We start from the raw sequence: 50534 nt of genomic DNA, 5'->3' as shown, positions 1-50534 counted from the left end.
ACGGTAAAAACACATGTTCATCGCATTTTGCAGAAATTAAATGCACAAGATCGGACACAAGCTGTCGTCTTCGCTATTCGTCATCGCCTTGTGAAATAAAAAATACCTCCACTTCAAGAATTTTATACAAAAAACATTTAAAACCCATGATAAATAGATAAATTAATTCTTATTAACTAGTATATTCTACTTATTGAATTCCGTTTTTTATAGGTATTTGTGTAAAAATCTATCAAAGATAGGGACTAAAACCTATTCCTCATCACGAATGAAATTCGATAGAATGAATAGTGCAAATCGTCATTAGGATATTTTCCCCTTTAACACCCGAATATACCATTCTATCTGTTTCTTTTTTCTCAGTCAGATAGCGGGAAGAAAATGACGAAAGAAAAGCAAAGGAGCATCAACTGTGAATCTTAAAAAAATAAGTGCACTCCTCATGATTTCATTCGTGATGATCATCTCTGCAGCCTGCCAGAGCTCAGCAAAATCAACAAAGGCTGACCAAAAATCAACAAAAACAGCAGAGGTAAAAGTGAATAGCTACGAATACACGTTACCAGAAGACTCAACAACTACCTTGCGAGACAATGAATTGGTGTTAAAAGTTAACCTGACGATCACCAACAAAGGTGACAAAGCCCTTTCACTATATAACTCTGATTTCACCCTTTATCAGGACGATGCCAAAGTCTCTGATTTAAAATTCTACGGCAGTAAAGACCGCCTTGATCTTGGGTCATTGAACAAAGGAAAATCACTATCAGGAGCTCTTTATTTCCTAGTAGATAAAGGCAAAAAATATCAGTTCGTGTACCAAGATAGCATCAAGAAAAACAGCGATTCGATCGAAATTGAACTAGATGGCGAAAAGATACTGGATACAGCGAAAAAGCTAGATAACCCAGCAAAAGCGCTATCTGCTTATACAGATCTCATTGTTTTTGACAAAAAGAATGATCAATTCTCAGAATTAACAGGTGACAATCAATCAGATGTCGTTAATAAATATCACGAAATGTTTGTGAAAGACTTCAAGAGAAGTGCAGGCATATATGGAAACGAAGTCAGTGACCGCGATATTTTATCCATGTACAAACGCATGCAAAATACAATGAAGGATAAAGCGAAAGTGGAAACAAGTGTGAAAACCATCTCAGATGACGAAGCGAAGGTTGTCGCTCAAGTAACCGGTATTGATGCTTCTAACTTAAAAGACAAACTAGACAAACAAAGAGATGAGTTTTACAACGGCAAAATCCGTTCGAAAGAAGAATTGTATAAGAAAAGCTTGAATATGTACGCATCTGAGTTTGAAAAGCTTCCTCCAGTCTCAAGCCCTGCTGAGTATGAAGTGAAAATGAAACGTAACGGAGATGGTCAGTGGAAAATTGACCTCAATGATTATAATACAGAGCAATACATGAGTGGTTTTATTAAAACAAGATGATGAAAAAAAGACGCTGACTCCTTGAAAGGTGCCGCGTCTTTTTTCATGCTATGATACAGTCGTCTCTTGCTCTTCTTTGACCGCTTTTTCAATGTCTTTAAATCGGCTCGATACAGTGGACGCACTAATGCCATACTTTTTAGCAACTTGTGCTTGAGAAAGCGGGGCATCGCTTGCAAGTGAATGAATATAATATTCGATTCCCGCAGCAAATGACGCCGCTTTACGGATCACAGGTGCTTTCTGATCACAGTAAGCTTTCCAAACCGTTAAAGCGCCATCTGTCAGGCTTTGGTCACCGTGCTCTTTCATCCCGTCTTCAATCAGCTTGGCTGTTTCCAACTGAACGTCACTAGCCCAGTCCATCCGATCTGCTGATAGTCCTACTGTACTTCCTTCTGTTTGAGCAGGCGCTTCTGTTTCTTCAACTTCTTGCTTCGCAAACATACACTTCAGCACTTCAGGGAAGGCTTCTCTCATAAATGTGCTGCGTGCTCCACCGTTTGCCTCATGTGCTTCAACGAGCTGGCGAACCTGAAGAAGAAGCGTATCAGTAAACTCTTTCGCAAACATCGTATATTGAATGAAAAACTCTGCCTTTTCTTCAAACTGAACAGGGAAACCTAGAACAAGACTACCTTTCTCTGGCAGCACAGTTTGAACCGGCTTCACATCAACTTCAACCTTCTCAGCTGTCACCATATTCTCAAAGTAAAGAGATTCGTCCGTTTTTTCATTTAATAAAAGCAAAGATGGCTCCATATCTGTCCAAGATTCAACCACTTGTCTTGTTTTAGGCCGGGTAATATCTTCTGCTTTTTTTGTCAGGAATTCTTGGAAGATGGTCTCTTTCTTATCTGTTAATGGGCGGAAGAAGATGCCCCATACACTCAAATGAAAGACTGAGATTTGTTGCGTTTCTTTATCCATATCTGCTAGGAAAGAAAACTCATTAATGAATTGATTGATCGCTCTCTGATGCTTAGAGAACGCATAATTCATTAAATCCTTTTGAACTTGTACAGCTTCCTTAAACACAAGCTCAGACGTTTGTTCTCCGCCTGACTTTTGACCACAGCAATGTTTATATTTTTTTCCGCTTCCGCATGGGCAGAGCGCATTTCGTTTAATTTTTCCCAAAATAAAACCTCCGACATTCTAGTCTAACCTCACTATTTTAACAAACGATTGCACAGGAGAGTTTTATTTTCAAGAAAAAAGAAAAATCAGAATGATCAGATAAATAACAAAGACGTCTAAAAGAGCAAGGCGACTCATAGTCAAAAGCACTCTGTCTCTGTTTATTTTCTCCAATCATTCCAATAGATTTCCCTCAGCTCATCCCTTCGAATAGCTGCTTTGCTTCAAAATAAAAGATTTGCACGAACTTTTTCGTATTGACTCTGCCTGTTGACCCTGCGGATGAAGAAGTCTTCTGCATTTCTTTCATTCTTTGGCTGACATCAGTGAAATCAAAAAACTTCGACGCATAGTGCTCAAATTTAGGGTTTGAAAAATCTGTAAGCCCTAGTGATGCGAAATGATTTAAGGAATGATGGATGGCTCGTCTAATTCGCTGCTCTGCTGCTTTCACTTCCCGCATCACTTCCACATCCGACGCACCACGACCAAGCTTTCGTTCCGCCGTTTTGATAAATAGCTGCTTTAATGGCGGAAAATTCACCTCATGAGAATTGGCTGTCTGCGTTTCATGTAAGTAGATCAATATCTCTAGTAAATCCTTAGAGCCACTCTCTCCGACAATTCCTAATTCAGATAGGAGGAATTCTCCTGCCTCTTTCATCGTTCTTCGCTTTGATCCAGTACCTGTCTCATGAGAAATCACTGGCTCTAATGGCAGCACATGTCGAAGAGAAGCTTGAATATCGTAAATTGATTTTTCCAGCTTGATCCGCTCCATGACCTTTCGAATGACACTGACAATTTCAATTCGATTGACAGGTTTATGAATATAATATTCAATTCCAAGTTCATAGGCTTCTGCCATCATCTCTTTTGCTTCTACTTGAGATATCATGATGACCTTGCCTTTGAATTCAGGGTGAATATGACGTATGGTTTGAATGCCGTCTCTAGCTGGCATTAAAAGATCAATCAGAAGGATGTCTACTTTTTTCAGGTTCAATGAATGCGCCTCTAATCCAACACCATCATCAGCCTCATCCACGACCTCTCCCAAATCCTCATCCTCGATGATCTGACCTAAAATCGAGCGTATTGCACGATCATCATCTGCAATGAAAAATCGCATACACTCACCCTCTCTGTATTAAATTTTTTATCGGAAGGACAAGCTGAAAAGCTGTTCCTTTCGTTTCTTTCTGCTCAATCTGGATTTGACCGTCCAGCTCTTGAACCAGCTCTCTCACATAGGATAAGCCAATCCCAGTTGACGGCGTTCCATATGCATCAAATTTTGAGGTATATCCAGGATCAAATACAATCTCTCTCAATTTCTCAGGAATACCCGGTCCATCATCCTCAACCCGAATCTCTATTTTATCATGACTCCCTTTTAATACGAGTGAGATGGCCCCATCATCCTTGATTGCTTCAACTGCATTTGCCATTAAATTATTAATCAGCGATAAGAAAATGAACACATGATACTCATGCAAGTGAATGCCTTTTATATCAGATGTAAAGGAAATGTTCTTCCCGAGAGATAGCGCATATTTCTCTTGAATGCGAATCACGATTTGAACAAGATCCTCTGTCCTCATATAATCTTGCATATTTTCCTTTGAAATCAGTTTTGAAAGCCCGGCGTAAATACGCTGATTGTCCTTTTTGACTTCATGTATTTCCCCTGCAAGCTTGAGCAGCTCCTGACTCACTTTCCTTCCCGCCTCATGTTCATTCAGCAGACGATAGAGCCGATAGGATTCTTGCGTTATGTGCTCTGTATGATTTAACGTTTTCTTTAAATGAACTGTTTCCTCATATAGATTTGAAATGACCATCATCATATGCTCATTTTGCTTCATGATTTGTTTCTCTCTTGATTGTGCCTCATACAGTCTCATCATATTAAAAAAGCTGATGACCACGAAGCTGTGAGCAAATGCAATGAGGATCATATCACTCAGCTTTGAGAAAGTCATGGTTGTATCAAACACTAAAAATTGTACAAACAGCTCAACAAAATCAGCAAGCAGTTCAATCATCAGTCCGATCAGCCCAATAAAAATGGAACGCTGCTTGAAACGTCCTGTACGGACAACAAAGAAAAGAAAAGCATAAGTAAAGTAAAAAAAGAAGCTCGGAAACTGCTGATAAAATGACAGAGCCAAATCAGCTTTTTGCTGAATAAGATCTAAACCTACTCGAAATAGGACAATGGCTGCACCTGTTAAAAACCCTGGCAGCAATGGTCTTGATTTTCTTAAAAGTAATAAGCAAAAGAAAAACGCAGGTGCCCCAAAACTAATACGAAATGTTTCATTCACAGGATAAAACTTCAGCTCTCCCGCAAGCGGCACAATGACGATCATAAAAATCAAAATAAATGCGTCTTTTTTGACAAGCTGGTTTAAACTCAAATGACTGACATCCCTTCCCCTGTTTACATAGCCACAGTATACAAGGAGACTCTTTGCTTCACAATGAGCAAAAAAATTATTTTCACGGCTACTTCTCTCTTCAAAATCATTTTTTATGACTATTCTCCGAGGAGGCATGGTGACCTTTCAGCTATCCTACGATTTGGAGATTGTCTACAATAATGGGAATTGTTTAGACAATTGTATGCAGACTGATTTTTTATTTGTAAGTTTTTCTGTAGATTTTCGTCAGATTGTGTAGTTTCCAAGATAAATTGAATAAATAATTTTAGTGAAACTATATGTAAGCGTTTTCTTACTTTTCACTAAAAACCCTTTTTGTTGTTTCGCCGCCAAAGCCTTCATTTGAACATATATTTAGGTGTAAAGGAGTGGTACAAGCAGCGCATGACAAGTTCTTTGAAGATGTGTAACATGTTTTCGTGCCTATTTGATCGCATTTTTTGTCATCCGCCAATTCAATAGGGTACTTTTTGATTTTTGATTGGAGGAATCGTATGAAAACAGCAATTTCTAATAATACACAACACGCATGCCAGTCTTCTGTTGATCAATGGGCAGAAGAAATACGTCCGTATTACAAAAACGGGCAGAACGCTGGCTACATTCCAGCACTCGGAAAAGTAAATTCCTCTCAACTTGGTATCAGCGTGATAGGCCCAGATGGATCATCTGTACGTTATGGTGATTGGGACGTTCCCTTTACCCTGCAAAGTATCTCAAAAGTCATCAGCTTTATAGCTGCCTGTTTAGGAAGAGGCGTTCCGTACGTCTTGGATCGGGTAGATGTAGAGCCAACTGGTGATGCATTTAATTCCATCTACCGCCTTGAGATGCATAAACCAGGGAAGCCCTTTAATCCAATGATTAATGCTGGAGCTATTACCGTATCCTCCATCCTTCCTGGAAAGACTTCTACAGAAAAGCTAGCATATATTTTCGATTTAATCGAAAACTTAATAGGTAAGCGTCCTTCTGTTAATGAAGAGGTTTATCAATCAGAATGGGCAACTGCACACCGCAACCGGGCACTTGCTTATTATTTAAAAGAAACCAATTACTTAGAATCAGATGTCGAGGACACGTTAGAAGTGTATTTAAAGCAATGTTCCATTGAGGTTACAACAGAGGACATCGCCTTGATTGGACTGATTATTTCAAGTGATGGCTACCATCCCTTTAAACAAGTCCAAGTCATCCCAAAAGATATCGCAAGACTAACAAAGGCATTGATGCTGACATGCGGCATGTACAATGCGTCTGGTAATTTTGCTGCTTTCGTAGGCGTTCCAGCCAAAAGTGGTGTGTCTGGAGGAATCATGGCTTGCGTTCCGCCAAGCGCAAGAAGAGAATTCCCATTTCAGACAGGCTGCGGTATCGGCATTTATGGTCCTGCCATTGACGATTGTGGAAATAGTATTACCGGTGTCATGATGCTGAAGAAACTCGCCAAAGAGTGGGATCTCAGTATTTTTTAAAGAGAACAGTGATGAAATCGAAGAGGTGATGTTATGAACGAAAAAGCTTTGCTATCTTATTTAACAACTACAAATGATTTTATTTGGACTTATCTAATCATTGCTCTGTTACTTGGAGTAGGGGTCTACTTCACATATAGATCACGCTTCCTGCAAGTCAGAATGCTGAAAGAAATGCTGCGTGTTCTAAAAGAAGGAAGAAAAGAAAAAGAGGGAATCTCACCGTTCCAAGCATTTGCCATCAGTATGGCAGCACGTGTCGGAACAGGGAATATCACAGGGATTGCCATCGCTATTGCGATCGGTGGACCTGGCGCAATCTTCTGGATGTGGATCGTAGCGATTATCGGTTCTGCTTCAAGCTTTGTTGAAAGTACACTAGCTCAGGTGTATAAAGTAAAAGATAAAACAGGATTCCGCGGTGGACCTGCTTATTACATGGAAAAAGGATTAAATAAGCGCTGGATGGGGATTTTATTTGCCATCCTGATCACGATCTCTTTTGGGATTGTCTTTAACGCCGTGCAATCAAATACAATCACCGTCGCTTTTCAAAACTCTTTTGGCCTAGATCGTTTAACTGTCGGAATCGTTATGGCTGTTATTTTTGCGTTCATTATTTTCAAAGGGATCAAAGCGATTGCAAAAGCATCTGAATATATTGTCGTTTTTCTTGCCGTTGCTTACATCGGGATTGCTTTCTTTGTGATTATCACAAATATCACTGAACTACCAGGTGTCATCAGTACGATTGTGAAGCACGCTTTCGGATTTGAACAGTTTGCCGGCGGTACATTAGGTGGAGCATTGTTACAAGGGATTAAACGCGGTCTCTTCTCAAACGAAGCCGGTATGGGTAGTGCCCCTAACGCAGCAGCAACTGCTGTCACGAGCCACCCCGTCAAACAAGGATTAATCCAAGCATTTGGTGTGTTAACAGATACGTTAATTATTTGTACAAGCACAGCCTTTCTTGTTCTGTTCTCTGATGCGTATAAAACAACCAATCTGGAAGGAATTGAGCTAACTCAGGCTTCATTAAGCCAGCACATTGGCCCTTGGGCTTCTGGATTCCTGGCGATCATGATTTTCTTATTCGCTTTTAGTACGTTAATTGGTAACTATTACTATGGTGAAACGAACATTGAGTTCTTGGGAGCGAATAAAATTTGGCTCAACATCTATCGTGTTGCTGTCATTGGCATGGTTCTTTTCGGAGCTGTTGCGACTGTTCCTCTCGTTTGGGGTCTAGCCGACTTATTCATGGGTCTCATGGTCATCGTCAACCTCATTGCCATTACCATGTTGTCCAAAGTCGCCTTTGCAGCACTGAAGGATTACATGAGACAGAAAAAAGAAGGCAAAGATCCTGTTTTCTATAAAAACGCTGTTCCAAACAATGAAGAGATTGAATGCTGGGACGACGAACCTGTTTCCTTGAAAAAGAATCAAATCGGATAAAACAAATAAGCTCTGGTCATATGATCAGAGCTTATTTCTTTATGTTAAAAATTCGAGTATGAGCTTATTCACGACATCTGGCTTTTCATGATTGATCCAATGGGTGGCATCATCGACAAAAATCAGCTGTCCATTTGGGCAAATTTTGATCGTTTCTTTTGCGAGCTTTCTGCTTAGAAACTTGTCCTCCATTCCCCAAATCATTCGGACAGGCACGAGAATTCGTTTGGAAATCGGTTTTTCAAAGCCGCCTTTTTTAATCGCTCGATACCAATTCAACATGGACGTAATGGCTCCCGGCTGCGTCCATGCCAGCTTATAGCTTGAGACATCTTCCTTCGTGAACAGATGAGGTCTAGCAGACAATCCAATGGCTTCATCCAGTCTTTGAAAGTGATTTTCTTGAAGGGCTGCCTCTGGTACATTTGGAAGCTGAAAGAACGCGATATAAGAGCTCTTCTTCCACTGCGGCGGATAAAACGGAAGGACCTTCATCATCACACGAGGATGCGGCATGTTGACGATGATTAATTTTTCTACATATTGAGAACGGGTTGAAGCAAGATGCCAAGCAACAGCTCCACCCCAATCATGTCCGCCGACAATGGCCTTTTGATTTGGGCTCAGCGCCTTAATTAATCCCACGATATCATCTCTTAATTTGTCTAAGACGTATGATTCGACTCCTTCTGGTTTGTCACTCAGATGGTATCCCCTTTGATCAGGAACAACGACACGATACCCCGCCTCAGCTAGGGGGAGGATTTGATTTTTCCAACCATACCAAAACTCAGGAAATCCATGCAGCAGGACCAGCAGTGGGCCATCTTCAGGACCAGCCATTGCTGTATGGAGCTTTATGCCGTTTGTTTGAATATATTGAAACTCAACTTGATCCATTCCTTTTCCACCCTTTCCCCATGTCTTATCATTCTTCCAACATAGCATATTTTCCATTTTTCAGAAAATAAAAACACTCACAAAAAAACCTTCACAAGGGTGAAGGTCTTTATTTATTTCATATAATTCAGCACCCATATCAGACCATTCTTCCGATCTTGTACTTGTCCATGAAGTGCGCCAAAAAACGTATCCTGTAATTCTACAAGGACATCTCCGTCAGCTTCAAGCGCCTCGTATACAGCCTTTAACTCTTCCTCATTGTCAAACTGCATGATCAATCGAAGATTCTCCGGTTTTGGTGTGCGACCAAATGTATCTGAAAAGTGGAGCAGTGATTCTCCAAGGTGTAGCTCAGCATGCAATACACGGTCTTGATGTTCATTTAAGATACGAATATCTCCGCCAAAAATTCCTTGATAATATTGAAGAGATTCTTTGACGTCTTCTACGACAATATAAGGACTAACGCTGATCATTTCCCTCATCCTCCTCTTGTTCCGTTCATTATCTCTTATATAGCTTATCCCAAATCGTATGAAAAAAGGCACAAATCGTCAACGGATTTGCACCTTTTTCTCAAGCAGATTTCGCTAATTCACTATGTTTGTTAGAATATGCTGCGTACATGACGACACCGATCATCAGCCAAACCCCGAAGTACAGCCATGTCCGGCCTGGTAAATTGAGCATCAGGAACACACAACAGCCCATCGAGATAATTGGCAAAACCGGTACAAACGGAACCCGGAATCCCCTTTCCAGCTGTTTATGTGTCTTTCTCAAAATGAGTACGGATAAGCTCACCATCGCAAACGTTAATAATGCACCGATATTGGCTAGGTTGGACAGATCCTTCAAATCAATAAACCCTGAAATAACAGCTGTCATCCCGCCAATCACCCATATACTGGCAACAGGTGTATCACTTTTGTTTGTTTTTGAAAACACTTTAGGCAAGAGCCCGTCCCGCCCCATCGCAAAAGCAATTCGAGTTGCCGCATAATTATTGGCGAAAATCACAGCCATCAATCCAATCACAGCACCGACAGAAATAATACCAGCCACGCTATGTTGATGGACACTTTGCAATACATAAGACATTGCCTCTGTCACATTCAACTTCGTATAGTGCACCATGCCTGTCATGACCAAACAAACGACAATATAAATGATCGTACAAATGAGCAATGAACCAATAATACCAATTGGCAGGTTCCGCTGTGGATTTTTCACCTCTTCTGCAGAAGCTGAAATGGCATCGAATCCTAAAAAGGCAAAAAACACAGCAGCGGCACCAGCAATAATCCCTTCCGTACCAAACGGCATGAACGGCTGCCAATTGGCTGGCTCTACATAAAAACCACCTACTACAATGAAAAGAACAATAATGCCAAGTTTCACAAACACCATGATATTATTGAATTTTTTACTTTCTTTCGTTCCTCTAGATAGGATCCACGCAATGAGTAAAGCAATGATAATTGCTGGCAAATTCATATATCCGCCTTGTTCTGGACCAGCTAAAAATTGATGTGGAATTGAGATTCCAAACCCCTCCAGCAGGCTGTTAAAATAACTCGACCAGCCACTCGCTACAGCTGAAGCAGTCAGCATATAAACAGATAATAACGTCCATCCCATGAGATGACCTACGAGTTCACCCATTGTGGTATATGAATAAATGTACGCACTGCCGAACACAGGCAGCGCGGAAGCCATTTCTGCATAACAAAGTGCTGCTAAACTGCACACAATCGCTGCGATCGCAAAGGAGAAAATAACAGCCGGTCCTGCATCCTTAGCTGCTGTAATTCCGGTTAACACCATGACCCCCGTCCCAATCACAGCCCCTATGCCAAGGAGCGTGAGATCGAGCCCGCCCAGTGTTTTCTTTACCTTTTGCTGTCTGCTCTGTTCTAACAAATCGTGAATGTGTTTCTTACGAAGTATATGTCGCAAACCCTTTCCCTCCAAAACGTTAGAAAAACAAAAAAATCATTCAAATTTCATTATAGCAGAATAGGTCCTACGCATTCACAACCAATTCACGTAAATCTTTCTTCATGATTTTACCAAGTTTATTTTTTGGCAGATCCTGCGTGAAATGAATGGAAGGCACTTTGTAATCTGCTAAACGTTCCTTGCAGTAATTCAACACATCTTCTTCGCAGAAATCGACAGATTCGTCTTTTACGATATATGCACTTGGTACTTCACCATATAAGTCATCTGGTACCCCAATGACAGCAGATTCAATTACACCTGGAATTTGATCAATGACCTCTTCCACTTGGTCAGGATAAATATTATCCCCACCGTATAGAATCACATCTTTGTATCTCCCTGTGATGTAAAGAAAACCGTCTTCATCCAGATAGCCTGCATCCCCCATATGGAACCAGCCATCTTTGAGCACTTTCTCTGTCGCTTCAGGTTGATGATAGTAGCCTAAGAAATAAAATGGGCTTCTCATGACGACCTCGCCAATTTCTCCAGCTGGCAGCGCCTCCTCTGTCTCAGGATGCACGATTTTGACTTCTACATCCGGATCCACTTTACCAGCAGAGCCCATCTTATCCTCGCCCATCGCTGGATGCCACGCACTCACAACCCACGCTTCTGTACTTCCATAGCCATGCATCATCTGAATGCCTACTTCTTTGTAATCTTTAATTAAGCGTACCGGTACCTTCGTACCACCAGAAATCGCAATTTCAAAAGATGAGAGATCGTACGAACCGCGCTTCATTTCTTCTAGCATGTACGTATAAGCTGATGGGAAAGCCATCATAAACGTAATTTTTTCTTTCTCAATCGTTTCTAAAATGCGTTTCGGTGTTGCATCATGTAAGAAGACTAACGTATACCCTTCAATTGCAGCTGCAATCAAGTGATTAATAGAACTCATATGATACAGCGGATGACTCGCCAAGTACCGTTTTCCTTTCAGATCAAATCCTCGATTCCCACGTCGTGTTAAAAATTGATAGATTCGTCCATGTCCGACCATACAGCCTTTTGGATTACCTGTTGTACCTGAAGTGAATAAAATCATGGCCAAATCTTCTTCTGATACCTGTTCAGCAAGATCACTTCCATCATTAGACGCCAATATGTCTTCAAACAGCTGTGTTGTTTTCGCATTGACACCAGATTCCACCATGAGACAATCTTCTAAAGACACATTCACTGCCGCAATGATGTCACGGAATTCACGGTCAAAAAATAAAGCCTTTGGCTCTGCTTTTTTCAAGATACCTTCTAGCTCAAAAGAGGTAAGCTGCCAGCTAAGCGGTACGGCGACAGCACCTGCTTTAATGGCTGCGAGCATAATCGTAGAAAAGTGATGATGGTTTTGACAAATAAAGCACACCCGGTCACCTTTTCGAATTCCTTTACGATGTAAGTAATGCGCCAGCTGATCAATGCGTTTTGCATATTCTTCAAATGTATAAGACACACCTCCGCCAGTTACCGCTTCAATTTGTGAAGAGCGTTCCATTCTGTCGTTTAGTAATGCCTGTAAAGTATTCAATATCTTCATCTCCAAACGTTTGATGTCCAATAGCCAATTTCCAGTGAATTGGATTGGCAGATTTTATCTCATTCACATTCTAAAATAAAAAAAGGTGAAAGTAAAATCATTTCATTTTGGAATTGTTCCTTTTATTAATTGATAATATAGGTAATTTTATATCCGTCTTCCATTTTGGTTTAAATGATGATGCTTATTATGATAAGATAGACCTAGTAATTGATCGGAAAATGCGAATGCAATAGGAAAAGAGGTATGGAGAATGCAACATTTCGAGCTAGAGGCAAGTTTGTTAGACCATGCACTGACAAAGTATTTAAAGGCGACGAAACGAATAGATGAAGAGAATATCCCCAAAAACGTCACGAATGTAAAAGGGTTTATTTTACGCATCATCTACCGCCATCAATCATGTACTGTGAAAAATATTCTGCAGGAAGTTTCATTATCTCCCTCCGCAACAACAACCGCTCTCAATCACTTAGAAGATGAAGGGCTGATTATCCGCTCTAGAAATAACAATGACCGCCGTACGGTATGGATTACACTCTCTGAATCAGGTGAACAAATCGCCAGACAAATGATCGACAATCGTCAGCTGCTTGTCAATCAACTGTTCAATCACCTATCAGAAGAAGATAAAAAAACATTTTTTGAATTAATCGAAAAAATGATGGACGAGCGCACATTAAAGGCTTAGGAAATATCCTAAGCCTTCTTTTTATGGCTTTAAGATGACTTTTATACAATCATCTTGTTTTTCATTGAATATGTGATACGCATGAGCTGCATCATCTAGCGGTAATTGATGTGTGATGATCGCTCTAGGATCAATTTCCCCGGTTGTCACTTTTTGATAAAGCTTTGACATGTACCCTCTCGCCGGTGCCTGTCCCATTTTCAGCGTGACGTTTCTTGCGAAAAAAGCACCCAATGGGAACATATTGTAAAGACCTCCATACACACCCGTCAGCTGAACAGTCCCGCATTTTCTCACGGCTTTTGTGGCAATTTGAATGGGCCCTATCGTTCCGCCTTGCAGCTTGAGCTTCTGTTCAATCTTTTCAAGCGGTGACTTTTTTCCATCCATCCCCACACAATCAATGACAACATCCGCCCCGCCTTTAGTGAGCTCTTTTAGGGTTTCTCCCATGTCAGGGTCTTCTGTAAAATCAAATACTTCTACGCCGCTCATTCGTTTTGCATGGTGAAGGCGATAGTCTATGTAATCAACAGCAATGACCCGCTCTGCTCCCTTTTGCCAAGCAAATTGCTGTGCCATTAACCCAACAGGTCCACACCCCAGCACAATGACTGTATCCCCCTTTTTTACACCTGCGTGTTCTACACTCCAATAAGCAGTTGGCAGAACATCTGATAAAAACAGCAATTGTTCATCCTCTAGCTCACAATCATCCGGCACCTTAAATGGTGTATAGTTTCCAAAGGGCACACGTAAATATTCAGCCTGTCCTCCGGGGTAATTCCCATATTTCTCACTGTATCCAAAAAGTCCGCCTGAATCATAATGGGGGTTTGAGTGATCGCATTGACTTTCTAGATGATGATGGCAATACTGGCATTGACCACATGCCACGGTAAATGGAATGACGACACGATCTCCCTTTTTCACCGCAGTGACATCCGGCCCGACTTCCTCTACCACCCCCATCGGTTCATGCCCAATCACATAGCCGATAGGAAGCGGGAAATTCCCTTGATATAAATGTAAATCTGACCCACAAATTGCTGTAGATGTTATCCGAACGATGACATCTTCACGATCTTGTATAGATGGTGCAGCTATTTCCTTCACCGCAATGCGGCTTTTGCCTTGATAGGTGACAGCTCTCATGTGCATTTCCTCCTTTAGCTAAGGTCATCATGTCTATAGCTTCACCTTGAATGGATGGTTCATACATATGAATAGGGATGCTGTTCCATAAGGGAAATAAAATAACCCGCCGATTGATTCGACAGGCTGTTTATTCAAAGCTGTGTAACGCGTTACACAGCTATTTATCTTCGACAAACACCAAATCATACTGAGCAGAGGTCTCCCCACCCTCCATCATGTCCCCTTCCTGTATAAAATAAGGGCACATACCTGGACTTTGTGCTTCTTCAAATTGTTTAAACACTTGCTCAATATAGCCAGGCAGCAGCAAAACCAACATTTTATTTGAATGAGACACGAATTCATACAAGTGAACGGTATTCGGAGGAATATAGGCAAAATCCCCTGGCATCAAGCAAATATTTTCTCCGTTTAACTGAAGATTGATTCTGCCTTCAACACAATAAAGTGCTTCTGTATGCATTTCATGATAATGCGAACGTAACCCTTTTCCCTTTGTCCCTTCAATCACAAAATAACTAAATCCGTCTCCTGTTGTTTCCGTTGTCGCAATCAGCTCATGAAGCTGACCTTCGACCATGTATTGCTTTCCTTCACCAGCCTCCAGCACATATGGCTGCACTGCGCGCGGGAGCTGACTATGAAACAAAACAGCTGGCTTGGTTGTATTGGATAGCTCCCTAATGCCGTGCATCAATATGATATCGCTTTCTTTTTCAGCCTGATGAAAGCTGTCTGCATCAAATGGGTGATCAGTCATCGGCCATTCATTCTGCAACAGCCTCTTTCCGATTTGCTGATAGACATCTGTCATTTGCCCGCCCAGTGTATAAGAAATAAACCTTGTTTTGTGACTATGCATTCTATAGCCATGAATTGTTTTGGGCGGAATATGAATATAATCGCAGGCCGTCACCATATACTTTTTACCGTCCAGTATCACTTCCAGCTTCCCTTCCAGCACAAAGATGGTTTCAAATAGCGTCTCATGACAATGCAGCGGAAAGTAAGCACCTTTCCCACCTGTGATTAAGACAAGCTCAAACAGTTGATTTGTTTGATTTGCTTCTGCCAGCACATGTACAAGCTGATTTTCCAAACCATACAGCTCCCCCGAACCGGACACGGTATAAAAAGAGGTATCTTCGGATTGCTTGATCGATTGTGGTTGCTCCGACATCCCATCACTCCTCATGACTAATTGACTATCTTTATTATATAGACCAATTGATATAATAGATAGGCAATATGCGAGAGATTTTACTCTTCTCGCATAAATAAGTGTCTAAGGTAACATTTTACGTGCTCTAAAGGTGTCGTTTGCTTTAATGCAGTAGTCATTGATAATCCGCCGATGACCATTGAATGAAGGAGAGATGCCCGCTCATCCGCTTTTGTTTCATCATATCCGCTATTCATCAGCTTTTCTTTGACAAGCTCTTGCCAGCGGATCATTTCTTGTTTGCATGCAGCATGAAGTTTTGTATGTTCAGGTTTTGACTCTGCCGCCAGTAAGACAATCGGTATCCCTCTTTCACTTTCTTGCTCCATAAAACCCCGAATGATATTTGTCATAAAATGATCGACGGCGACATATGGGTCATCAGAATAGGCAAAACTTTCTTCAATTTGATCGATGACCCTTTGACTAATATATTCAACGGCTGCTATGGCTAGCTCTTCTTTTCCATTTGGAAAGTAATAATAAAGAGATCCTTTCGGCGTGCCGCTCTCTCTAATGATTTGATTCAACCCTGTCGCATGATACCCCTGTTTACGTAAAAGAAGTGCGGCCGTTTGAATGATTTTGTCCTTCGTACTCACGTGTGACACTCCTTTCCTCCATAGACCAACGTCGATGCCATTGTTATTGATTCAATAATGGATGCGTTCCTTTCCATAATGAGGATGATTCTATTTCTGACGCCAGTCTGAGCAGCCAGTCCTCTTTTCCTTTCGGTGCTGTCACCTGTACGCCTAAAGGCATGCCTGCTTCTGTGAGATGAACTGGCACACTCATAGATGGCTGGCCGGTTAGGTTAGCCAGCTGTGTAAATGGTGTGTAGGTCAAACTCTTGAGGAACATTTCATAAATCAGATCCTGCTGTGCTTGCATTGAAAGGGATGACACACGTAACAATGCAGCCATTTCTTGATCGTTATGCATCAGTTCGCCAACCTTTGGAGCCGAATAGGCAGTAGCTGGGGTCACATATAGATCGTAGGTTTGATGAAATGCGGCCATTTTTGCAGCGGCCATATCCCATGCATCAAGACTTTCTGTATAAGCAGCAGCTGTCACGTTTTTTCCTGCTTCCGCCAGTACCCATGCCACAATATCTGTCTCCTCCGGCTTCACCGGACGCCCGAATGAACGAGCCAGAGAGGTAAATAAGGCAGACATTTCACCGCTGTTCATGACGTAATATTGCTGCATCAGATGGACACCATCAATGTCCGGCTTCACTTCTTCTATTTGATGCCCTTGTTCACTCAGCCATTTCACAGTGTTCAAGACTGCCTGCTTTGCTTCCTCACTCACCTTCGTGCCTACTGGAGAGTCTACACTGTAAGCAATTCGCATAGAAGAGGTTCGTTTCACCAAATCCTCCTGATAGCTGCCGTCATATAATGGCGTTTGGAACGCAGCTTCTGGCTGAATGACTTGAAGCAAATCAAGCAGGGCTGCACTGTCTCGAACTGTTTTTGTGAGCGTAAAGTCAATGGAAGCTCCTTGCCACTGCCTTCCTGCACCCGGGCCGACCGGTGTTCTCCCCCTTGTTGGCTTGAGTCCAAATAAACCAGTAAAGGATGCCGGAATCCGAATAGACCCTCCGCCATCACTCGCTCCACCCGCTGGTACGATGCCGCTTGCCACAGCTGCTGCCGTCCCGCCGCTTGAACCGCCCGGAGAATAGTCAGCATTCCAAGGGTTTCTCGTCGGACCATATAAAAAGGGTTCTGTCACATTTCGCAATCCGAATTCAGGTGTGTTCGTATGACCGATCATGAGGAGCCCAGCCTGCTTCAATCGACGGACAAAGTGGGAATCTGTTTGCGCCTTTACATCCTTTAACAGCAAAGCACCCGCCGTCAAAGGTTCATGTTCCAGCCCCTGCGATATATTTTTCAACACAAATGGAACACCAGCAAACGGCTGATCCGCATCTAGTGACTTCATGTCTTTGAACACTTGATCTCGCCTTGTCTGAATCACCGCATTTAGTACTGGATTCACTTCTTCCAATCTAGTAAATGCAGCTTGTACAAGCTCTTTGGGCGTGACCTGCTTTTTCTGCACAAGTGACGCCAGTCCCGTCGCATCATACGTCATATACTCTTTTACATTCATCGGCATGTCCTTCTTTCTCATATTATGATCTCTCTATTGTCTACTAGAATTCTATGAAATTCAATTTCGGGATACGTGTGAAAAAAACTTTCTTTCCAGACTATGATTCTTCTAACCATCCATCCTATTTCTCCGATATAATAAAGAAAAAAAGACGGAGGTCACCTCATATGCAAGGAGCCATTGCCTTGAAAAAGAAAATCGTCGTGGTCATCGCGTTTCTTCTTGCTTTGACAACTGCTTTGCCCTTCCATTCGCAGGCAGCTGCACCACCAAAAGAAACAGATGTCATCATCGTCTATAAAAATCAAAAAGGAAAACAGACGGCTATTCAAGAAAGTGAAAAAGTGAACGCTCAATACATACATCTTCCAGCTGTAGCAGTGACAGCAGATGAGCAAGCTGTCACCTCACTTAAAAAAGACCCGAACATCGCTTATGTTTCAAAAAACGTCAGGGTCAAACTCGCTGCTTCTACCGTGAAAAAAACGGCTGCTGCTACTGGTCAGGATGCTTTGGTACAAAAATCTTATAACTTGCAGAAGCTCAATGTAAAGCAAGCAATCAAAGAAGGCGTGACAGGGAAAAATGTGAAAGTAGCCGTTCTCGATACTGGTATTTTCCCACATGAAGATTTAAAGGTAGCCGGCGGTAAATCATTCGTCGATTACACGTCTTCTTACAAAGATGATGAAGGACATGGAACACATGTCGCCGGTACAATTGGGGCGCTCAATAATGATTACGGTACGGTCGGCGTCGCTTCTGGTGTGAAGCTGTATGCTGTAAAAGTATTAGATAAAAAAGGAGAGGGCGACTTATACAGTCTGCTCCGAGGCATTGATTGGGCGATTAGCAATAAGATGGACATCATCAACCTAAGTCTAGCTTTTGAAGATAACATTCCGATTTTACGTTCAGCAGTTGATGAAGCATACAAAAAAGGACTGCTGGTCGTTGCTGCAAGTGGAAATGATGGAAAGAAGAATGGTATTAGTTATCCTGCCGCATACAATAGCGTCATTGCTGTTTCCGCAACGACTGACAAAGACAAACTCGCCTCCATCTCTAATACGGGGAAAGGAATTGAATTTTCCGCTCCCGGCGAGAATGTCATCAGTACCTATTTGAAAAATGAATATTGGTATGCAACGGGTACATCACAAGCGGCACCGCATGTCACAGGGATGCTGGCGCTGTTAAAACAGCTACATCCTAAGAAAACAAATGTTCAGCTCCGTACTTTATTGCGCAGCTATACAGTGGATCTTGGCACAAAAGGAAAAGATCCACAATTCGGCTATGGCCGCGTGCAATATGTGCCGCAGTCAACCTTTTTAAAGGCTGCGACAAGCGCAGTCAAGACAGCCGAAACATCTAAAAAACAGACAGATGTTGATCAAGCCAAAACGAAAATTGGCAGACTCACTGCCAGCAAGCAAAAAACCGCACTCACTGACCGAGTCAAAAAAGTCCAAACAGCCATTGATATTCGTGACGCACGAGCGAAGGTCAAATCAGCTGAAAAAAATAAAACCCAAGGCTCGATTAAAAGTGCCCAAACGGCTATTAAAAAGCTATCCAAAGGCAAAGAAAAAACAAGCCTACAAAACCGGCTCGACAAAGTCAAAAAACAAGTCGCCTATCAAAAGAAAGTGACAGATGCCAAACAAAAAGTTAAAAAAGCCGAAGCCAAACGAACAAAGAAAACAAAAGCAACCGCTCAAAGTGCGGTCAAACAACTAAAAGCATCTAAAACAAAAACTGCTTTACAAAAACGACTAAACCGGATCAAGGTTTGATAAAAAAACGATTCCTTTCAGCAAGGAATCGTTTTTTCTATTTCAATATCTTCTGAAAGAGGGTGTGATGATACTTCCCTTTCGCATCCAGCCTCACTTGATCGAGGATGTGCGCTAACGAATGGATGACATCACGGAGTGCTCGATGAACCGAGCCGTGTTCAAAGGAAGCTAAACTCTCCGGCAGTTCATCTTCATCCAAAACAAAGACATCACCATTCGGAAGAACGAGTAGATCAATCAATAAATCTTCAAATATCACCACCCGTTCTTCAAACCATGTATGTCTGACGATATTCACATAAGAGCCAAGTTCATTGCCTTGATCATCCCGCCAAAAATAGACATTGTAAGGCCGGTCCGTCCAATAATAGGCGGTCGTATAACTCCCTTTTGGAATCGTGACAGTGCCATCACCAGCAACCATTGTAAATGGTTCTTGAATTTTATGAAACAACACGACTTGCTGCTCCTGTGCATCTAACAGCTGACACGTATGTTCCACAACCTGATCATCGTATTTGATTTTTCTCTCAATGACGTCATCCCAAGAATTTGCATATAGCGGAAACAATCGGTCACAACCCCTTCTGCATCTACTTCTTATTCTAGTATACACTGCTTTCTTTTGAAGAAATAAAGGTTCACTGCTGCTGCCTATGGAAGACATATGGTGAGGTGAAAACAAATGAACGGAATCACAATCATCGAAACCGTAGCAGAACTCGGACAAATCATCTTGGTTTTTTGTGGCTATGCCCTTTACTGGCGGCTTGTGAAAACGAAAAGAGATCGAAAGCTGACCCCTTATGAACATGTGTTGAAATTCTTTGTCATGTTCGGATTAATCTCATGGTGCTTTTCATATATGGCACTGAACGTATGGGTATCATGAGAAAGAGGAAGAGCCCCGTCCATGCAGGACATGCTCTTCCTCTTCTTATACAGCGTGTTATGAGCCAGCCGGCTGTTCTTTTTTAATCACATACTGATAGCTCTTCACATGCGTCCCATTTTGATTCACAAATTCTTTATCAAGTGCCCGTTCAAAGCCCATTCTTTCATATAAACGAATGGCGGCCTGCATTTTATCCGACGTATGAAGGTACAGGACGTTCTCGCCCCACGATTGCGTCAGTTCTATACTTTTACGCAACAATGACTCTGCAATACCTTTTCCTCTCACATCAGGATCTACCCCTAAAAACCGGACAATCGCTGAAGTAATGCCCATCTCCGGCTTGTCATATGCCTGTTCTGATGATCGGAACATTTGAAGGGTCCCCACGACCTTGCCCTCAAGCTCGGCCACAAGCATCAACTCCATGTTTGGGTTATCTACAGCCGCTCGCAGGGCTGCAGAATAATTTTGCCAGCCTTCCTCTGTAAATTGAGGCTCATACTGTGCGTATGATTTGATCAGCACATGTGTGATCGCCTCATGATCTTCACTCACTGCTTGACGAATGATCAACTCTTGCTGCTCCATGCCAGCACCTCCTGTTTGTCTATGAATGGATATACGTATCATGCAATCACTGCATGCCGATGATCTGATTCTTTTCTCTACTCATTCAATGTAAAGAGTCTTCTTTTAAAGATCAATTATTTTGCACGAAATTTTCTTTGAAAATTTTGATTGAAATGGAAAGCTTGATTCATTATGCTGATTTGAGGACGTATACGAGGAGTGGCATCATATGAATTCTTTATCTTATCCCCAAGAATCGAAAAAAAATCGATTCCTCCTTGCCGCGCTTCTTGGCTCTTTAACAGCCCTTGCACCGCTGGCAATGGATATGTATTTACCTGCTTTACCTAATATCGCCCGTGACTTTGGAGCAAGCACGGCGCTGTCTCAGTTAAGTCTCATGGCTTGTTTGATTGGACTTGCGCTTGGACAGCTGATTGCAGGTCCAATCAGTGATACAGTCGGCAGAAGAAAGCCGCTGATGGTTGGATTAATCATTTTTATTGCGGCCTCTCTTTTATGCACAGTGGTCACATCAATTTGGACATTCATTCTTTTAAGGCTGATTCAAGGACTTGCTGGATCAGCAGGCATTGTCATTGCACGAGCCATCGTGCGAGATCATTATGAAGGCTCAGAAATGACGAAATTCTTTGCTTTGCTCATGTTAGTCAACGGAGTGGCTCCAGCAGCGGCACCGATCGTGGGCGGACAAATGTTACGGTTCACGACGTGGCAGGGTGTGTTTGTTCTGCTAGGAATCCTCGGGGCGCTCATGCTTCTAAGATCGATGTTTTCATTGAAAGAAAGCTTACCTGTGGAACGTAGACAGACTGGAGGCTTCAAACAGATCCTAGGTGCGATGAAAATTCTAGCGAGCGATCGACTCTTTGTCGGATATGCTCTCTCACAAGGACTTGTCTTCGCCGCCATGTTTGCGTATATCTCTGGATCACCGTTTGTACTGCAGGAGATTTTCAACCTTTCTCCGCAGGGCTTCAGTGCTGCCTTTGCGGTGAATAGTCTTGGCATCATCACAGCCGGACAAGTATTTGCCCGCGTTGCTGCGAAAATTGGTGAGGAGAAAGTCCTTCTCATTGGGCTGCTGACAGCTGCTTTAGGAGGCGTCACCTTGTGTGTGATGATCTCTATTGATGCAGGATTATATGGCATTCTTATTCCTCTCTTTTTTGTGGTCTCAAGCGTTGGGATTGTCGGCACGTCTGCTCCTTCTCTTGCGATGCAGCATCACGGTGCTCATGCTGGAAGTGCCGCTGCCCTCATCGGTGTGGCACAAATGCTTCTTGGCGCATGCATGACACCCCTTGTCGGCTTAGCTGGAAGCCAGACTGCCTTTCCCATGGGGCTGATTATTATGCTCTGTGACCTTGGCGCACTCTGCTGTTATTTTTTCTTTGTTGCCAGAGCGAAAAAAAGACCCGCATAAGCGGGTCGCAGATTGTTGACAAAGGGCTAAAATGAACTTTATTTTAGCCCCCTTTGTCTTCTTTTCAGCGTGATAGAAAACCTTTGCAGCCCTAGGAAGGACGAGCATCGGCGCGGAGCGAATTTGACATTCGTGAGCACCGAAGCGCAGGACTGACACCGAATGCGAGGGTTTGTCTACACGCTGAGACCCGCATAAGCGGGTCTTTCATTTATGGCTTGCTCCAATTGATCGTGCGGAACACATTGTTCTGGTCATTGTTTTGATATGCATCTAGGTCAAAGCCTGAAAGTCCAAAACCAATTGCCATGACAATTCCTCCGACAACGGTGAAGATGATCCCCCATTTGATGCATTGCTTTTTTAAATCATTCACGTTCATACTCTCACGACCTTCTTTTTAAACATTCCCATGAATGCCTTAGTGGTTTGAACAGTCACTTGCACAAATAGCTTTGTTAAATACGCCGTGGCTATGCCGCTTAATAATCCGACACCTAATAGAAGAATCCCAACTCCGATCTGCGTCACCACCACATGCAAACCGTCTTGAAAAATAAACGGAGAACCAATGATGCTCCAAAAACCGCCGAGCAGACCAACTAGCGTCATTGTACCTGTCACGAGTGGAATGCACCAAATCACCATATACACAGAAAGAATCAACAGGAAGACTGTTGCTAGAATGCTGCCCCATAACGGAAAGCCTAAAATGAGGATGGAGAGCCTTGTGGCTTTTTCTCCAAACGTCGGCACCTGAATGGTTTTGATTCCTTGTTCCTTCAAAATTCCTTCAGCGATGATGGCAGGCTGACCGACTTGATGAACTGCTTCCTGTTCACTGTAGCCATCTTCCTGATAATCCTCGATCATTTCATCGTAATACTCGATGAACCGATCACTTTCTTTTTCGCCTAGACGATGCAGATGCTTCTCCAAGCTGGCTAAAAATTCTTTTTTATTCATTGCTCTGTCCTCCAGAAATAAAGTCGTAAATCGCCATCACTTGATCCCATTCCGCTAAAAACTGTGCCATATGCTCACGGCCACTTGTTGTCATCCGGTAGTATTTTCTTAATCGACTGTTATGTTCCTGTGAATAGGTCTCCACATAATTGTTTTGCTCTAACCGCTTTAATATCGGATATAATGTCGATTCTGAAATCTCAATACAATGGGACATATCTTTAATCATTTGATAACCATAGGAATCGCCTTTCTTTAATACCGCCAGTACACAGAATTCCAGTAATCCTTTTTTTAGTTGTGCATTCATGTTTACAACTCCTAACTATTTATACTATACAATACATAGTATGATGTGACAAGAGGTATTTATTTTGTAAAAGCATAAAAAAAAAGACCCCACAAGGCCTTTCACTTTTATATATTCACAAATCCTTCTCCAAACACATCCCGCACGTCATGGACAACAACGAATGCGTCTCGATCAATTTTCTTAATGATTTTCTTTAAACGCATCAGCTCCTGTTTTTGAATGACCGCATAGAGAATTTCCTTCGATTCCTTCGAATAGTGACCTCGACCGTTTAAAATGGTCACGCCTCGATCCAAGGTGTGATTGATTTCTTCTGCAATATCATCTTTGCATGTAGAAATAATCGTGACCGCTTTTTTCGTGTTAAGCCCTTCTATGACGAAATCCATCACCTTAGTCGCCACATACAGCATCACAATCGTAAACATTAATTTTTCCGCACCAATAATAAAGTAAGAAGCAAAAACAACGATCAGATCAAAGAACAAGATGGCGTAGCTCACGTTCCAGTCTAAATACTTATTCGCAATTCGCCCGAGGATAGCAGATCCCGCTGTTGTACCGCCCGCTCTTAAAACAAGACCAATGCCAATCCCAATGATGATCCCTGCGAAAATAGAACCAATGATCAATTCATGGACATTCACCACCCATGTAGTGGTCAAATGTAAAAATAGAGAGTTACTTGCGACAGCTACCACTGTGTAGATCGTGGTCTTCTTGTCCAAGTATTTATACCCCACAAGTAATAAAATCGCATTCAACACAAGGTTTGTCAGCCACGGCGCAATCTCAAACATATAGTAGAAAATGATGGACAGCCCCGTTACGCCGCCTTCACCAAACTCAAGTGGAATGACAAACATGTTCACAGCTGCAGCAAATAAAAAAGAACCAACTAGAATCATTGCAATATCTTTTACACATTTTTTCAATTTCTTCTTTCCTCCTTTTTTTAAGCATATAAAAAACCCTCTTTCTGCACGAAAGAAGACAGTCGTTGGACAAAATAAAAATCAAAAGACGGCGCCTTTTGATGAAGCTTTCTGAAATGAACCTTTCCATAATATATATCTCTTTTTAGAGGCTGTCAATGACTTGGTTTTCTATTATTTCAACTGTATGTTTATGCACTCAAACCCGCATGTTTTCAGGGTTTTTCCGTCATATGATGCTTATTCCTCTCCTTGACAAAAACACTTTAGTCATTTAAACTACTGCCTCATATCATATCCATTATTTCCGATCGACAAAGGAGGCTGTTTGATTTATATGAATCCTATTCAAAGCCGATTACAGGCTCACGCACCTTTGATTTTAGATGGTGCACTTGCAACGGAGCTTGAACGAAAGGGCTGTGATTTAAACGACAGTTTATGGTCAGCCAAAATCCTCATTGAACAGCCAGAATTGATTCAGCAAGTACACTTGGACTACTTCCAAGCAGGTGCTGACTGTGCAACAACAGCCAGCTACCAAACGACAATTGATGGCTTTGCTGAAAAAGGCTATACAAAAGAAGAAGCCATCGAATTAATGAAACGATCTGTCACGTTAGCAAAAGAAGCATGCGAGCAGTTTTGGCAGGATGAGACACAACGTAAAGAGCGGGCAAAACCATTTGTCGCTGGATCTGTGGGGCCCTTCGGCGCTTATTTGTCTGATGGTTCAGAATATAAGGGAAATTACGGTCTCACGGAGCAGGAACTCATTGATTTTCACAGACCAAGAATTCAAGCATTGGTAGAGGCTGGTGCAGATATTCTCGCTTGTGAAACCATCCCTTGTCTCATTGAAGCAATCGCCATCGCTAAACTGCTGCAGGATGAGTTCAGCGGTGTATATGGGTGGATTACATTTAGTGCAAAGGATGGTCAGCACATTAGTGAAGGAGATTTACTTAGAGACTGTGTACAAGCACTCGAGCCATATGAGCAGATCGCTGCTGTTGGCGTAAACTGTACACCGCCGCAATATATGTCTTCTCTTATTCAGGAGATGAAAAAAGGGACGAGCAAACCGATTGTCGTGTATCCGAACTCAGGGGAATTATATGATCCTGAAGAAAAGGTTTGGAGCGGAGATACGTCTCACCATACATTTGGTGAATGTGCACAGCAATGGTATAAAGACGGCGCACAAATCATCGGTGGCTGCTGCCGGACGACACCAGAAGATATTACCGATATCTTAAAACAGGCAACATCGTAGCATCATGACTCAACACACATACTTCTAAGCAAAAGGGCGGGAAGACATGGAACAAGCAAAAGATCAGTCACAACAATATCAACGAAAAATGACAAGCCGTCACCTGTTCATGCTTTCTTTAGGTGGCGTAATTGGCACAGGACTCTTTTTAAGCTCAGGATATACGCTCAATCAGGCCGGTCCTGCGGGAACGATTTTGGCTTATCTGGTTGGGGCATTAATTGTGTACCTCGTGATGCTCTGTTTAGGTGAACTGTCTGTCGCAATGCCGGTTACAGGCGCTTTTCACACATATGCAACAAAATACATTGGGCCCGGCACTGGCTATACAGTGGCTTGGCTTTATTGGCTAACATGGACCGTGGCACTTGGTTCAGAATTTACAGCGGCAGGTCTTTTAATGCAGCGCTGGTTCCCGGACACATCGGTTTGGATGTGGAGCGGTGTTTTTGCGCTTCTCATCTTTTTACTCAATGCTTTTACAGTTAAGTTTTTTGCAGAATCGGAATTTTGGTTTTCTAGCATTAAAGTCATGGCTATTATTCTCTTTATTATCCTTGGCGGAGCTGCAATGTTTGGATTGATTCCACTAAAAGGCGGTGAGGCCGCTCCGTTCTTCTCTAACTTCACTGGAGATGGGGGTCTCTTCCCAAACGGCTTTTTACCGATATTAATGACCATGCTGGCTGTTAATTTTGCTTTTTCGGGTACTGAGCTGATTGGGATTGCTGCGGGCGAAAGCGTCAATCCAGATGAGACCATTCCCCGGGCGATTCGCACGACTGTGCTACGTCTTGTCCTGTTTTTCGTCGGAACGATCGTGGTCTTAGCCGGCTTAATTCCTGTAGAAGAAGCCGGGGTGATCAAAAGTCCTTTCGTTGTGGTATTTGACCGCATCGGGATTCCTTATGCGGCAGATTTCATGAATTTTGTCATTCTGACAGCGATTTTATCTGCTGCAAACTCAGGGCTATACGCCTCATCTCGCATGCTATGGTCTCTTTCTGAAGAACGAACATTACCTAAAAAGCTGGCAAAATTGACGTCAAAGGGAATTCCTTTGAATGCACTCATTTTAAGTATGATTGGGGGCATTCTCTCTTTGCTATCGAGTGTCATCGCACCTGAAACGGTGTATCTGGTTCTTGTTTCAATCTCTGGACTCGCCGTTGTTGTTGTATGGATGGGAATTGCAGCTTCACAGTTCATGTTTCGCAAAAAATTCTTACAGGATGGCGGACAGCTTCATGATTTATCTTTCCGAACCCCGCTCTATCCGGTGGTTCCGATTGCTGCCTTCCTCCTATGCCTTGCATCTGTGATCGGCATTGCTTTTGATCCAAATCAGCGTATTGCTCTTATCTGCGGTATCCCTTTTATCGCACTCTGCTATGCTGCCTATTACGTGACAACATGGATTCAGAAAAAACGAGAAAACCCTGGTGTATAGCACCAGGGTTTTTTGTTTGTCCCAAAAAAGGATATCACTAGCAAAACAAAGACATTTTGGTATATGATAGGAATCTATGATTTTCAGGACGTATCAAGGGAGCTGTTTTTAATATGGAAATGACCATTACAAGAGCATTAAGTGAACTGAAAATGTTAGATAAAAGAATCAACCGAACGATTGATGAAGCTGTACTCGGTGGCTTGGTCATCGGGAAACATATACAGAACGGATTTCAAAATCAAGAAGAAGTAGAAAAAAAGGCAAAAGCAGATGACCAATCGATTCAAGCATTAATCAAACGCCGAAATGCCATTAAATCAGCCATCGTTGTGTCGAATGCTACGACAACGATTGAGGTGGCGGGTGTTAGCATGACCGTAGCAGAAGCCATTGAACGCAAGACATCCATAGATTACGATATTCGTTATTTACGAAAATTAAAAAAGGTCTACACAGAGCTGGTTGACCGGTCAGAACAAATCAATGAAGATGTGAAAAAGAGACTGGATCAGCATTTAGAAACACTATTTGGGAAAGACGGAAAAACACAAGCCGCTGCCAACCAAGAGATCGTCAAGTCATTCCTAGCTGAAAATGAGGCGGCGATCATTGACCCTCTTCGTCTTCGAGTAAAGATTGAACAGCTTTCGAAAGAGATTGAAGATTTCCAAATGGAAGTGGATTTCTCCTTATCAGAAAGCAATACCTTGACAAAAATACAGATCGACTAGTCGATTTTGTTAGTGAGCCGAAAATCGATAGGACTAAACACCTCCGAGGGAAAGGTCATTCCCTCCTCATCTGATGATCATCTTAGGATGATCCATGATAAAAGCTCAAAGCTGAACGTTCAAAGCTGAAAGCTCAAGTATTCAAAGTTCTTACCCATCAAAGCTCAAGATGTAAAGCTCAACGCTCGATCGAATCTGGGAGAAACGGCTCATGAGTGTTTGTTTATCGACTCTTTCGGTTGCCGCCCAGCAGGTTTGCTAACAAAAAGAAAAGGATGTCACTAGCTGACATCCTTTTTTCTATGAAAATGACAGGCTTGCGCCAAGTCGCCTCTTCTAGCAGATTAGTAACGTGATGTATATGCCAAATGGTACACACTTGTCACATTTGAAGATAGCGTGATGTCGTTTGATGTGAAAGTCACTGGAACGATATCGTAGTAATGTGTAGACCAGCCTGCATTATTGTATGTACGGTAGCCTGCACCTGCAGGAACTTGAATCGTTAGTGAAAATTGTCCATTCTCGTCTGTTGTACCTGTTGCTGTTTGAGCATATGATTTGATTGCTGCTTCAAAATAAAGCTGAATTGGCTGATTCGCCATGAGTTGACCACTTGTGTCCTTTAATGTTCCTTTAAAAGTAGCTGGATAATATGAACCTACACGATATTTACTACCAGAACCGTAATTGACCATACCACCGTCTGCTGCTGTGACGCCTGTTACTTGTACGGATGCTGGTACTGCTCCTGTTTCCTCTGCATGTGCATAGCTTGGGAAAACGAGAAGCAATGATAGAAAGAAAGCAAACATGATTTTTTTCATCGATAAATCCTCCTTTTTTTTCCTACTATATTACTATCGACAGTTATTGTCATTTTTCCAGTAAAAACAAAAAACTTCCCTTTTTATTCAAAAAAGGGAAGCTGCAAAACTATTTTTTCACAACAACTTTCACTGCTTTACTTTCTCTTTTTCTCACATCTGAAGCTGTCACATATAAGACAGTTTTGGCTTTTTGCGGTTTGATTTTAGCTGTAAATGCGCCTTTGCTATTGGTTTTGACCGTTTGAATGACTTTCTTTGATTTGTTCTTCACCTTGATCGTCAAGCCTGCACCCGCAGTTCCTTTGACCGTTTTACTTTTCACTGTTACTCGATTCACCTTTGGCTTAGCTGGCGCTTTGCCCTTTTTCACGACCGTTTTGAGCGAAGTCGCAGCCTTTCCTTTTGATATCTTGATGTGAAGCACTTTATTTTTGTTTTGATGCTTGATCTTCACACTAAAGGTTCCCTTTTTGCTTGCCGTGCCTTTTCCAAGCAGGGTTTTGCCTCTATACACAGAAATGGCAGCGCCGGCTTTCGCCTTTCCTGTCACCTTTTGATGCTGATCTTCTACTTTGTTAACTGATGCGTTTAATTCAACAGCACTTAACGCGGCAAAAGCATTGAGTCTGCCATGTCCTGTCATCCAATCGATACCCGGAATTTTCGGATCAACAACAGGCTCGTCATTTTCATCATAGAAAACGTCATCTGTTCCATCAACAGCTTTAAATGAAATATCATCCGCTGTATTTTGTAAAATATTTCTCACTTGATTTGGTTTCAGGGTTGGATTTTTAGAAAGCAGTAATCCTGCTGCTGCTGCAACATACGGTGTAGCCATTGATGTCCCGCTCAGGTATGAAACATTCCCATCAGGCATTAAGCTTGGAATATCAGACCCTGGTGCAGACACGCTTAATCCTTTACCATAGCTTGAGAATTCAGCGGCAATATCCATGCGATTGCTTGCACCAACTGCCATGGCGTATTTGGACGTCGCCGGATAACCCATTTCTGGAATGCCATCGTTTCCGCTCGCCACTACCACTAATACATTTTTTTGTGCAGCATAGTTCATCGCATATTCAATGACCTTGCTGTAGTAGCCGCCAAGGCTCATGTTGATGACCTTTGCACCTTTGTCCACTGCATGTTTAATGCCAAGAGCAATATGCTCTGTATCTCCATTTCCATACGCATCCAGTACTTTGACCGGGATGATCCCTGTATGTTGATTCAGCCCTGCCATGGAGTAATGATTGTCGGCTTTTGCTGCAATGATACCTGCCACATGGGTACCGTGGCCATTGTCATCAATTGCATCTTTATTTCGGCCGATGAGATTGGCACCTAAGTCTGTGCGAACCGTTCCGCTTAAATCGGACAAACGGCTGTCGACACCTGTATCCACAACAGCGATTAACGTTTGCTTCATTTTGCTTGTACCAATCAATGTATTCATTTGTTCAAACTTCACATCAGCGCCTTTTTTCCCACTGTTCTGCGCACTGTTTTTCAGCGGCCACTGATAACCATACTGCGCGTCATTGCTGAGCGCACGATACGTTTGTACAGGCTCTGCAAATTCAACATTCGGCATACTAGAAAGCTTTCTCGCCGTGCTTTTGATCACAGCTTTGCCTGCTTTAAGCGTTTTGCCAGCTGATTCTTGCCCTGCCGGTACATCATAAACATACATTCCTTTAAATAAAGGATTTACTGATTGAGATGTCACACGGTTTTCTTGAATTCCGTAGCCTTTCATCTTCTTTTTTGCGGATTGAAGCGTTTGTCCATCCTTTAATTTAAAGATGATTTTGTTTGTGTTGACCTTTTCTTCTGGAACAAGCTTTTGTTTCTCTAATACATAACCGATCGATTTTCCTTCAAGCTGATCGATTCCTACTTTTTGTCCCACTGTTTCTAATTCCTTTTTTAGATAGGCTGGACTTGCCTCTTTGAGCATATCAAAAAGGGAACGGATCGCCTGTTGCTCTTTCTCTGTGACGATATGACCGCTGAATGCACCATTTTTCTCTACATCATTCAGCAATGATTTTAATGTAAGCAAATGATTGTACACCGTTTGCTGCTTTTTTTGATTGTTGATGAGTTTAGATTTGAGAAACGGCTTTGTTTTTTGTAGCAGACGTGTAAGCTTCTGACCATCGGCTGTTTCATTGAATCGTTTGTCTTCGATCGTACGAATGGATTGAAGAATTTGACGTCCATGCTTTTTCTCAATAATGATGATCCCTGGCTCTTCTTCTTCAGGGAAAATCGGTTCAGATGGCGGAAGATTCGCGCCTTTATACCCGATTGTATATGCTGCATCCTCTTCCTCATCACGGCTGTCTTCCTCTGAACCTAAATACAGCACTTTGACATAGTAAGGACCTGACCATGCATGCGGGAAGTTGATTTCTGTCTCTCCACTTGCTGTGTCCACACGATATCTCGAATAAGTGTCATCCTTTATCGCTCTATCCTTACTTGGGTAGACCGATACAGATAACACTTGTTTGCTTTTGACAGCAATTTGCATATGTGTATGTTTTGCCACATCTTGTGCAGATGGCGTGATTTGGTACCATGACTCTTCTTTTTCATTCTGTAATGTACCTGAGATGACTTCACCATTTTTTAACCCAATGGCTTCATTGACACTTGTGCCCTTACTAACTGCTGATGCCTTGTACCCAGGTAATGCAGCCATACATAGAATGATAGCCATGAGTACAACCACACAGGATTTGACCTGCTTTTTAAACATGAAAAGACCCCCTTATCTTTTACAATACCTTGGAAGAATATCACAGAATCCCTTTTAGTAGAATCTGTTTTTGACATAATTAAACTCGTTTTAAGCTAGGATTTGAGATATTCAGATGGCTAGTCTGATCGCTTCATAAACTTTTTGCCATTTTAAACGGAAAATGATGCTATTTAACCATGTCGAAAAGTACATTACAATCAAATTGTAAGCGCTTAACAAACAAGAGAGAAGGGATCAGCTTGTTCCAAAAAGATCATGTTTTTACACAAGTAAACGGTCGATCAAAGAATGAGATTTTACAATACATTTCCGAGAAAGCTGAAGACCTTCACATTACAAACGATCAGTCAGGGTTATTAACAGATTTGTTGAAACGCGAAGACGAAGTCTCAACAGGACTTCAGCAAGGTTTTGCGATTCCTCATACAAAAAGCTCTGCTGTTCAAACGGCTTCACTTCTCTTTTTAGAACTTGAACAACCCATTGATTGGGGAAGCTTCGACGATTTGCCAACAAGCTATTTATTTACACTGCTCGTTCCACTAGAAGAGGCCAATGTCACACACCTCAAATTACTGTCTGGCATTGCCACAAGTTTAATGGAGCCTGCTTTCATCGAAAAGATTCAACCCGGTCAAACAGCAGACTATTATTACGAAGTCATTGAACAACAATTGAAAGAGGGGATTACACAATGAAAATTGTCGGTGTCACTTCATGCCCAGCAGGGTTAGCTCATACACCAATGGCAGCAAAAGCATTAGAGAATGCGGGTAAACAGCTTGGACACGAGATTAAAATCGAGCAACAAGGAATTATGGGACAAGTGAATGGCATTACAGCAGAGGAAGCCAAGCAGGCAGACCTTTGCATTATCGCCTCCAATCAGCATATTAACGACGCTGAACGCTTCTCAGGTATTCCTACTGTTCGTGTCGAAATCGGACGCGCCCTAAAAAATGCCGAGCAAATCATCACAAAAGCCGTTGCGCTGGTTGAAAAGAAAAAATCTGAATCCCAATAAACAAGAGCAATGCCATATAGAAAGGAGCAAAGCAGAATGAAAGCAAAATTAAAAGTCATTGAAGGCCACCTCATGACCGGTATTTCTTATATTCTTCCGGTGATCATCGGAGCTTCACTTATCGTTGGTTTAGCCAAACTAGTCGGGTTAGGTTTTGGTGTGTCAGATTTAAACGCCTATAAAGATGCAGGCGGCATTTTACATGGTGCCTATTTGATGGAACAGGTTGGCTGGACAGGCATTGGCTTAATGAACGTACTGCTCGCTGGCTTTATTGCCTATTCGATTGCGGATAAATCTGGTCTTGCGGCCGGCTTTATCGGCGGAGCTCTTGCCAGCTCAACAAATGCTGGTTTTATCGGCGCCGTCATTGCAGGTTTCTTTGCCGGATATGTCGCTCTCTTTGTGAAAAGAAAAATTCAAATTCAAGGCTCCGCAGCTGGACTCGTCCCTCTGCTCATCTTACCGCTCATTACTGTTGGCTTAACCGGACTTCTCATGTCCGTTCTGCTGGGCGGTCCATTAGGGGCTTTGAACACCGCATTAATTGAATGGATCAAAGGCATGGTTGCAGATGGAACAAGTACACTCGCACTTGCTCTCATTCTAGGTGCCATGATTGGCTTCGATCTTGGCGGCCCAGTGAATAAATCAGCTTGGATGGCTGGTAACGCGCTCTTCCTATCAGGTGTCTATCTTCCTGCCATTCTCGTCAATATCGCAATTGTCATTCCTCCGCTTGGATACGGGCTTGCGACATTGATTCGAAAACGCAACTTCTCTCCTACGTTTAGAGAAGCCGGACGAGGCGGTCTTGTGATGGGGATTATCGGGATTACAGAAGGAGCCATTCCCTTTACACTCGTCAATCCTTTGAAATTGATTCCGCTGAATGTCGTCGCTTGTGCTGCTGGAAGCGGGGTCGCTGCCTTATTAGGTGTCCATGACATCATGCCGCCAATTGGCGGACTATACGGATTCTTCTCAGTAGGAAACTGGTGGGCGTATTTAATCGGCGCGCTAACTGGCGCACTTGTTATTGGAATTGGCGCCAACCTGCTTGTGAACTTCTCTGAGAAAAAAGAACCCCAAAAGCCAGAACATGATCAGAAGCAGAAAGAAGAAGATGATTTTGACCTTGTGCTAGAAGGATAATTTGAACAAAGAAAGGTGTCGTTACACAATGACTGTCAATGTACATGTGATTCCACATACTCACTGGGACCGGGAATGGTATTTTACCACCTCCCGCTCCCGTATCTACTTAATGAAAAGCGTAATGGACATATTGGACACCCTCGAAACAGATGAACGATTCCATTACTTCATGCTCGATGCACAAGCATCCTTGCTAGATGATTACTTGAAATGGCGCCCAGAGGATGAGGATCGAATCAAACAGCTCGTCACAGCAAAACGCCTCATCATCGGTCCGTGGTATACACAAACGGATCAGCTCGTGATTTCTGGGGAATCGATTGTACGGAACCTGCAATATGGGATTGAGCGCTGTCAGCAGTTTGGACATGTCATGAAGGTCGGTTATGTCCCTGATTCCTTCGGTCAATCTGCACAAATGCCTCAAATTTATCAAGGCTTTGGTATTGTCGATACAGCCTTTTGGCGCGGCGTTTCTGATCATATGACGAATCACACAGAATTTAATTGGCGCGGGGCTGATGGCAGTGAAGTGTTTGCAGTGAATCTGCCATTTGGCTACTACTACGGAGGAAATATTCCTGAGAAGGATGAAGACCTGCAAGCCTTTCTTTCTGAAAAAATCGGGGCGCTGCAAGCAAAAGCTACGACAAAGAATGTCTATTTCCCAAATGGCTTTGACCAAGCGCCTATTCGTAAAAACCTGCCTGACTTATTAGAAAAAGCCAATGAAATAGATGAGCATAACTATCAAATCAGCAGTTTAGAAGACTACATTGCAGCAGTGAAAAAAGAGCGAACTTCTTTTGAGACATTAGAAGGAGAGCTCATTCATGCCAAGCATATGCGAATTCATAAGTCCATTTTTTCAACAAGAGCAGATTTGAAAATCTTAAACAATCAAATTGAAAACTATCTTGTTAATGTGATGGAGCCGATCCTTACAATCAGCTATTCACTCGGACATGACTATCCGCATGACACGGTGCGTGATATTTGGTACCTCATGTTTGAAAATGCAGCGCATGATAGCATTGGCGGCTGTAACAGTGATACGACGAATCAAGATGTCTTCTTCCGCTATAAACAGGCAAAGGAAATCGCCGAGAATCTTGTGGACTTACACATGCGTCTCATCGCCATCCGGCTGCAAACTGAGCAAGAAATCACGTTCACTTTATTTAATACACTGCCTTCAAAGCGCTCTGAAGTCATTGAAGTCGAAACCTTTATCACAGAACGTCCATTTACACTAAAAGACGCTGATGGACGAACTCTTCACTACACAGTCAAAAGCAAAACCGATGTGACAGATTATGTCTTAGCACAGCAGATTTCACTTAACCCAAGCAAAGAAGTGTACATGCCAAAGCAAGTATGGAAAGCTGTTTTACTCATTGAAGCAGTCGACTTACCATCCGTTGGTTATACACAAGTCAGCATGGTGTTCGATGAATCTAGTGAATCCATTTTGGAAAAAACAGAAGGTCGTGTCATTGAAAATACGTTTTACCGCATTGCAGCAAATGACAATGGGTCATTAGAAATTAGGGATAAACAGACTGGACGAACGTTCTCTGAGCAAATGATCTTTGAAGACAACGGAGATGATGGGGATTCTTATAACTATTCACCACCGCGTGAGGATCTTTATGTATCATCTAAAGATGTCTCATCAGCAGACATCACCGTATCTAAAAGCAGTTTACAGGAAGAGCTCACCATCAAGCTTCAATTGACTGTCCCATATAATTTAGAGGAACGTTCGGAGCAAAAGGTGACGACTTCCCTCCCGATCACAGCGAAGGTGGCTTTAAATAAAGATGAAGCGGTCATCCGTTTTCATGTAAATGTGGACAACCATGCGCTAGACCACCGTCTACGGGTACTCTTTGATACAGGTATTGCATCAAACGTATCACTCAGCGATCAACAATTTGGCACCATCGAACGTCCAACGGAGCTGACGCAAGAGCTAGAATGGTGGAACAATGAACATTGGGAAGAAAAACCGATTACCATTGAACCCATGCAATCATTTGTTGCACTTCGCAATGAAGCATATGGTGTCTCTCTTTTGACGGACTGCGTCAGAGAATACCAAATCACAGGCGCGGGCTACACAACCATTGCTTACACACTCTTCCGCTGTTTCGGAAAAATGGGGAAAGAAAACCTTCTTTACCGTCCCGGCCGGGCTTCTGGAGAAAAAATCGTGGAAACACCTGACGCCCAGCTTCAAGGATTGCTATCATTCTCCTTTGGCATGCACTATAGCCAAGAAGCGGTGAGTGAAGGACACTTGGCTCAACTTGCTAAACGTTACACCACCCCGGTTCAGTGCTACGAGCGGGCAGACTTTTTAAACGGTCGTTTAATTTTCTCTTTCCGAGATGAAAAAGAAGACTTACAATCTACTTATAGCCTGCTTGACATTGAAACAGACGGGGCCGTTCTAAGCGCTTTGAAAAAAGAAGAGCATGGAACAGGCATTGTCATTCGTCTCTTCAATCCATATTTAACACGTCAAACAGCCGCTTCAATCAATAGTTCATCTCTACAACATGGAGAAACAGCGAATTTAGGCGAAACACCTGAAGGACATATACTGAAAGCACAACATGGATCATTACACATTGAACCGCTCACACCTTGTCAGGTACAAACCTACATTGTAAAGAAAAAATGAACATGTAGGGGCGGGATCCATTTGGATTCCGCCCCTCTTTAATGGAGGGCATTGATCATGCGAATTGGAGGCATCGAAGCAGGCGGTACAAAATTTGTCTGCGGCTACGGAACAATAGACGGAACGATTGAACATATGACTTCCTTTGCAACAGGGAACCCAGAAGAAACATGCCGGCAAGTGATCGAATACTTTACAGAGCATCCAGTCGATGCGATTGGCATAGGCGCATTCGGACCTGTCGATGTAAAAGAACACAGCCCCAGCTATGGAACGATTCTCGAAACACCCAAAACAGCTTGGCGCCAATTTCCATTACTCTCAACCTTAAAACAAGCACTCGGTCTCCCTATGAAGCTTGATACGGATGTGAACTGTGCGGCGCTCGGTGAAGCTCGTTTTTCAACGGAAACAGACAGACCAAATTCCTTGATCTATATCACGGTTGGGACGGGAATCGGCGGCGGTGCCTATATTGAAAACCGCCTCATCCACGGACTTCTTCATCCAGAAATGGGACATATCACCGTTCAGCGCCACCCTCATGACACCTATGGGGGCTGCTGCCCGATCCACCATGATTGTTTAGAGGGACTAGCATCTGGACCTGCCATAGAAGGCCGCTATCATACATTGGCACAAATGCTGCCAGAGGAGCATCCAGCCTGGTCACTTCAAGCTTATTATCTCGGGCAAATGACCGCAAATTTATTACTCACCCTTTCACCAGAACGCATTATTTTTGGTGGAGGTGTCATGAAACAGCCGGCCTTGCTGCCGCTCATCCTTGAAGAAACAGACAAGCGGCTTCATGGTTACTTACAATTACCAAAGCCATTAAATGAAATCGTCACAAAGCCTTCCTTTGACGGATTATCTGGTTTAATGGGAGCCATCGCCCTTGGAGCTGATGCCTTAAAGGAACAAGGAGCGGCGCAATGATGATGACGGCAGATACTCGAACCTACCAGCTCATTCAGCGGCTATTTGAAACGAAAGGGTTCGTGAAGTTGGAGGAGCTCACTGCCTCTTTTCGCTTATCTGACCGCTCCATCCGCAATTTAATCAAAGAAGCAAACGAACTGTTAACACAAGCTGGAGCCATGATCAAGACCATCCGCGGGAAAGGGTATACGCTCTTAACAAGTGACCAAGACGCTTTCCTGCTTTGGCTTCATCAGCAAAAGCTTCCTGCCCGCTCTCTCGTACCCGTCATGCCAGAAGAGCGCATACGATTTATGATGAGAAAACTATTGCTTCAATCAGACTACTTAAAAATTGATCAATTAGCAGAAGAATTGTTCATCAGCCGTATGACGGTCAGCAGTGATTTAAAAAAAGGACGGGAGCTGTTAGCCCGTTACGGTATGACCCTTGTCTCAAAGCCCGGATTTGGCTTAAAAGTAGACGGAGACGAATTGCAAAAAAGGACGTGCTACGCAGACTTACTGCTTGAAGAAGAACCCGCCCTATCTCATATAACTGAGCGGGAACAGCTTCATTTCCCTGACATTTCACTTGAAACCATTCGATCCATTGTGCTGACAAATCTATATCAAGAATCACTGCTCATTAAAGATATTGCCCTAAAGAATTTAGTGATTCACTTAGCGATTGCCATTCAGCAAACGCAAAAAAAACAGCGGATACCCGCCAGTACCACTCATACACAAAGACCGCCAGTGTTAACAAGAATCGCTCAAAAGATCACTCATCAAATAAGCGACACGTTTCATGTCATCTTATCAGAGGATGAAACAGATTACTTGGTGATGCATCTCTTGGCGAATCAAACGTGGAAAGAAATCGATGAGCACCAAACGACAGAAGAAGTGCGTCAGGCGGTGACACAATTTCTCCAGCACATTGAAAAAACAAGCGGTCATCGTTTTGTAGATGACGATATCCTGCGTCAAGATTTGATGCTGCATATGAAGCCATTATTAAATCGAATCCAATACGGCGTGTCTTTACAAAATCCGCTTTTGCATGAGATCAAAACTTCTTATCCTTATCCGTTTGATTTGGCTGTCAGCGGACTCAATGCCTTACAGCTGGTGCGAACGCCAAATGAAGATGAGGCGGCATATGTTGCCTTACATATTGCTGCTTCATTTGAAAGAAGTCATCTTGACACCTCACAAAAAAAGAGGGCCATTATTGTATGCGGGTCTGGACTAGGAACGGCACGGCTGCTTGAAATTAAATTGAAGGCGGCCTTTCAACATGAGCTTGAGATTGTTGAGCTTTATTCTTATCAGGATTACGCTTTTAGCACCACTTTGCCATGTGATGTGATTATTACAACCGTACCTCTCGCACCAAAAGGGAAACCAATCATTCAAGTGAATGCTTTTTTTGAACATCATGATGTCCAGCGTGTGAGTGAGGTCATTCACCTGTTAAACGGACATGGTTCCCCTTCGCAGGAGCTGATGGCTTTTTTCCAAGAACGATTGACCTTGTTGGATGTGAACCTTTCAAGCAAAGAAGAGGTATTAGATACGCTTTGCAGCCGGCTGGAGGCGCATCAGCTTGTTTCATCTTCTTTTCGTTCCTCCGTGCTGGAGCGGGAGCAAATGTCATCAACTTATCTTGGCAAGGGAATTGCAATGCCTCACCCGCTCATCACAAATGAAGGCACCTCCTGCGTGGCAATTGCACGATTGAAACAGCCAATTGATTGGCAGGGAGATCAAGTATCTCTGATTTTCTTATTAGCCATTCAGAAAGATGACGCTGCCTGCATGAATCAATTTTTTGAACAAGCTGTCGATTTATTAGACAGTCCTGACCGCCTTCACTCCTTGACACATGCAAGGACATTTGATGAGCTGATGCATGTCCTGTTTCAATAGCACATAAGGCCACCCAAGTGAGATCGGGCGGCCTTTTATTCATCTATTCCTTACATACGAATCAATCGTATATGACATTTTTTCCTTCTTCCCTTAACTTTTTTAACGACGTCAGCATATGATTGATTTCTTCATCGGAATGTCTTTCCCAAGCGCCTAATTCTGCGACAATTTTCAAAGGGGATGTCGATCGATAAGAACGGGTCGGATTCCCTGGAAACTTTTGATCCGTCAAATTCGGATCATCTTCGAACTCGCCTGTCGGTTCTACAACATAAATTCTCTCTTTTGCATCAGACCGGGCTAATTCAGCTCCCCATTTGGCTGCATTTAATGTTCCGGTGAAATAGATGTGGTTCGATTGTTTATCCTTATCCTGATAATTGGATAAATGCAACGGTTCAAGCAGGTCCCCAATCTTCAATTCCGCTTTCGTCCCATGAAAAAACGGCCCAGGATCTAAAACATCTTTCTTGTCATTCATACAGCCACATCCCTTATCGTTTTTGACTTGCGTATAACAGTATACGGGCTGATGCGGGCGGAAAACAGTCTATAAATGAGATTAAATTCGGGGTATAATGATAGTAGAGAGTAAGGTGTGATTTGTAAAATCCAGCAAGTTGAAAAAACAGCAAGCATACATACAAAGCAGTCTTCTTGAAAGAGATAAAAAGCTGTTAGACGCCATAAAAGCCAAAGAGACGTTTGACGTTTTATGTGGTTGGCGTGTTGGCACATAATCAATTAAATTCTTCAGGAAGGGTGTAATGAGATAATGAAAGATAGAGATAAGATTTGCCATATATATGCACAAAAAAGTTGGCATATGGATTCTTATATTATTGGTAATCGTGAGGGTTTAATTGAATTAAAGAGTGCTATTGACCAAGCATTGAAAAGTAATGTTGGTCAAGCTGAATTGTTTCCATCAGATTTAGAGGATTATACAACTTACGTTGCTTTAGTTGATGATAAGGAAGAATTGGATTCACTTATTATGCCTTACACTGATGAGGATAATGATGATGAAAACTTGATACATCCAGTTGATATAGTTACAAGTCATGAAGAGAAAAAAACCCCTAAAGATTAGGGGTTTTTTAGTGTGATATTGTTACTTCCCGATGTTCTCTCCATTTTGCTCGATCAATGTTTCATACCAATAAGAGCTCTTTTTCCGAATTCTCTTCAGGTCTTTCAGATCAAATTCATCACGATTGACGTAGATAAAACCGTAGCGTTTTGAGCAGCCTTGGTGTGTACTGATTAAGTCGATGGCTGACCACGGGCAGTACCCGAATACCTCAACACCGTCAGTGATCGCCCATTTGATTTGTTCAATATGTTTTTCTAAATAATCAATTCGATAATCATCCTGAATCGATCCATCCGCTTCTAGCTTGTCAAAAGCGCCTAGCCCGTTTTCCGTAATAATAAGAGGCAGCTGATAGCGGTCGTAAATCTCACGCATCGTTGATCGGAAACCGATAGGGTCAATCTCCCAGCCAAATGCATTTTTACTTAAGAACGGGTTGTTGCCGCCTTTGTAGACGCCATCTTCACCGGATTTTAAATGCTGATCTCCGCCGCGGGCAAATTCATCATTGCCATCTCCTTTACTCGCTTCAACCGTTTGAGATGTGTAGTAGTTAAAGGCAATGAAGTCTGGTTTTGCACTTTTCAAAATATCCATATCTCCCTCTTCAATCACAGGAAGAATGTCTTTTTCCTTCATGTATGCCCATGCAAGGTTGTTATAACGACCGAATACCGCCATATCAAGATATAGCCAGTTGCGGATCGCATTGTAATTAGCCGCAGCAATGACATCCTCAGGTTTTGGAGATGCTGGGTAAATTAGGGCAATGTTTGGTGCTGGTCCGATTTTTGCCTCAGGCAGCAAACGATGACAAAGCGTCATGGCTTTCGCCTGTGCCACAAGCATATGGTGGTTCTGCTGATATAGTTCTTTTTTCGGATTTTCTAAATTTGGATCCAGTGTACCGAGAGCTGATCCATGTAAGATCATCATGTTTTGTTCATTAATGGTCAGCCAATATTTTACCTTCTCACCATACTCCTGGAACAAAACCTCCGCATAACGTTCAAACGCATCGACTGTTGAACGATTTGACCAGCCGCCTTTCACTTGAAGCGCATGAGGTAAATCAAAGTGATACATCGTCACAATTGGTTCAATGTCATAGTGGCGCAATTCATCAATGAGAGAATGGTAGAAGTCAATTCCCTTTTGATTGATCTCCCCATCTCCATCTGGAATGATGCGTGTCCATGCAATGGAGAAACGATAAGCCTTCAAGCCCATTTCTGCAAACATCTTCACGTCCTCTTTATATCGATGATAGTGATCGCTGGCTACCTTAAAATCCGTTGTTCCCTCAGGATAGCTTTCTCTCATATCAATGACTGAAGGTCCCTTGCCATCCTCGTTCCACGCACCTTCTACTTGATAGGCGGAAGTCGATCCGCCCCAGAAAAAGTCTTTTGGAAATGGTGCTAGTGTTGAATATCTCATGATTATGTCCTCCCTTTTCTTAAACTAAGTGTAAAAATGATTGTCCTGGTGTCACTTGTTTTTCTTCTGTCTCAATGATATCGCTAAATTCACCGGAATTGGTAATAATCACAGGTGTTGTGACAGAAAGACCTGCTGCTTGAATGGCCTCAATATCAAACTCCGCAAGCAGTTCACCTTCTGTAATCGTTTGGCCCTGCTCAACCTTCGGCGTAAAATGACGGCCCCCAAGTTGTACAGTATCCAGTCCAATATGAATGAGTACTTCTGCTCCACTTTCAGAGGTGAGACCGTATGCATGTCCTGTTGGGAATACCGTTGTCACGACTCCAGTTACTGGTGCAAACAGCTTGCCTTCTGATGGAATAATGGCTGCGCCCTTACCTAATGCGCCAGATGAGAAGGCTTTATCTTGCACCTCTTCTAGCTTGATGACTTCGCCAGATAAAGGACTTTTCACATGAGCTGCTTTGACACCATGTTCATTTTCAGATGCTGGTGCAGAACTAGCTGCAGGAGCTTCTTCTTCATCCACAGGATCTTTGAATCCAATCAAATAGGTTAAGACGATTGAAAGGACAAATGAAACGGAAATTCCGATTAAGAATCCTGTAAATCCTTGACCATAGAAGATCGGAAGTGTCAGTAAACTCGGAAGACCAGACGCGATCGCAATACTTTGTGAATAACCGATAATGGCACCACCGACACCGGCAGAGATAACCGCTGCAATAAATGGTTTTTTCAAACGAAGTGTGACGCCGTATACAGCAGGTTCTGTAATTCCAAATACAGCAGAAACCGCTGTCGATCCAGCTAATGATTTCAGCTTTTTGTTCTTTGTTTTCAGCATAACACCGATTGAAGCACCGGCTTGTGAAAATACAGCTGGCGCAGTGGCCGGCTTAATATGATCTTTTCCATGAACCGCAATATTATTTAAAATGACTGGCACAAGCCCCCAATGGATACCGAAGATGACAAGAACCTGCCATGCCATCGCAATTAAAGCACCGGCAAGTGTAGGGCTAAAGGAGAATACTTTCAGCAGGACGGCTGCAATTCCATTCCCTGCATACACACCAAATGGTCCAAATACGATCAGTGTCAGTGGAACGACCGTGACCAGTAAAATCAGTGGTGTAATAAAGTTTTTCACACTTTCATGAATGACTTTGTTAAAGAAACGTTCGATATATCCCATCACAAACACTGCCAAAATAATCGGGATAACCGTTGATGTATAAGACATTAAGACAACCGGAATGCCGAAGAACGACACATCTCCGCCGCCTTTTGTGAGCTCTTGAATAGTCGGGTAGATCAGTGCACCTGCAATCGTCACAGCGACAAATGGATTCGCTTTAAACTTCCTAGCAGAAGTGAATGCGAGCAGCAGCGGCAGGAAGTAGAACAAGCTGTCTGATGCGGCAAATAAAATTTGATACGACGTATCTTCAGGAGATAACCATTTTGCATTGATACAGATGCCTAGAAGTCCTTTTAAAATACCGGCACCCGCCATGACACCTAGAAGCGGTGTGAAAATTCCAGAAACAATGTCGACGAATTTTCCAAAAAGACTTGTACTCTCTTCACTTGGTCTAGCAGATGAAGAAGTGGAATCCTCTAATAGATTCGTAAACTCCCCAATCTCTCGATATACCTCTGGTACGGTGTTGCCAATGACCACCTGAAACTGGCCGCCGCTTTCCATGACAGTCACCACACCATTTAATTTTTCAATGGCCGCTTTATCTGCTTTTGATCTGTCATTTAATGTGAAGCGAAGTCTTGTGGCACAGTGAACCAATGAATGAACATTTTTCTCTGTCCCGATATGTTTGATAATGTCTTCTGCTAATTGACGATGACTCATACAAAAACCCCCTTTTTTTCAAAAAAATACGTTTTTAGGCAAAATAAAAACCTAAACGGGCACCAAAAATAGTCGCAACTTGCTATTGCGCTTTTTCAGTGAACGTTTAGGTTTTGCCTGCCGAACAGTCACAATCCTCTAAGACGATCATTGTGAAACCGTATTCTTTTATGTTTATGAGCAAATAGTACCACTCACTTTTTATGATGTCAACGCTTTCTTTTAAAATTCTATCTTTATTTTTCTCGTTTGATGAGTCGATTCAAATGAATTGATAGATAGAGCATCTCCTCTGATGTCAGGTCGCGATGATACGTTTGATACACATATTCCGCGATTTTCTTTGCGCAATCGTACGCCTTCGGATATTTTACTTTAATCAGCTGATATAAATCTTGATCTTCACTGACGAGTAACGTTTCGTTGATGAGACGCTGTACGAAAAAGCGTAAATGTGTGAGAAAACGATAAAAGTTGAGCGAGTCTTCATCAAATTCCATGTTCAGATGATATTTTACAATGGTCAGTATGGCATTCACTTCTTTCGTGATATTGACCGTTGTATTCATGTCTTCATTGAGCTCTGCATTAATAATATGCATGGCAATAAAGCCCGCTTCATCTTCAGGCAGTTCAATATGAAGACGATCTTCAATCATCTCCAGGCATTCCTTCGCCACGAGAAACTCATCTTTGTATAAACGTTTAATCTCCCAAATCAGTGAATTCTCAATCAAGTGGTTTTTCTTTAATCGTTCGATGGCGTAATGAATATGGTCTGCTAGCGATACATGCAGACTTTCGTTTAATCTTCGGTTCAGCTTTGTATGTGCGTATTGGATCATTTCCTCGGTCACCTTGACGACATCATACGGAACCTCTTGAAGCAGCATTTTCATCCGTTCATGTACGGAATGATCCTCTAGGCGGAACACTTTATCAATTAACGCCTCGTCCACCGGGTCTCCGGGACGTCTTTGAAAAGCGATGCCTCTGCCCATGACGACGATTTCTTTTCCTTGTTCATCTATCACACTAATGACATTATTGTTTAGAACCTTTTGAATCTGCATCTCCAAACACCTCCGTCTATAACCAGCCATCTACACTCAAAATATGCTCTCATCTTAACACAACTGTCAAATCACTTGGCGTTTTTATCTGACTTTTGAAATAGATTTCACGATATTTTTCCTTCTTTCTTGCTGGTCTGATCCTCCCTCGGCCTGCATACAATACCCCGAGGAGGTGACCTTCGATGAAGGCTTTTTTCTGGTCAGCATCTTTTTTATTCATGTTCATTCTGACTCTCTTTATTCTAGGTATTGTTTTTTGGCTTAGTGGACAAGGCTTAGATCAGCTATGGAGATATGCGCTTATCTGTCCTGTGACAGCCACCGTTCTACACGGCGTTACCACTTGGCTAAAGCAGCATGTCATGGATCATCCATCCAAATAAAAAGGCTGCCCTCAGTATTCAGGCAGCCCTTCCGTTATTCCTTAGATGAGGCGGCTTCTTTCTGAGAAGCACGCAGTTCATCGTTGATTTTTTTCGCATCTTCTAAAAACTCTGTTTCAAATCCACTTTTGAGTGCCCACATATAAAATAACAACGCCACAACTGCAATAAGTGCCATATCCCAACCATAATGAATGACGTTATACCCGCCAAATTTATCACTGCCGAGACAGGAAATCGTCATCATCACAAGCAAATACACAACCATCCAAGCACCTGCTTTAAAGTGACGACCAAAGCCCTTCCACTTCGCTTTTGCTTGATAGTAAAAATAGATTGGCAAACCGATGAGAATAATGAACAACACCTGACCCGTCAGCGGCCATCTCGCCCAGTACAGTGTCAATGATGCAAAGACAAAACCAAGCGGAGCAATGATGCTGAGTCCTTTAATTCGCAGTGGACGATATAAATCTGTGCCCGTCTTTCTCAGCGTCATCACTGTCACAGGTCCTGTCAAATAGGAAATCAGGGTCGCCACAGAAATAATTTCAGCGAGAACCCCCCAGCCTCTAAACAAAAACAGAAAGATAAACGATACACCCAAATTAAAAAACATCGCTGGACGAGGCACACCGTAAATTGGGTGCAGACGGCCAAGTACACTCGGCATGTACTTGTTTTTTTCCATCCCATAAATCATACGAGACGTCGTCGCCGTATACGTAATCCCTGTGCCAGAAGGAGAAACGAACGCATCTGCATATAAAATAAGGACAAGCCAGTTAATCCCTAGCGCAATGGCAAGGTCAGCAAATGGCGAGTTGAAATTCAAATGCCCCCAGCCATTCACAATCATTGATGGATCGACAGCGCCAATAAAAGCGATTTGCAGCAGCACATAAATGACCGTTGCAATCAAAATCGATCCAACAATGGCGATTGGAATCGAACGCCCTGGATTTTTCGCTTCTCCTGCCATATTAATCGGGCTTTGGAAGCCATTAAAAGCAAACACAATCCCCGATGTTGCCACAGCTGTGAGCACACTCGCCCAGCCGTTCGGCGCAATACTTGTTCCAGAAGTAAAATTCTCACTATGAAAACCTACGAATAAGAGCGCACCAATTGTTAATCCTGGAATGACGATTTTAAAAATCGTAATGAATGTATTCGCCTTTGAAAACAACCCAACTGTCCAATAATTGAGCAGAAAATAAATCACCAGCAGCACACTTGCCACCATGAGCCCCTCAGTCGTCAAAACCCCTTTTGTGACCAAATGGCTTGTCCACTTTGCCCACTCCCAAGGCCATGAGCTCATGTATTGAACGGAGGCAACTGCCTCAACAGGAATCACTGAGACAATGGCGATCCAGTTTGCCCAAGCGGCGATAAATCCAATAAAAGAGCCATGTGAATATTGCGTATATTTGACCATTCCGCCTGCCTCTGGAAACATCGACCCGAGTTCACTATAAGACAATGCGATAAATAAAATAACAACCATCCCGATCAACCATGACAAAATAGCAGCAGGGCCAGCGATTTGAGCAGCCCGCCACGCACCAAAGAGCCATCCTGAACCAATGATTGAGCCAAGACCTACCATCATTAAAGCGAAAGTTCCCATCCTACGATGCAAATGATTCATGTTCATAACACCTTTCGATTAAAATACAGAGCATGTGTCGAGCAAGCGCCTTTCTTTTATAGCAGCTCACCTTTCATTCCATTGGCAAATATTTTCTGATCTGAACTTTTATCTTTGTTCATTTTTTTGCCTGTTATATTATCTCTCAATTCTCCATTTTCTGAAATAGTCGAACATGCTTATTTCAAAAGAAAGCGCTTTTTCAACTGTTCAATCTATTAGACTGATTAACTACCTTTACCCTTATTTTGAAAAAAACAAAACAAAAAAGAAAGAGGAAATGACTTCCTCTTCCCTCTGAACACATATCATCCAAAGAAAAAAGGATAAAAGGGAAACCCTCTTATCCTTGTGAGATTGCTTGTTCTTTTTCAATGACAGCTAGTCTTTCTTGAACTTCTTCCTCAGACAAATTATGCTGTTTCACATAAAGGTTACGTTCGCTTGTGCGGCATTCATGGCTGCAGCTGCGCATATATTTATGCTCGCTTTCTTCTGTTGCAATCATTTTGCGGTTACATGCAGGGTTCGCACAGTTCACATAACGCTCGCAAGGTTCGCCAGTGAAGAAATCTTTTCCTACCACAACGTGCTCTGTTTGATTGACTGGAACCGTTAGGCGGTTATCAAACACATAACATTGACCGTCCCATAGCTTTCCTTGAACTTCTGGGTCTTTTCCGTACGTGACAATTCCACCGTCAAGCTGGGATACATCTTCAAAGCCTTCACGCTTTAACCATCCTGAGAATTTCTCACAGCGTACGCCGCCTGTGCAATACGTCAGAATTTTTTTCCCTTCAAGAATCTCTTTATTGTCACGAATCCACTCAGGCAATTCACGGAATGTCTCAATGTCAGGGCGCACAGCACCTCTGAAGTGACCGACATCAAACTCATAATCATTACGTGCATCAATCACGACCGTATCAGGTGATTGCATTTGCTCGTAAAATTCAACTGGGCTGAGATGTTTCCCCGTTAATTCTAGCGGATTCACATCATCTTCAAGACTTAAATTCACCAATTCATTACGGTGGCGGACGTGCATTTTCTTAAACGCATGACCATCCGCTTCGTCAATTTTAATTGGCATTGACGCAAAGCGTGGATCTTCTTTCAATGCTTGCATGTACTTGTCCGTTTGCTCAATGGTACCAGAAACGGTTCCGTTTATGCCTTCAGATGAAACAAGAATACGACCTAACAAACCAAGTTCCTTACAGAATGCTAGATGCTCTGCTGTAAACGTTTCTGGATCCTCAATGGGGACATATTGATAGTAAAGTAATACACGATATTGTTTTTCCATATATATAAACACCTCTTAAATTTAATCAAAACATACCATTTTATATCATACAGGAAATACATACCTTAAGGCAACGTCAGCAGTTCAATTCCATAAAACGGAAGGGTCTATAGTCTCATATTGTTCGATTATTTGACAGAACTTTCTGTAAAATGAGATGATTTAAGAACTATATGATTTCGTAAAGGAGCATAAGTCCATGATCCAGCCAGAAGAGATCGTCAGAAGCGGTCCTAACCAGTTTATTTCTCAAAAGGGGATTTATCATGAAATCGAGTCACTTGTTACTCCCTTTCAGTCACCAGCTATAGTGACAGGATATGACTCATATCAAGCCTTTTCACAGTACACAAAGCTTCCATCCGAATGGCCTGTTGTTCAGCATAAAGGTTACAGTTCACCAAATGCGATTACACGAATTGCGGAAGAACTCAAGAGTTCAGACGTGATCATCGGGATCGGTGGCGGCACGATTTTAGATACAGCGAAGTCTGTTGCCGACGCTCTCCAAATTGAAGTGATTATGGTGCCGACGATTCCTGGGACATGTGCGGCTTCTACACCGCTCAGTGTCATTTATGATGACAAGGGAAATTTCATGAGGGTCGACTATCATCAGCGGTCCAGCTATCTCACGTTAATTGATCATACTTTTTTGCTTTCATCTCCTCTTTCCTATCTCCAAAGCGGAATTGGGGATACGCTGGCAAAATGGTATGAAGCGGAAGCCATTATTCGTAACACAAAAGGCACCTTGCCACTCATGGTACATGCTGCATTAAAGCAGGCAGTGTACGTTCGTGACATTCTTCTGACTCATAGTGAAGAAGCCGTTAGCAGCTTAAAAACAGGTCAGCTTTCTCAAGCCTTTGCAGATGTAACAGATACGATCATTACGTTAGCCGGAACAGTCGGCGGCTATGGAGGACGTTATGGAAGAATGGCAGGAGCCCATGCTGTTCATAATGGATTAACATTTATTGATGAAACACATCATGTGTTACATGGACAAAAAGTGGCCTATGGCATTCTCGTCCAGCTTGCCGCAGAAAACCGTATGACGGAAGTAGAAGAATTACTTGAGCTCTATCAAACACTCGGATTACCTAGAACGATGCGTGATCTTGGCATCACAGCTCAGCTAGAGGAAGCAGCACATACAGTGGCAAACCATGCTGCACGTAAAGATGAAACCTTTTGTTTGATTGGAGACTATACGAAAGAGCAAATTGTCGACGCCATTCAAATCATTGAGACCTATCAGCCTCAAAAAACGGTTTGAACATAGGTGCAAAAAAAGCACAGGCATCCCGCCCGTGCTTTCTTTCTATTAAAAATCGAAGTTATCTGGGTCTGGACCCGTGCGCTCATCTTCATTGAGCTGATCAATGACACTCATTTCATGGGCGGACAACTCGAAATCAAATACGTTTGTATTTTCGATGATTCGGCTCTTCGTCACAGATTTCGGAATGGTGATAATGCCATGCTGCAAGTCCCAGCGAAGAATGACTTGCGCCACTGACTTCTCATGTTTTTTCGCAATATCTTGAAGCACCGGATGGTTAAGAAGTTTTCCGCTGCCTAATGGCGACCATGCTTCTACATGAATGCCTTTTGCCTTGCAGTAGTCACGTAAAGGCTCCTGCGTCAGCTTCGGATGCAGCTCAATTTGATTGACCATTGGTACCACTTCTGCCTCTTCTAATAAATCTTCTAAATGGTGCTGATGGAAGTTACACACGCCAATGGCTTTCACACGGCCATCCTTATAAAGCTTTTCTAGCGCCTTCCACGTTTCTTTATATTTGCCTTCAACCGGCCAATGGATTAAATAAAGATCCAATACATCCAGACCTAGTTTGTTCATACTCGTTTCAAAGGCTTCAAGCGTTGACTCATATCCTTGATCACTATTCCACACTTTTGTCGTAATGAACAGCTCATCGCGAGAGATGCCTGATTGCTGAATGGCTTTGCCAACACCTTCTTCATTTTGATAGGCCGCTGCTGTATCTATACTGCGATAGCCAGCTTCAAGTGCGTCTTTGACTGCATTTACAGCCTCATCCCCATCTTTTACTTGCCATACACCAAAGCCAAGCTTCGGCATTTTCACTCCGTTTGCTAATGTGACTGTATCTGTTAATCCACTCATCAAACAAACCTCCGCTTCATTTTTGCTTACCATGCACTATACCCGAATGTGCGAAAGATCATGCATGAAGATAAACCATTCATAGACTGAATGATCTCAGATAGTTGACAAAGGGCTAAAATGAACTTTATTTTAGCCCTTTGTCTTCTTTTCAGCGTGATAGAAAACCTTTGCAGCCCT

46 protein-coding genes are annotated in these 50534 nt (G+C 42.6%); 20 read left to right on the top strand and 26 right to left on the bottom strand.

Features of this window, described 5'->3' with window-relative positions; genetic code table 11:
- Both V7L95_RS08705 and V7L95_RS08700 read left to right on the top strand, forming a co-directional pair.
- Positions 1-99: LuxR C-terminal-related transcriptional regulator (locus tag V7L95_RS08705; protein WP_340969007.1), on the top strand; the 99-nt coding region annotated here is incomplete at its 5' end.
- Between the two features lie 313 nt (positions 100-412).
- The gene (locus V7L95_RS08700) at positions 413-1453 is read left to right on the top strand and encodes a DUF4352 domain-containing protein (protein ID WP_008342147.1); all 1041 of its coding nucleotides are present in this window, start codon (positions 413-415) and stop codon (positions 1451-1453) included.
- Positions 1454-1501: 48 nt separating this feature from the next.
- Here V7L95_RS08700 and V7L95_RS08695 read toward each other — a convergent pair whose 3' ends face one another.
- From V7L95_RS08695 to V7L95_RS08685, 3 genes are all read right to left on the bottom strand, one after another.
- Positions 1502-2593 (bottom strand): SEC-C metal-binding domain-containing protein, encoded by a 1092-nt coding sequence (locus tag V7L95_RS08695; protein WP_108611526.1) that lies wholly within the window; start codon positions 2591-2593, stop codon positions 1502-1504.
- A gap of 193 nt (positions 2594-2786) precedes the next feature.
- Positions 2787-3725 (bottom strand): response regulator, encoded by a 939-nt coding sequence (locus tag V7L95_RS08690; RefSeq protein WP_008342149.1) that lies wholly within the window; start codon positions 3723-3725, stop codon positions 2787-2789.
- A gap of 4 nt (positions 3726-3729) precedes the next feature.
- Positions 3730-5016: a sensor histidine kinase gene (locus tag V7L95_RS08685; RefSeq protein ID WP_340968874.1), complete on the bottom strand. Its 1287-nt coding sequence runs from the start codon at positions 5014-5016 to the stop codon at positions 3730-3732.
- A 518-nt stretch (positions 5017-5534) separates the two neighbouring features.
- Between V7L95_RS08685 and V7L95_RS08680 the strand changes: the two genes are divergently transcribed.
- Entirely contained in the window at positions 5535-6515 is a 981-nt protein-coding gene (locus tag V7L95_RS08680; protein ID WP_008342152.1) for a glutaminase, read from the top strand.
- A 33-nt stretch (positions 6516-6548) separates the two neighbouring features.
- Positions 6549-7976, top strand: coding sequence for an alanine/glycine:cation symporter family protein (locus V7L95_RS08675; RefSeq protein ID WP_074041731.1), 1428 nt, complete (start codon positions 6549-6551; stop codon positions 7974-7976).
- 39 nt (positions 7977-8015) lie between these two features.
- Here V7L95_RS08675 and V7L95_RS08670 read toward each other — a convergent pair whose 3' ends face one another.
- The 4 genes from V7L95_RS08670 to V7L95_RS08655 all read right to left on the bottom strand — a co-directional run bounded on the left by V7L95_RS08670 (position 8016) and on the right by V7L95_RS08655 (position 12414).
- A complete protein-coding gene (locus V7L95_RS08670; protein ID WP_041508187.1) occupies positions 8016-8876 on the bottom strand; it encodes an alpha/beta hydrolase in 861 nt (286 codons plus the stop codon).
- A 113-nt stretch (positions 8877-8989) separates the two neighbouring features.
- Complete coding sequence (locus V7L95_RS08665; RefSeq protein WP_008342155.1) at positions 8990-9355, bottom strand: VOC family protein; 366 nt, start codon at positions 9353-9355, stop codon at positions 8990-8992.
- Between the two features lie 100 nt (positions 9356-9455).
- Positions 9456-10838 carry an amino acid permease gene (locus V7L95_RS08660; RefSeq protein ID WP_017358611.1) on the bottom strand — a complete coding sequence of 461 codons (1383 nt, stop codon included), beginning with the start codon at positions 10836-10838 and terminating at the stop codon, positions 9456-9458.
- A 67-nt stretch (positions 10839-10905) separates the two neighbouring features.
- Positions 10906-12414: an AMP-binding protein gene (locus V7L95_RS08655; RefSeq protein ID WP_098680971.1), complete on the bottom strand. Its 1509-nt coding sequence runs from the start codon at positions 12412-12414 to the stop codon at positions 10906-10908.
- Between the two features lie 262 nt (positions 12415-12676).
- Between V7L95_RS08655 and V7L95_RS08650 the strand changes: the two genes are divergently transcribed.
- A complete protein-coding gene (locus V7L95_RS08650; RefSeq protein ID WP_007498406.1) occupies positions 12677-13114 on the top strand; it encodes a MarR family transcriptional regulator in 438 nt (145 codons plus the stop codon).
- 21 nt (positions 13115-13135) lie between these two features.
- On the opposite strand, the gene V7L95_RS08645 is transcribed toward V7L95_RS08650, so the two are convergent.
- The 4 genes from V7L95_RS08645 to V7L95_RS08630 form a co-directional block, all read right to left on the bottom strand.
- Positions 13136-14269, bottom strand: coding sequence for a zinc-dependent alcohol dehydrogenase (locus tag V7L95_RS08645; protein ID WP_048003134.1), 1134 nt, complete (start codon positions 14267-14269; stop codon positions 13136-13138).
- A gap of 160 nt (positions 14270-14429) precedes the next feature.
- On the bottom strand, positions 14430-15452 hold the full coding sequence (locus tag V7L95_RS08640; RefSeq protein WP_057078619.1) for a quercetin 2,3-dioxygenase: 1023 nt from the start codon (positions 15450-15452) through the stop codon (positions 14430-14432).
- Positions 15453-15532: 80 nt separating this feature from the next.
- Complete coding sequence (locus tag V7L95_RS08635) at positions 15533-16096, bottom strand: TetR/AcrR family transcriptional regulator (RefSeq protein ID WP_024719023.1); 564 nt, start codon at positions 16094-16096, stop codon at positions 15533-15535.
- 43 nt (positions 16097-16139) lie between these two features.
- Complete coding sequence (locus V7L95_RS08630; protein ID WP_206115939.1) at positions 16140-17624, bottom strand: amidase; 1485 nt, start codon at positions 17622-17624, stop codon at positions 16140-16142.
- 188 nt (positions 17625-17812) lie between these two features.
- On the opposite strand from V7L95_RS08630, the gene V7L95_RS08625 reads away from it, so the two are divergent.
- Positions 17813-19426: a S8 family serine peptidase gene (locus V7L95_RS08625; RefSeq protein ID WP_265786081.1), complete on the top strand. Its 1614-nt coding sequence runs from the start codon at positions 17813-17815 to the stop codon at positions 19424-19426.
- Between the two features lie 37 nt (positions 19427-19463).
- Here V7L95_RS08625 and V7L95_RS08620 read toward each other — a convergent pair whose 3' ends face one another.
- Complete coding sequence (locus V7L95_RS08620; protein WP_265786082.1) at positions 19464-20000, bottom strand: DUF402 domain-containing protein; 537 nt, start codon at positions 19998-20000, stop codon at positions 19464-19466.
- A gap of 114 nt (positions 20001-20114) precedes the next feature.
- Here V7L95_RS08620 and V7L95_RS08615 point away from each other — a divergent pair, with 114 nt between their 5' ends.
- Complete coding sequence (locus tag V7L95_RS08615; RefSeq protein WP_008342164.1) at positions 20115-20321, top strand: hypothetical protein; 207 nt, start codon at positions 20115-20117, stop codon at positions 20319-20321.
- A 57-nt stretch (positions 20322-20378) separates the two neighbouring features.
- Here the strand turns inward: V7L95_RS08615 and V7L95_RS08610 are convergent, their stop codons facing one another.
- Entirely contained in the window at positions 20379-20915 is a 537-nt protein-coding gene (locus V7L95_RS08610) for a GNAT family N-acetyltransferase (protein WP_008342165.1), read from the bottom strand.
- Between the two features lie 211 nt (positions 20916-21126).
- On the opposite strand from V7L95_RS08610, the gene V7L95_RS08605 reads away from it, so the two are divergent.
- Positions 21127-22344: a multidrug effflux MFS transporter gene (locus V7L95_RS08605; protein WP_265786083.1), complete on the top strand. Its 1218-nt coding sequence runs from the start codon at positions 21127-21129 to the stop codon at positions 22342-22344.
- A gap of 211 nt (positions 22345-22555) precedes the next feature.
- Here the strand turns inward: V7L95_RS08605 and V7L95_RS08600 are convergent, their stop codons facing one another.
- The 4 genes from V7L95_RS08600 to V7L95_RS08585 all read right to left on the bottom strand — a co-directional run bounded on the left by V7L95_RS08600 (position 22556) and on the right by V7L95_RS08585 (position 24558).
- Positions 22556-22726 carry a hypothetical protein gene (locus V7L95_RS08600; protein ID WP_265786084.1) on the bottom strand — a complete coding sequence of 57 codons (171 nt, stop codon included), beginning with the start codon at positions 22724-22726 and terminating at the stop codon, positions 22556-22558.
- Positions 22723-23310 carry a DUF1700 domain-containing protein gene (locus V7L95_RS08595; protein ID WP_046526611.1) on the bottom strand — a complete coding sequence of 196 codons (588 nt, stop codon included), beginning with the start codon at positions 23308-23310 and terminating at the stop codon, positions 22723-22725. The genes V7L95_RS08600 and V7L95_RS08595 overlap by 4 nt, the downstream gene beginning before the upstream one ends.
- Complete coding sequence (locus tag V7L95_RS08590) at positions 23303-23620, bottom strand: PadR family transcriptional regulator (RefSeq protein ID WP_017366535.1); 318 nt, start codon at positions 23618-23620, stop codon at positions 23303-23305. The genes V7L95_RS08595 and V7L95_RS08590 overlap by 8 nt, the downstream gene beginning before the upstream one ends.
- Before the next feature lie 107 nt (positions 23621-23727).
- Complete coding sequence (locus tag V7L95_RS08585) at positions 23728-24558, bottom strand: YitT family protein (RefSeq protein WP_206752527.1); 831 nt, start codon at positions 24556-24558, stop codon at positions 23728-23730.
- 337 nt (positions 24559-24895) lie between these two features.
- Between V7L95_RS08585 and mmuM the strand changes: the two genes are divergently transcribed.
- The 3 genes from mmuM to V7L95_RS08570 all read left to right on the top strand — a co-directional run bounded on the left by mmuM (position 24896) and on the right by V7L95_RS08570 (position 28018).
- Positions 24896-25834: a homocysteine S-methyltransferase gene (gene mmuM, locus V7L95_RS08580; protein WP_116307502.1), complete on the top strand. Its 939-nt coding sequence runs from the start codon at positions 24896-24898 to the stop codon at positions 25832-25834.
- A gap of 46 nt (positions 25835-25880) precedes the next feature.
- Complete coding sequence (gene mmuP / locus V7L95_RS08575) at positions 25881-27284, top strand: S-methylmethionine permease (RefSeq protein WP_076822588.1); 1404 nt, start codon at positions 25881-25883, stop codon at positions 27282-27284.
- A gap of 113 nt (positions 27285-27397) precedes the next feature.
- A complete protein-coding gene (locus V7L95_RS08570) occupies positions 27398-28018 on the top strand; it encodes a hypothetical protein (RefSeq protein ID WP_017360397.1) in 621 nt (206 codons plus the stop codon).
- Between the two features lie 344 nt (positions 28019-28362).
- Here V7L95_RS08570 and V7L95_RS08565 read toward each other — a convergent pair whose 3' ends face one another.
- Positions 28363-28845: a hypothetical protein gene (locus tag V7L95_RS08565; protein WP_272754863.1), complete on the bottom strand. Its 483-nt coding sequence runs from the start codon at positions 28843-28845 to the stop codon at positions 28363-28365.
- A 109-nt stretch (positions 28846-28954) separates the two neighbouring features.
- Positions 28955-31621: a S8 family serine peptidase gene (locus V7L95_RS08560; protein WP_340968859.1), complete on the bottom strand. Its 2667-nt coding sequence runs from the start codon at positions 31619-31621 to the stop codon at positions 28955-28957.
- A gap of 242 nt (positions 31622-31863) precedes the next feature.
- Between V7L95_RS08560 and V7L95_RS08555 the strand changes: the two genes are divergently transcribed.
- Genes V7L95_RS08555 through V7L95_RS08530 form a run of 6 tightly spaced genes read left to right on the top strand, consistent with a single transcriptional unit; the run spans position 31864 to position 39353 of the window.
- Positions 31864-32322, top strand: coding sequence for a PTS sugar transporter subunit IIA (locus tag V7L95_RS08555; protein WP_116307362.1), 459 nt, complete (start codon positions 31864-31866; stop codon positions 32320-32322).
- On the top strand, positions 32319-32648 hold the full coding sequence (locus V7L95_RS08550; protein ID WP_007498438.1) for a fructose PTS transporter subunit IIB: 330 nt from the start codon (positions 32319-32321) through the stop codon (positions 32646-32648). Before V7L95_RS08555 ends, V7L95_RS08550 begins: the two co-directional genes overlap by 4 nt.
- Positions 32649-32684: 36 nt before the next feature.
- Positions 32685-33803 carry a PTS fructose transporter subunit IIC gene (locus V7L95_RS08545; RefSeq protein WP_017358746.1) on the top strand — a complete coding sequence of 373 codons (1119 nt, stop codon included), beginning with the start codon at positions 32685-32687 and terminating at the stop codon, positions 33801-33803.
- Positions 33804-33831: 28 nt separating this feature from the next.
- Positions 33832-36495: a mannosylglycerate hydrolase gene (mngB, locus tag V7L95_RS08540; RefSeq protein WP_340968855.1), complete on the top strand. Its 2664-nt coding sequence runs from the start codon at positions 33832-33834 to the stop codon at positions 36493-36495.
- A gap of 57 nt (positions 36496-36552) precedes the next feature.
- On the top strand, positions 36553-37437 hold the full coding sequence (locus V7L95_RS08535; protein WP_017366528.1) for an ROK family protein: 885 nt from the start codon (positions 36553-36555) through the stop codon (positions 37435-37437).
- Positions 37434-39353: a BglG family transcription antiterminator gene (locus tag V7L95_RS08530; protein WP_048001343.1), complete on the top strand. Its 1920-nt coding sequence runs from the start codon at positions 37434-37436 to the stop codon at positions 39351-39353. The genes V7L95_RS08535 and V7L95_RS08530 overlap by 4 nt, the downstream gene beginning before the upstream one ends.
- Positions 39354-39414: 61 nt before the next feature.
- Here V7L95_RS08530 and arr read toward each other — a convergent pair whose 3' ends face one another.
- Positions 39415-39837 (bottom strand): NAD(+)--rifampin ADP-ribosyltransferase, encoded by a 423-nt coding sequence (gene arr / locus V7L95_RS08525; RefSeq protein WP_146271319.1) that lies wholly within the window; start codon positions 39835-39837, stop codon positions 39415-39417.
- A gap of 294 nt (positions 39838-40131) precedes the next feature.
- Between arr and V7L95_RS08520 the strand changes: the two genes are divergently transcribed.
- Complete coding sequence (locus tag V7L95_RS08520) at positions 40132-40449, top strand: hypothetical protein (RefSeq protein WP_206115927.1); 318 nt, start codon at positions 40132-40134, stop codon at positions 40447-40449.
- A gap of 21 nt (positions 40450-40470) precedes the next feature.
- Here V7L95_RS08520 and V7L95_RS08515 read toward each other — a convergent pair whose 3' ends face one another.
- From V7L95_RS08515 to V7L95_RS08505, 3 genes are all read right to left on the bottom strand, one after another.
- A complete protein-coding gene (locus V7L95_RS08515; protein WP_017358740.1) occupies positions 40471-41892 on the bottom strand; it encodes a glycoside hydrolase family 1 protein in 1422 nt (473 codons plus the stop codon).
- Between the two features lie 19 nt (positions 41893-41911).
- Entirely contained in the window at positions 41912-43771 is a 1860-nt protein-coding gene (locus V7L95_RS08510; protein ID WP_017358739.1) for a beta-glucoside-specific PTS transporter subunit IIABC, read from the bottom strand.
- Positions 43772-44007: 236 nt separating this feature from the next.
- Entirely contained in the window at positions 44008-44844 is an 837-nt protein-coding gene (locus V7L95_RS08505; RefSeq protein ID WP_017358738.1) for a PRD domain-containing protein, read from the bottom strand.
- 185 nt (positions 44845-45029) lie between these two features.
- Here V7L95_RS08505 and V7L95_RS08500 point away from each other — a divergent pair, with 185 nt between their 5' ends.
- On the top strand, positions 45030-45230 hold the full coding sequence (locus V7L95_RS08500; protein WP_017358736.1) for a hypothetical protein: 201 nt from the start codon (positions 45030-45032) through the stop codon (positions 45228-45230).
- Between the two features lie 34 nt (positions 45231-45264).
- Here V7L95_RS08500 and V7L95_RS08495 read toward each other — a convergent pair whose 3' ends face one another.
- A complete protein-coding gene (locus tag V7L95_RS08495) occupies positions 45265-46884 on the bottom strand; it encodes an APC family permease (RefSeq protein WP_008343861.1) in 1620 nt (539 codons plus the stop codon).
- 343 nt (positions 46885-47227) lie between these two features.
- Complete coding sequence (locus V7L95_RS08490) at positions 47228-48196, bottom strand: rhodanese-related sulfurtransferase (protein WP_007498459.1); 969 nt, start codon at positions 48194-48196, stop codon at positions 47228-47230.
- A 199-nt stretch (positions 48197-48395) separates the two neighbouring features.
- On the opposite strand from V7L95_RS08490, the gene V7L95_RS08485 reads away from it, so the two are divergent.
- Positions 48396-49478 carry an iron-containing alcohol dehydrogenase family protein gene (locus tag V7L95_RS08485; RefSeq protein ID WP_007498461.1) on the top strand — a complete coding sequence of 361 codons (1083 nt, stop codon included), beginning with the start codon at positions 48396-48398 and terminating at the stop codon, positions 49476-49478.
- Between the two features lie 48 nt (positions 49479-49526).
- Here V7L95_RS08485 and V7L95_RS08480 read toward each other — a convergent pair whose 3' ends face one another.
- Entirely contained in the window at positions 49527-50354 is an 828-nt protein-coding gene (locus V7L95_RS08480) for an aldo/keto reductase (protein WP_017358734.1), read from the bottom strand.
- Between the last annotated feature and the right edge of the window lie 180 nt (positions 50355-50534).

Origin of the sequence: Bacillus sp. PPSBB_11 (genome assembly GCF_038023285.1) — a bacterium.
GTDB lineage: Bacteria > Bacillota > Bacilli > Bacillales > Bacillaceae > Bacillus > Bacillus altitudinis.
This window is presented reverse-complemented; position numbering and strand designations above follow the sequence as displayed.

Excerpts from the sequence above, each read along its gene's own strand:
- V7L95_RS08690 (WP_008342149.1), bottom strand. The coding sequence starts at position 3,725 with ATGCGATTTTTCATTGCAGATGATGATCGTGCAATACGCTCGATTTTA.
- V7L95_RS08680 (WP_008342152.1), top strand. The coding sequence starts at position 5,535 with ATGAAAACAGCAATTTCTAATAATACACAACACGCATGCCAGTCTTCT.
- V7L95_RS08675 (WP_074041731.1), top strand. The coding sequence starts at position 6,549 with ATGAACGAAAAAGCTTTGCTATCTTATTTAACAACTACAAATGATTTT.
- V7L95_RS08670 (WP_041508187.1), bottom strand. The coding sequence starts at position 8,876 with ATGGATCAAGTTGAGTTTCAATATATTCAAACAAACGGCATAAAGCTC.
- V7L95_RS08665 (WP_008342155.1), bottom strand. The coding sequence starts at position 9,355 with ATGATCAGCGTTAGTCCTTATATTGTCGTAGAAGACGTCAAAGAATCT.
- V7L95_RS08650 (WP_007498406.1), top strand. The coding sequence starts at position 12,677 with ATGCAACATTTCGAGCTAGAGGCAAGTTTGTTAGACCATGCACTGACA.
- V7L95_RS08645 (WP_048003134.1), bottom strand. The coding sequence starts at position 14,269 with ATGAGAGCTGTCACCTATCAAGGCAAAAGCCGCATTGCGGTGAAGGAA.
- V7L95_RS08640 (WP_057078619.1), bottom strand. The coding sequence starts at position 15,452 with ATGTCGGAGCAACCACAATCGATCAAGCAATCCGAAGATACCTCTTTT.
- V7L95_RS08630 (WP_206115939.1), bottom strand. The coding sequence starts at position 17,624 with ATGAATGTAAAAGAGTATATGACGTATGATGCGACGGGACTGGCGTCA.
- V7L95_RS08615 (WP_008342164.1), top strand. The coding sequence starts at position 20,115 with ATGAACGGAATCACAATCATCGAAACCGTAGCAGAACTCGGACAAATC.
- V7L95_RS08610 (WP_008342165.1), bottom strand. The coding sequence starts at position 20,915 with ATGGAGCAGCAAGAGTTGATCATTCGTCAAGCAGTGAGTGAAGATCAT.
- V7L95_RS08605 (WP_265786083.1), top strand. The coding sequence starts at position 21,127 with ATGAATTCTTTATCTTATCCCCAAGAATCGAAAAAAAATCGATTCCTC.
- V7L95_RS08600 (WP_265786084.1), bottom strand. The coding sequence starts at position 22,726 with ATGAACGTGAATGATTTAAAAAAGCAATGCATCAAATGGGGGATCATC.
- V7L95_RS08595 (WP_046526611.1), bottom strand. The coding sequence starts at position 23,310 with ATGAATAAAAAAGAATTTTTAGCCAGCTTGGAGAAGCATCTGCATCGT.
- V7L95_RS08590 (WP_017366535.1), bottom strand. The coding sequence starts at position 23,620 with ATGAATGCACAACTAAAAAAAGGATTACTGGAATTCTGTGTACTGGCG.
- mmuM (WP_116307502.1), top strand. The coding sequence starts at position 24,896 with ATGAATCCTATTCAAAGCCGATTACAGGCTCACGCACCTTTGATTTTA.
- mmuP (WP_076822588.1), top strand. The coding sequence starts at position 25,881 with ATGGAACAAGCAAAAGATCAGTCACAACAATATCAACGAAAAATGACA.
- V7L95_RS08570 (WP_017360397.1), top strand. The coding sequence starts at position 27,398 with ATGGAAATGACCATTACAAGAGCATTAAGTGAACTGAAAATGTTAGAT.
- V7L95_RS08565 (WP_272754863.1), bottom strand. The coding sequence starts at position 28,845 with ATGAAAAAAATCATGTTTGCTTTCTTTCTATCATTGCTTCTCGTTTTC.
- V7L95_RS08560 (WP_340968859.1), bottom strand. The coding sequence starts at position 31,621 with ATGTTTAAAAAGCAGGTCAAATCCTGTGTGGTTGTACTCATGGCTATC.
- V7L95_RS08550 (WP_007498438.1), top strand. The coding sequence starts at position 32,319 with ATGAAAATTGTCGGTGTCACTTCATGCCCAGCAGGGTTAGCTCATACA.
- V7L95_RS08545 (WP_017358746.1), top strand. The coding sequence starts at position 32,685 with ATGAAAGCAAAATTAAAAGTCATTGAAGGCCACCTCATGACCGGTATT.
- mngB (WP_340968855.1), top strand. The coding sequence starts at position 33,832 with ATGACTGTCAATGTACATGTGATTCCACATACTCACTGGGACCGGGAA.
- V7L95_RS08535 (WP_017366528.1), top strand. The coding sequence starts at position 36,553 with ATGCGAATTGGAGGCATCGAAGCAGGCGGTACAAAATTTGTCTGCGGC.
- V7L95_RS08530 (WP_048001343.1), top strand. The coding sequence starts at position 37,434 with ATGATGATGACGGCAGATACTCGAACCTACCAGCTCATTCAGCGGCTA.
- arr (WP_146271319.1), bottom strand. The coding sequence starts at position 39,837 with ATGAATGACAAGAAAGATGTTTTAGATCCTGGGCCGTTTTTTCATGGG.
- V7L95_RS08520 (WP_206115927.1), top strand. The coding sequence starts at position 40,132 with ATGAAAGATAGAGATAAGATTTGCCATATATATGCACAAAAAAGTTGG.
- V7L95_RS08515 (WP_017358740.1), bottom strand. The coding sequence starts at position 41,892 with ATGAGATATTCAACACTAGCACCATTTCCAAAAGACTTTTTCTGGGGC.
- V7L95_RS08510 (WP_017358739.1), bottom strand. The coding sequence starts at position 43,771 with ATGAGTCATCGTCAATTAGCAGAAGACATTATCAAACATATCGGGACA.
- V7L95_RS08505 (WP_017358738.1), bottom strand. The coding sequence starts at position 44,844 with ATGCAGATTCAAAAGGTTCTAAACAATAATGTCATTAGTGTGATAGAT.
- V7L95_RS08500 (WP_017358736.1), top strand. The coding sequence starts at position 45,030 with ATGAAGGCTTTTTTCTGGTCAGCATCTTTTTTATTCATGTTCATTCTG.
- V7L95_RS08495 (WP_008343861.1), bottom strand. The coding sequence starts at position 46,884 with ATGAATCATTTGCATCGTAGGATGGGAACTTTCGCTTTAATGATGGTA.
- V7L95_RS08490 (WP_007498459.1), bottom strand. The coding sequence starts at position 48,196 with ATGGAAAAACAATATCGTGTATTACTTTACTATCAATATGTCCCCATT.
- V7L95_RS08485 (WP_007498461.1), top strand. The coding sequence starts at position 48,396 with ATGATCCAGCCAGAAGAGATCGTCAGAAGCGGTCCTAACCAGTTTATT.
- V7L95_RS08480 (WP_017358734.1), bottom strand. The coding sequence starts at position 50,354 with ATGAGTGGATTAACAGATACAGTCACATTAGCAAACGGAGTGAAAATG.